Origin of the sequence: Leucobacter sp. MMO-125, from assembly GCF_037148395.1 — a bacterium.
GTDB lineage: Bacteria > Actinomycetota > Actinomycetes > Actinomycetales > Microbacteriaceae > Leucobacter.
Genome location: NZ_JBBCTL010000003.1, coordinates 1 through 57,671 on the forward strand (window position 1 = coordinate 1; position 57,671 = coordinate 57,671).

The 57,671-nt window shown below is 67.9% G+C and carries 41 protein-coding genes (1 of these 41 running past the window's edge); 15 read left to right on the forward strand and 26 right to left on the reverse strand.

The window, feature by feature from the left end; all coding sequences use genetic code 11:
• On the reverse strand, nucleotides 1–1,404 hold a 1,404-nt coding region (locus WFI54_RS07690; protein ID WP_442918645.1), incomplete at its 3' end, for an LGFP repeat-containing protein.
• Nucleotides 1,405–1,547: 143 nt separating this feature from the next.
• Between WFI54_RS07690 and WFI54_RS07695 the strand changes: the two genes are divergently transcribed.
• The 3 genes from WFI54_RS07695 to WFI54_RS07705 are packed head-to-tail and all read left to right on the forward strand — an operon-like array spanning nucleotide 1,548 to nucleotide 4,549.
• Nucleotides 1,548–2,246: a glycosyltransferase family 2 protein gene (locus tag WFI54_RS07695; RefSeq protein WP_336652210.1), complete on the forward strand. Its 699-nt coding sequence runs from the start codon at nucleotides 1,548–1,550 to the stop codon at nucleotides 2,244–2,246.
• Between the two features lie 9 nt (nucleotides 2,247–2,255).
• The gene (locus WFI54_RS07700) at nucleotides 2,256–2,600 is read left to right on the forward strand and encodes a DUF2304 domain-containing protein (RefSeq protein ID WP_336652211.1); all 345 of its coding nucleotides are present in this window, start codon (nucleotides 2,256–2,258) and stop codon (nucleotides 2,598–2,600) included.
• On the forward strand, nucleotides 2,597–4,549 hold the full coding sequence (locus WFI54_RS07705; RefSeq protein WP_336652212.1) for a DUF6541 family protein: 1,953 nt from the start codon (nucleotides 2,597–2,599) through the stop codon (nucleotides 4,547–4,549). Before WFI54_RS07700 ends, WFI54_RS07705 begins: the two co-directional genes overlap by 4 nt.
• Nucleotides 4,550–4,614: 65 nt before the next feature.
• On the opposite strand, the gene WFI54_RS07710 is transcribed toward WFI54_RS07705, so the two are convergent.
• Together WFI54_RS07710 and WFI54_RS07715 are read right to left on the reverse strand one after the other, a co-directional pair.
• Nucleotides 4,615–5,367 (reverse strand): ABC transporter ATP-binding protein, encoded by a 753-nt coding sequence (locus tag WFI54_RS07710; protein WP_336652213.1) that lies wholly within the window; start codon nucleotides 5,365–5,367, stop codon nucleotides 4,615–4,617.
• Nucleotides 5,368–5,377: 10 nt separating this feature from the next.
• Complete coding sequence (locus tag WFI54_RS07715) at nucleotides 5,378–6,259, reverse strand: ABC transporter permease (protein WP_336652214.1); 882 nt, start codon at nucleotides 6,257–6,259, stop codon at nucleotides 5,378–5,380.
• Nucleotides 6,260–6,410: 151 nt separating this feature from the next.
• On the opposite strand from WFI54_RS07715, the gene WFI54_RS07720 reads away from it, so the two are divergent.
• From WFI54_RS07720 to WFI54_RS07740, 5 genes are all read left to right on the forward strand, one after another.
• Nucleotides 6,411–7,148, forward strand: a complete 738-nt coding sequence (locus WFI54_RS07720; protein ID WP_336652215.1) for a DapH/DapD/GlmU-related protein — start codon at nucleotides 6,411–6,413, stop codon at nucleotides 7,146–7,148.
• A gap of 2 nt (nucleotides 7,149–7,150) precedes the next feature.
• Nucleotides 7,151–9,166 (forward strand): DUF6541 family protein, encoded by a 2,016-nt coding sequence (locus WFI54_RS07725; protein ID WP_336652216.1) that lies wholly within the window; start codon nucleotides 7,151–7,153, stop codon nucleotides 9,164–9,166.
• A gap of 55 nt (nucleotides 9,167–9,221) precedes the next feature.
• Nucleotides 9,222–10,862 carry a glycosyltransferase gene (locus tag WFI54_RS07730; protein WP_336652217.1) on the forward strand — a complete coding sequence of 547 codons (1,641 nt, stop codon included), beginning with the start codon at nucleotides 9,222–9,224 and terminating at the stop codon, nucleotides 10,860–10,862.
• Nucleotides 10,850–11,740: a glycosyltransferase family 2 protein gene (locus tag WFI54_RS07735; RefSeq protein WP_336652218.1), complete on the forward strand. Its 891-nt coding sequence runs from the start codon at nucleotides 10,850–10,852 to the stop codon at nucleotides 11,738–11,740. The genes WFI54_RS07730 and WFI54_RS07735 overlap by 13 nt, the downstream gene beginning before the upstream one ends.
• 96 nt (nucleotides 11,741–11,836) lie before the next feature.
• Entirely contained in the window at nucleotides 11,837–14,083 is a 2,247-nt protein-coding gene (locus tag WFI54_RS07740; RefSeq protein WP_336652219.1) for an acyltransferase family protein, read from the forward strand.
• Nucleotides 14,084–14,104: 21 nt separating this feature from the next.
• Here WFI54_RS07740 and WFI54_RS07745 read toward each other — a convergent pair whose 3' ends face one another.
• The 3 genes from WFI54_RS07745 to WFI54_RS07755 are packed head-to-tail and all read right to left on the reverse strand — an operon-like array spanning nucleotide 14,105 to nucleotide 17,552.
• Nucleotides 14,105–14,965, reverse strand: a complete 861-nt coding sequence (locus WFI54_RS07745) for a glycosyltransferase (RefSeq protein ID WP_336652220.1) — start codon at nucleotides 14,963–14,965, stop codon at nucleotides 14,105–14,107.
• Nucleotides 14,962–15,948 carry a glycosyltransferase gene (locus tag WFI54_RS07750; protein ID WP_336652221.1) on the reverse strand — a complete coding sequence of 329 codons (987 nt, stop codon included), beginning with the start codon at nucleotides 15,946–15,948 and terminating at the stop codon, nucleotides 14,962–14,964. The genes WFI54_RS07745 and WFI54_RS07750 overlap by 4 nt, the downstream gene beginning before the upstream one ends.
• Nucleotides 15,949–15,989: 41 nt before the next feature.
• On the reverse strand, nucleotides 15,990–17,552 hold the full coding sequence (locus tag WFI54_RS07755) for an LTA synthase family protein (RefSeq protein ID WP_336652222.1): 1,563 nt from the start codon (nucleotides 17,550–17,552) through the stop codon (nucleotides 15,990–15,992).
• 218 nt (nucleotides 17,553–17,770) lie between these two features.
• Here WFI54_RS07755 and WFI54_RS07760 point away from each other — a divergent pair, with 218 nt between their 5' ends.
• Nucleotides 17,771–18,787, forward strand: coding sequence for a nitronate monooxygenase (locus WFI54_RS07760; RefSeq protein WP_336652223.1), 1,017 nt, complete (start codon nucleotides 17,771–17,773; stop codon nucleotides 18,785–18,787).
• A gap of 40 nt (nucleotides 18,788–18,827) precedes the next feature.
• Here WFI54_RS07760 and WFI54_RS07765 read toward each other — a convergent pair whose 3' ends face one another.
• Together WFI54_RS07765 and galE are read right to left on the reverse strand one after the other, a co-directional pair.
• A complete protein-coding gene (locus WFI54_RS07765; protein ID WP_336652224.1) occupies nucleotides 18,828–20,255 on the reverse strand; it encodes an LCP family protein in 1,428 nt (475 codons plus the stop codon).
• A complete protein-coding gene (galE, locus tag WFI54_RS07770; protein WP_336652225.1) occupies nucleotides 20,252–21,265 on the reverse strand; it encodes a UDP-glucose 4-epimerase GalE in 1,014 nt (337 codons plus the stop codon). Before galE ends, WFI54_RS07765 begins: the two co-directional genes overlap by 4 nt.
• Nucleotides 21,266–21,458: 193 nt before the next feature.
• Here galE and WFI54_RS07775 point away from each other — a divergent pair, with 193 nt between their 5' ends.
• The gene (locus WFI54_RS07775) at nucleotides 21,459–22,580 is read left to right on the forward strand and encodes a glycosyltransferase (protein WP_336652226.1); all 1,122 of its coding nucleotides are present in this window, start codon (nucleotides 21,459–21,461) and stop codon (nucleotides 22,578–22,580) included.
• A gap of 62 nt (nucleotides 22,581–22,642) precedes the next feature.
• Here WFI54_RS07775 and WFI54_RS07780 read toward each other — a convergent pair whose 3' ends face one another.
• From WFI54_RS07780 to WFI54_RS07790, 3 genes are all read right to left on the reverse strand, one after another.
• Nucleotides 22,643–23,887 (reverse strand): MFS transporter, encoded by a 1,245-nt coding sequence (locus tag WFI54_RS07780; RefSeq protein WP_336652227.1) that lies wholly within the window; start codon nucleotides 23,885–23,887, stop codon nucleotides 22,643–22,645.
• A gap of 10 nt (nucleotides 23,888–23,897) precedes the next feature.
• Entirely contained in the window at nucleotides 23,898–24,413 is a 516-nt protein-coding gene (gene purE, locus WFI54_RS07785) for a 5-(carboxyamino)imidazole ribonucleotide mutase (RefSeq protein WP_336652228.1), read from the reverse strand.
• 70 nt (nucleotides 24,414–24,483) lie between these two features.
• Nucleotides 24,484–25,632, reverse strand: a complete 1,149-nt coding sequence (locus WFI54_RS07790) for a 5-(carboxyamino)imidazole ribonucleotide synthase (protein WP_336652229.1) — start codon at nucleotides 25,630–25,632, stop codon at nucleotides 24,484–24,486.
• Nucleotides 25,633–25,951: 319 nt separating this feature from the next.
• Between WFI54_RS07790 and WFI54_RS07795 the strand changes: the two genes are divergently transcribed.
• Complete coding sequence (locus tag WFI54_RS07795) at nucleotides 25,952–27,703, forward strand: DHA2 family efflux MFS transporter permease subunit (RefSeq protein WP_336652230.1); 1,752 nt, start codon at nucleotides 25,952–25,954, stop codon at nucleotides 27,701–27,703.
• A gap of 10 nt (nucleotides 27,704–27,713) precedes the next feature.
• On the forward strand, nucleotides 27,714–28,256 hold the full coding sequence (locus WFI54_RS07800) for a MarR family winged helix-turn-helix transcriptional regulator (RefSeq protein ID WP_336652231.1): 543 nt from the start codon (nucleotides 27,714–27,716) through the stop codon (nucleotides 28,254–28,256).
• A 136-nt stretch (nucleotides 28,257–28,392) separates the two neighbouring features.
• Here WFI54_RS07800 and WFI54_RS07805 read toward each other — a convergent pair whose 3' ends face one another.
• The 5 genes from WFI54_RS07805 to WFI54_RS07825 form a co-directional block, all read right to left on the reverse strand.
• The gene (locus WFI54_RS07805; RefSeq protein WP_336652232.1) at nucleotides 28,393–31,287 is read right to left on the reverse strand and encodes a metallophosphoesterase; all 2,895 of its coding nucleotides are present in this window, start codon (nucleotides 31,285–31,287) and stop codon (nucleotides 28,393–28,395) included.
• A gap of 61 nt (nucleotides 31,288–31,348) precedes the next feature.
• Nucleotides 31,349–32,194 carry a phosphonate ABC transporter, permease protein PhnE gene (phnE, locus tag WFI54_RS07810; protein ID WP_336652233.1) on the reverse strand — a complete coding sequence of 282 codons (846 nt, stop codon included), beginning with the start codon at nucleotides 32,192–32,194 and terminating at the stop codon, nucleotides 31,349–31,351.
• A 12-nt stretch (nucleotides 32,195–32,206) separates the two neighbouring features.
• Complete coding sequence (locus WFI54_RS07815; RefSeq protein WP_336652234.1) at nucleotides 32,207–32,998, reverse strand: phosphonate ABC transporter ATP-binding protein; 792 nt, start codon at nucleotides 32,996–32,998, stop codon at nucleotides 32,207–32,209.
• Nucleotides 32,998–33,909, reverse strand: coding sequence for a phosphate/phosphite/phosphonate ABC transporter substrate-binding protein (locus tag WFI54_RS07820; protein ID WP_336652235.1), 912 nt, complete (start codon nucleotides 33,907–33,909; stop codon nucleotides 32,998–33,000). Before WFI54_RS07820 ends, WFI54_RS07815 begins: the two co-directional genes overlap by 1 nt.
• Before the next feature lie 68 nt (nucleotides 33,910–33,977).
• A complete protein-coding gene (locus tag WFI54_RS07825; protein WP_336652236.1) occupies nucleotides 33,978–35,099 on the reverse strand; it encodes a TIGR03364 family FAD-dependent oxidoreductase in 1,122 nt (373 codons plus the stop codon).
• Nucleotides 35,100–35,264: 165 nt separating this feature from the next.
• Here WFI54_RS07825 and WFI54_RS07830 point away from each other — a divergent pair, with 165 nt between their 5' ends.
• Nucleotides 35,265–36,044, forward strand: a complete 780-nt coding sequence (locus WFI54_RS07830) for a GntR family transcriptional regulator (protein WP_336652237.1) — start codon at nucleotides 35,265–35,267, stop codon at nucleotides 36,042–36,044.
• A 77-nt stretch (nucleotides 36,045–36,121) separates the two neighbouring features.
• Nucleotides 36,122–36,838 (forward strand): phosphonatase-like hydrolase, encoded by a 717-nt coding sequence (locus WFI54_RS07835; protein WP_336652238.1) that lies wholly within the window; start codon nucleotides 36,122–36,124, stop codon nucleotides 36,836–36,838.
• Nucleotides 36,839–37,025: 187 nt separating this feature from the next.
• Here the strand turns inward: WFI54_RS07835 and WFI54_RS07840 are convergent, their stop codons facing one another.
• Together WFI54_RS07840 and WFI54_RS07845 are read right to left on the reverse strand one after the other, a co-directional pair.
• Nucleotides 37,026–37,721, reverse strand: coding sequence for an endonuclease/exonuclease/phosphatase family protein (locus tag WFI54_RS07840; RefSeq protein WP_336652239.1), 696 nt, complete (start codon nucleotides 37,719–37,721; stop codon nucleotides 37,026–37,028).
• Nucleotides 37,722–37,820: 99 nt separating this feature from the next.
• Nucleotides 37,821–38,735: a LysR family transcriptional regulator gene (locus tag WFI54_RS07845; RefSeq protein WP_336652240.1), complete on the reverse strand. Its 915-nt coding sequence runs from the start codon at nucleotides 38,733–38,735 to the stop codon at nucleotides 37,821–37,823.
• A 259-nt stretch (nucleotides 38,736–38,994) separates the two neighbouring features.
• On the opposite strand from WFI54_RS07845, the gene WFI54_RS07850 reads away from it, so the two are divergent.
• A complete protein-coding gene (locus WFI54_RS07850; RefSeq protein ID WP_336652241.1) occupies nucleotides 38,995–42,576 on the forward strand; it encodes a bifunctional proline dehydrogenase/L-glutamate gamma-semialdehyde dehydrogenase in 3,582 nt (1,193 codons plus the stop codon).
• A 29-nt stretch (nucleotides 42,577–42,605) separates the two neighbouring features.
• On the opposite strand, the gene WFI54_RS07855 is transcribed toward WFI54_RS07850, so the two are convergent.
• The 8 genes from WFI54_RS07855 to WFI54_RS07890 all read right to left on the reverse strand — a co-directional run.
• Nucleotides 42,606–44,156 (reverse strand): DUF5684 domain-containing protein, encoded by a 1,551-nt coding sequence (locus WFI54_RS07855; RefSeq protein ID WP_336652242.1) that lies wholly within the window; start codon nucleotides 44,154–44,156, stop codon nucleotides 42,606–42,608.
• A gap of 113 nt (nucleotides 44,157–44,269) precedes the next feature.
• Complete coding sequence (locus tag WFI54_RS07860) at nucleotides 44,270–44,917, reverse strand: hypothetical protein (protein WP_336652243.1); 648 nt, start codon at nucleotides 44,915–44,917, stop codon at nucleotides 44,270–44,272.
• A complete protein-coding gene (locus tag WFI54_RS07865) occupies nucleotides 44,914–45,768 on the reverse strand; it encodes a PP2C family protein-serine/threonine phosphatase (RefSeq protein ID WP_336652244.1) in 855 nt (284 codons plus the stop codon). The genes WFI54_RS07860 and WFI54_RS07865 overlap by 4 nt, the downstream gene beginning before the upstream one ends.
• A complete protein-coding gene (locus WFI54_RS07870; protein ID WP_336652245.1) occupies nucleotides 45,765–48,212 on the reverse strand; it encodes a transglutaminase domain-containing protein in 2,448 nt (815 codons plus the stop codon). The genes WFI54_RS07865 and WFI54_RS07870 overlap by 4 nt, the downstream gene beginning before the upstream one ends.
• Nucleotides 48,209–49,594 (reverse strand): DUF58 domain-containing protein, encoded by a 1,386-nt coding sequence (locus WFI54_RS07875; protein ID WP_336652246.1) that lies wholly within the window; start codon nucleotides 49,592–49,594, stop codon nucleotides 48,209–48,211. Before WFI54_RS07875 ends, WFI54_RS07870 begins: the two co-directional genes overlap by 4 nt.
• The gene (locus tag WFI54_RS07880; RefSeq protein WP_336652247.1) at nucleotides 49,591–50,592 is read right to left on the reverse strand and encodes an AAA family ATPase; all 1,002 of its coding nucleotides are present in this window, start codon (nucleotides 50,590–50,592) and stop codon (nucleotides 49,591–49,593) included. The genes WFI54_RS07875 and WFI54_RS07880 overlap by 4 nt, the downstream gene beginning before the upstream one ends.
• A gap of 70 nt (nucleotides 50,593–50,662) precedes the next feature.
• Complete coding sequence (locus tag WFI54_RS07885) at nucleotides 50,663–56,575, reverse strand: Ig-like domain-containing protein (protein WP_336652248.1); 5,913 nt, start codon at nucleotides 56,573–56,575, stop codon at nucleotides 50,663–50,665.
• Nucleotides 56,575–57,671 carry the 3' portion of a serine/threonine-protein kinase gene (locus tag WFI54_RS07890; protein ID WP_336652249.1) on the reverse strand. The gene runs 31 nt beyond the window's last position, so only the last 1,097 of its 1,128 coding nucleotides appear in the window; its start codon lies off the right edge, out of view; it ends in the stop codon at nucleotides 56,575–56,577. Before WFI54_RS07890 ends, WFI54_RS07885 begins: the two co-directional genes overlap by 1 nt.

Consider the following 57,671-nt stretch of genomic DNA (forward strand, 5'->3'; position numbering starts at 1 on the left):
CAAATACCCATCAGGGCCACCCTCGCTCAGATACAAACCACGAATCGCACCATTGATCACCGAAGCACCAGTCCGATTCGACCAATACGCCGTACCACGCTCAAACTCCTGCTTCACACCGCCGGTGACAGGCCGTTCGCCGCCGGTCGGGAATCCGAGGTACCCCGCTGGGCCACCCTCGGAGGTGTAGAGCGGCAGAATCGCACCACCCACAGGCTGCGAGCCGTAGGGCGAGCTCCAGTAGACATAGCCGCGCTCGAATCGTTGCGAAGCACCGCCACTCACGGCATTTTCACGACCGATTGGGTAGCCCAGCACCCCGAAGGGACCGCCAACGACGCGGTAGTAGTCGCGGATCGCGCCGTTTACCCCGCCGACACCGGTGTACGGGTTCCAGTAGAGGGTGCCCCCGCTGAACTCCTGCACCACGCCGATGCCGACGGGCTGGGCTACTTGCAAGGGGCGGCCGTAGAGCCCGCTTAGCCCACCATTGCTGGTGTGGAAGGCAGTGAAGTACTCGCTGACCTGCACGCCCTGCGCACTGCCGAACCAACTCGTGTAGAAGTTGTAGAAATTGCGGTTGCCGTAGCTCGAACAGCTATCGCCCGTACCCCAGCCTGCATTGAGCGCGGCCTGGTTGGGGCGGTACGGAGTGTAGATATACAGCGCGGCGGTGGCCCAGTTCGCGATCCACACATCCGAGGTGCCGCAGCCCGCGTTCGGATGCCACTGAATGCGGTTGTTCTGGAACGGTCGATAGTTGTAGCTGTTCGGAAAGGCCTTGTACACCTTCAGCTGCCAAGCGCCGCGATACATCTGAGCGGGAAAACCCCCGGCGCCGTTATTGCAATTGGGCGAATTGTTGGGGCCGGAGTCCGGGCAGTCGTACCCCATCGCAAAATCGTACTGACGCACGGTCGGCCAGGTGTCGGTGACCAGGCTCTGCTCTTTTTCGAGCATGACGAGCAGCACCTTCGGGCTGATGCCGCACGCCGCACCAACACGCGCGATATAGCTCGCAGCGCTCTCGTTCACGGCGCCCGCCATAGCGCTGCAGTATGCGTTGGCGGGTCGCGCGGCCGTCGTCCAGAATGAGCCACCGAGGCACGCTCCAGAAATCATGGTGCTTCCCCATGGCGTGTAGGCCCCGCGGCCGGGATCCCCAATCGTGCAGCGCGGCACGCGCTGGTTCAGGAAGGACTGGATCTGAGCCGCGTTCCAAGCCGTGCCGTCGTAGAACAGCGCATCGTCGATGATGTTGCCCGCGTCGAAGCCCGCCGACGGGTTAGCGTAGGCGGGCGCGTCCGAAATGCTCGGCGCGAGCAGCGCCATCACCGCGGCCCCGGCCGCGCACAGCGCAATCGCTGTCGCTCGCGCACCGCGCCACTTGATCCTGGCTCGCACCGGCACTCCTTCATCGAACGAGACGTCAAAGCCTCAAGTAGTTGCTGAATGTTTCGCTTTACTCTAATCGCGCGGGAGGTCTCCCGCCAACGACCCCATGTCATGCAGGCTGCCTCCTGTCTGTGTCTGCCAGAATGGACACCATGAATCCTGCCCTCTCAGGCGATCTGCGCGGCCTCAACGACGATGCGTGGGTCGTCATCCCCCTCTACAACGAGGCGCAGGTCATCGGCGATGTCGTGAGCGGTCTTCTCCCGCTCTTCTCGAACGTAGTCTGCATCGATGACGGCTCCCGCGACGGCTCCGGTCGAATCGCCGAGGCGGCGGGCGCGCGGCTCGTCACCCACCCCATCAATCTCGGCCAGGGAGCCGCACTGCAGACCGGGTTCGAGTACGCCCTCGAACGCGGCGCGCGCTTCGTCGTAACCTTCGATGCAGACGGCCAGCATCGGGTTGAAGACGCTGTGGTGATGCTCGAACGCGCCCGCTCGGAAGATCTCGCCATCGTGTTCGGGTCGCGGTTCCTTGACGACCGCACCAAGCCCGGCATTCTCAAGAAAATCGTGCTGAAGACTGCCGTGTGGGTCACCAACCTCACTACGCGCACGCGACTTACCGATGCGCACAACGGCTTGCGCGTGATCCGCGAGGATGCGCTGTCGCGCATCAAGCTGCGTCAGGATCGCATGGCGCACGGCACCGAGATCGTGGTGCAGCTCGGACGCACCGGCCTTCCCTACGCCGAGCAGGCGGTCGAGGTCATCTACAGTGACTATTCGAAGGCCAAGGGTCAGTCACTGCTCAACTCGGTCAACATCCTCATCGACCTGATCATCCGTTAGGAGAAGACGATGTCGATCTTCCAGTTCCTCCTCATCGCCGTGATCGTGATCGCCGCTGCGCTCGCGGTGAAGTTCCTCCCGGGTGAGCGTTCCCTCGCACTCAAACGGATCTTCGCGATCCTGTTCGTCATCGTCGCCGCGCTCGCAATCCTATTCCCGAGCGCGCTCACGGTCGTGGCGAACTTCTTCGGGGTCGGCCGCGGCACCGATCTCCTGCTCTATGTCTTCATCATCATGATGCTGCTCTTCGCCGTGGCGACGGTGCGCGCAAAGGCTCGAAGCGACGCGAGGGTTACCGAACTCGCGCGCGCTGTCGCGCTCATCGAGGCGCGCGCGCGCGAGGAGCGGCGTTGACAGCCTGGCTCTCAGCAGCACCGGCGCTGCTCACTACGATCGCCCTCACCACTCTTCCTGGCCTGCCGACGGCGTACGCCCTGCGGCTGCGCGGACTCGGCTTCCTGGCGGGCAGCATCGCCGCCTCCTTCGCCACAATCGCGGTCGCCTCGCTGAGCGCCCCGCTCCTCGGCGTGCGCTGGGGCCTGCTCCCCGTACTCATCTGCGCAGCAGTGCTCGCGGCCATCGCTTTCGGGCTGCGCCGCTGGTTGCCCGCAAGGCCACCGCTTCGGCAACATCCCAAGGCTCGCCTGCTCGCGGCGGTGCCGCTGCTCCTTGCCGGTAGCATCATCGCGGTCGAGGTGGCTCGCGCGATTCAAGCGCCCGAGAACGTCTCGCAGACCTATGACGCGGTCTTCCACCTCAATGCGGCCGAGTTCATTCTCGACACCGGTGATGCTTCTCCGCTGCACATGACTCTGGCGGTTCCCTACCAGGCCATCGCCCCTTACCCAACGCTATGGCACGCCGTCGTCGCATTGGTCTCGGGCATCACAGGGGCGTCGATCCCCGTCGCCACAAACGCGATGGCGCTGGTAGTTGCCGCGTGGGTGTGGCCGATCGCGGTGCTCTTCTTCACCGCCCCCTTCGTCGCGACTCGGAGATCCGGGATGCTTGCCGCCGGGGTGTTCGCCGCAACCTCCTCGGCTTTCCCCTACCTGCTGCTCTCATGGGGGGTGCTCTACCCGAACCTGCTGGCAAACGCGCTCCTCCCGATCGCTGTCGGCTTCACCCACCTTGCGCTGCGCCCGTCGCTCCAAGCCTCGGCCGCCCCCCGCGCGTCCCTGTGGATCACTGCAGCCGGAGCGCTCGGTGCCACGGTCTTCGCCCACCCCAATGGCGTCTACGGCTTCGCTGTAGTGGCTCTTCCCCTGATCATTGCCTATGCCGGACGGGTCGATCGCCGCGGTCTCACCAGACGCGGCCGGATCGGGCGATGGATCGGCGTGCTCGCGGCCCTCGCTGTGATCGTGACGCTGTGGGCGGTCGTGCAGAACGGCGACAGCGACAAGCACTACGCCGGCGGAGTGCTCAAGGGCGCGCTGAGCGCGCTCTCCAACGCACCGCAGCTGCCCGCCAAGGCATGGTTCGTCTCGCTCTTCGTGCTTTCCGGCGCCGCGCTGCTGCTGATCTGGAAGCAACACCGGTGGCTCGTCGTCTCATACAGCCTCATCGTCGCGCTGTACGCCATCGCTGTCGGTTTCAACGGCCCCCTGCGCGATGCCTTCACTGTGGCCTGGTACAACGATGCTGCCAGGCTCGCGGCGCTCCTTCCTCTTACAGCCGTGCCCCTCGCGGCAGTATCGGCCATGCTGCTCTTCGATGCGATCCGCCTCGGCCTGGCGCGCCTCCCCGAGCGGCTCCCGGCCCGTACGCCCGCGACGTGGATTCCCGTGATCGCGCTGCTCGCAGTCGCCGCAATCCTGCTCACCGGCGCGCGCGGCTCGAACATCGGCAGCCAGATCGGCTGGATGAGCGGGCTGTACTCCGCCACGCCCGCCGACAAGGACCAGCCAGACCTGCTGTCGGCCGACGAAATGGCGCTGCTGCAGCGGCTCGACACCGAAACGCCTGAGGACGCGCGGATCGCGGGCGATCCGTGGAGCGGTACGGCATACGCTTATTCAATCGCCGGGCGCACCGTGCTCTTTCCGCACATGACCTCGCAGTACGACGAGGACGCGGCCACGATCGCCGCCGGGCTGCGCGATATGGGCGACACCGCCTGCTCCTATCTTGATCGCCTCGGCGTGGACTACGTGCTCGACTTCGGCGACCCCAACTTCCAGGTCTACCCGGCTGAGAAGTCGGCGCACTTCTCCGGGCTGCGCCACGTCGGCGGCAATCCGATCCTGCAGGAGGTCGACCGAGAAGGAGACGCTGCGCTCTACCGTGTGGCGTGCAGCTAACAAGCAGCCGGTAGTCGGCAGAAAGGCGACCTCGCCAGGGGTACGATCAGCCAAAGGCAAGCCGTCTAATCAGCGACTCGGTACTCCTCCGAGCCGAGGTACGCGATCGCGTCTTCAATCGGCCCATCGAAGCGCTTCTTACCGCGCTTGATCACAATGCCCCGGCCGCAGAGCTCACGCACCATCTCCATATCGTGGCTCACCACGACCATGGTCTTATTCTGCTCGATCATTTCCTGGAACTTCAGCCGACATTTCTCACGGAACGGTGCGTCACCGACCGAGAGGATCTCATCGACAAGAAGAATATCGAGCTCGACGTGGATCGCCACCGAGAACGCAAGGCGCATAAACATGCCCGAGGAGTAGAACTTCACTTCTTGGTCAAGGAACTCGCGGATCTCGGCAAAGTCGACGATCTCCTCGAAGATCGCGTCGATCTCAGCCTCTTTCATGCCAAGGATGGCGGCGTTGAGGTAGACGTTCTCACGACCGGTGAGATCGGGATGGAATCCAGCTCCCACCTCGATGAGACCTGCGACACGACCGCGGGTGAGCACTGCACCCTCGTCGGGCGGCATGACGCCCGACATGATCTTCAGCATCGTCGACTTGCCGGAGCCGTTGTATCCGAGCAGAGCGATCGACTCACCTTCGGCGACGTCGAAGCTCAAATCGTTGAGCGCAGTGAAGTCGGTGCGGAGCTGCTTGCCCTTCGTCCACCCGATGAACGCCTCTTTCATCGAGTGGGTGTGCTTGAGCGAGAAATGTTTCGTGACGCGATCAACGACAATCGCGGGAAGGTGCTGCTGTGCCATGCCGGTCTCCTTACAGGTCCTGCGCGAAGCGCGGCTCGATCTTGCGGAATGTCCACTGTCCGACGATCACGCCGAGGAGAGTGAGCGCTCCCGCAATGCCCACGGTGATCCAGAAGTTCTCGGGGAGCGCGTGAGCGTTCGCAGTCACCGGATCCCAGAATGCGAGGTGGAAGAGTTCGACTGCTGCAGTGAGCGGGTTGACCTGATAGATCCACATCGCCCAATTCGGTAGCTGCGAGGCGACCATCTCCCAGGAATAGAGCACCGGAGAAGCCCAGACCGCAACCATGAGAATGAGCTCAACGAAGTTCTGCGCATCGCGGAAGGCGACGTTGAGCGAGCCGAAGAACAGCCCGAGGCCGGTTGCGGCGAGGGCGATGATCAGCATGCCGAGGATCGCGGCGCCCAGGTACATCGGCAGTGGCAGCCAGCCGAAGATGAGTGCTACGGCGAGTAGCACAGCCGCCTGCGGCAGGAAGTGCACGAAGGAGACGATCACCGCCGCAACGGGGAAGAGTTCTCGCGGCATGTAGATCTTGCGTACGAGGTGGGCGTTGTCGACGAGGGAGCGCGTTGCGTTTGAGAATCCCTCGCTGAAGAAGTTGATGACGATGATGCCGGAAAACAGGTACATCGCGAAGTTCGGGATACCGCGGGCCATCTGCAGGAAGACGCCCATGACCAAGTAGAAGATCGTGAACTGTGCAGCCGGCCGCACATAGGACCACACCCACCCCAGCACCGAGTTGCGGTAGCGCGTCGACGTCTCCTTGCGCACGAGGAGACGCAGCAGGTAGCGCCAGCGGAATACCTCAAGCAGCCCTCGCCCCTGGCCGGGGACGTCGTATCCAGCCGGAATCGCTCCGGCACCGCCGACAGTCGTAGGTGCCACGTCTTCTCCTTACAGCCTGTCCCGCACACGCGCATCTCCGGGAGATTCACCCGGAGCAACCGCACGATTCTAACAAAGCACTTCCGGCGCGGGGCTGACGGCCCCTGCGGCTCACCGCCGCTCCCTATGAGGGGCCCATAGAATAGTGCCCATGTCAGCCCCCCAGATCAGCCCGCTTGCGTACATCGGAGAGGGCGTCACCCTCGGTCAGAACGTGTCAGTTGGGCCCGGTGCCGTGGTTCTCGGTCCCGCAGTGATCGAGGACGATGTGTGGATCGGCCCCGGCGCGCAGATCGGCGCTCCGCCTGAGATGTCGAATCTGCGGCAGAACGCGGCATGGGCAGGCGATTTTGAACATGCCGGGGTGCGGATCGGGGAGGGCGCGGTGATCCGCGAGAATGCGGTGGTGCACCAGGGCAGCTACCGCGAGACGACGATCGGCGCCGGCTGCTGGATTCTGGCGCGGGCCTACGTTGCGCACGACGTGCTGATCGGAGAGGGCACGACAGTGTCGGCAGGGGTGAGTATCGGAGGGCACTGCGTCATCGGACCGCGCGTGAACATCGGCATGAACGCCTGCATTCACCAGCGCCGCATCATCGGCGCCGGTGCGATGGTCGGCATGGGCACCCCCATCGCCCGAGATGTCCCTCCTTACGCCAAGGCCTTCGGCTCTCCCGCGAGACTCCGAGCGCTCAATACCGTCGGCATGGAGCGCTACGGCATCGATGCGGCCGAGGTCGCTCTGCTCAGCGAGCGCTACGCCAGCGGCGACGTGCTCGTTGCAGAACCGCTCGCCCTCAGCACCAACTCGCCGCTCGCCGCCGACCTCGCCTGGTGGGCCGCGCAGGAGGGCCGCGTGCCGCTGACCGTGGACCAGGCCGGCTGAGTTTGTTTGAGTGGATCGGCGCGCTCCCCGCAGCGGCGGTGAGCGTTTTCGTGCTGTTCGCGCCCGGCGCCGCTGTCGCGCACTTCTCGGGCATGCGCGGTCTGTGGGCGTGGAGCACAGCTCCTGTGATCTCGATCACGCTGCTGACGGGGGTGGCAATGCTGTTGCCCGTCATCGGGCTACCTTGGTACCCGGGGACAGCCCTGCTCGGCTGTGCGGCGCTCGGTGCCGCGGCGGTATGCCTCATACGATTCGCGCTGAGAACCCGCTTCTCAGCGCGTGCAGCGCCCGCAACGGAAGACGCCGCCATCCGGCGAGGGTCGGCCCGCTGGGTGCCGATCTCGCTCGCTATCTCGGGAGCGCTCCTCACGGTTCTCACCGTCGTCGGGCTGCAATCGCCGAGTCACATCTCTCAAACCGTTGACAATCTCTTCCACCTCAACGCGGTCAGGTACGCTCTCGACGCCCAGAACGCCTCCGCTTTCTGGATCTCAAGCTTCACCACCGCCTTTCCACAGCCCGTCTTCTATCCCGATGCGTGGCACGTCATGGTCTCCTTCGTGGTGGGAGTCAGCGGTGCCGATATTCCTACCGCGAGTAACATGTTCAACTGGGCGGTCTCAGCACTGGTGTGGCCGGCCGGCGCACTCACCCTGGCCTCACAGTTCGTACCGCGCCGCCCGGCCGTGCTCGTCACCGCAGCCGTACTCACCGCCGCATTCCCGGCCTTTCCGCTCAACACGCTGAGCTACGGAGTGCTCTACCCCTATTTCCTGGGCATCGCGATGCTGCCCCTGGCGCTCGCGCTCCTGCTGCAGCTCATCGGTCTCACCCGGGAAGCGCGCCTAGGTCGCTGGGATTCTTTGGCGCTGCTGGCCATCTTCAGCATCGGCGGCGTAGCACTCGCCCACCCCTCGGCGTTTCTGGGTCTCCTCGCCATCGCCATGCCACTGAGCCTCATCGCCCTCGTCGCGGCGTGGGGGCACCAGCGCTGGCCGCTCCGGCTCGTGTCTGTCGCGCTCACTGGCGCAGTGCTGGCGGCGGGGGTGTTCTCCTTCACCAGGACCGTCACAGGCTTCCAGTGGCCGGCGCAGACGGGTACGCGAGCGGCATTCCTACAGGCACTCACCGGGGCCTTCCTCGACGCGGGCTTCCCAGTGGTGATCGGGCTTCTAGCCGTCGGCGGCGCACTGACATCGCTGATCTCGCGCAGTGTTCCCGGCATTGCAGCAACAGCGATCTGGGCCACGACCTCAGGCCTCTACGTGCTCGCCGCCGGGGTGGACGTGCCGGCGGCGCGCCAGATTCTCGCCGGCTGGTATGCGGATACCCCGCGACTGGGTGCCCTTGCAGTCATCGGCATCATCCCCATCGCGGTCTACGGCTGCGCCGCGATCGTCGACTTCATTGAACGCCGCAACGTGCTGCCGCGCGCCGCTCTGGTCACCATCGGCGCCGCACTGCTCGGTTCGGTGCTCGTCACCTCCGGCTACGGTTCTTTCTTGAGGGTCATGCAACTCTCCTACGACCCTAGATCGTCTGAATACATCGACACCATCGCCCCTGAAGACCGTGCGCTACTCGGCAATCTCACCCCGGAGGGCACACGACTCGCGCTCGACAACCTGATCTCCGCCGACGAACGCGCCCTTCTCAATCGCTTGGACACGCACGTCGCCCCTGAAGACCTCGTCATCGGCAGCCCTTGGACCGGCGCCTCGCTCGCCTACGCACTTGAAGACCGTCGCACCCCTATGGCTTACGTCACATCCCCGGTCTCCGCCGAAACCCAGCTCATTCTGCAACGCTTCGCCTCCGAACCGGACACCCCGGAAATGTGCCGGGCGCTTGACACGACGGGGGTGCGGTTCATCATCGACTTCGGGCAGCGCGAGGTGCACGGCGGTCGCCACGAGTTCGCGGGCATTGAAGGACTCGACGCCAGCCCCGGAGTCGCCCTCGTCGATCGCGAGGGTGACGCGAAACTGTACAGGATCACCTCTTGCGGCCTGGGATAGCCCACGCGGCATACCGCCACAGGGTTTACAGCTACGGTGGTGTGTGATGGATTTCATGAACACGCCACTCGTCTCCCTCGCTCCGGCGAGCTCGGGACACCTCGAAGCGATCAGCGCACTCCAGCGGGAACAGCTATTCGCCGCGGCGAACTACCACGCGCTTCGCACCCCGGGGGCGACGCTCGAACTCCGTGTGGGCATCGGGAGCATCACCCAGATGCCAGCACTCACGGACGCCGGCACGGTCGACGGCAGTGCCCTCGAAGGCGAACCCGCCTTCACAGTCGAGGTGCGCAGCCTCGCAGTCGGCTCCATGCAGGCTTCCCCGCCTGAGCGCCCGGTGATCCGCTGGATCCGCCTCGGCCACGCCGATGCCACCCCTGCAACCACCGAGCCGCCCGCCCCGGCCTCCCTCCCCCGCCGCGTCTACCGCGAGCTGGAACGCCGCGCCCCCATCGTGCTCGACGCCGCGCGCGAGACGATCATGCGCCGACGCGAACGCGCCATCTCCGGCCCACTGCCCCGCTACCCGGAAGGGGCCGCCGCCGCTCACGGCCGCGCAGCCCTTGACTCTTGGCGGCACACCCCCGCTGCCGCGCCGAGTGATGCGCCGCCAGCCGTGCTCTTCGGGCTCCACTGGTTGCAGACCGGCGGTGCCGAGCGTTGGGCGGTTGAGACCATTCAGCTCGCGAAGAACGCTGGGCTGCTCCCCGTCGTGGTCACCGACCAGAACTCGGTGCACCCCTGGCTCACGCGCCCCGAGCTCGAGGGTTGCATCATCATCGCGCAGAGCTTCCGCGGGCATCTGCACGAGCTCGACATCGCCCTCACCCACGCAATCCTCGAGAACTTCAATCTGGCGGGCGTGATGCTGCACCACTGCCAATGGCTCTACCTCAGCCTGCCATGGATCGCCGAGCACCGCCCCGAGCTGCCCGTGATCGACTCGCTGCACATCGTCGAATATCTGGGCGGTGGATACCCGGGTCTCGCAGCTCAGTACGACGCTTTCATCGACACCCACCACGCCATCTCACCCGAGCTAGTGCGCTGGCTGACCGAGGTGCAGGGTATTGCAGCACGCAAGGTCGCACTCGCCCCGCTCACCGCACTCACCGTCGACAGCAGCACCGATTTCACGGGCCGCGACCCGCGAAACCCGTTCACAATCTCCTTCGTGGGCCGCCTGTCACGGCAGAAGCGCCCCGACGTCTTCCTAATGCTCGTGCACCGTCTGCAGCGATCAGGCATCCCCTTCCGCGCCATCATGCACGGCGACGGCGAGATGCGCGATGTGGTGCACGGTCTCATCGACCAGTTCGGTCTGCGCGGCATCATCGAACAGCGCTACGAAGAGACGCCCGTCTCCGAGACACTCGCAGAAACCAACTTGCTCGTGGTCACCTCGATCAACGAGGGCATCACCCTCACCACCTTCGAAGCGGTCGCCGCCGGGGTGCCGGTGCTGTCGGCCGATGTCGGCTCCCAGCGCACCATCGTGCAGGGCGACATGCTCGCGCCCCGCCCGGCGCGACCGTTCATCAAGGCAGCAGCCTCGGTGATCTCGAAGCTCGCCGCAGACGAGCAGCTGCGTGAGCAGCGGTGGAACGAGCAGCGCGAACGGGTCGCCGAGTTCGGCGAGCTGCAGAGCGCACACGAATGGATGAAGGAGACCTTCTCACAATGGCACGCGTAGCCGCAGTCGTCGTCACGTTCAATCGAATCGACAAGCTGAAGACCGTGATCGCCTCAATCGAGGCGCAGACGCACGCTCCCTCGTCGCTCGTGATCGTCGACAACGCTTCGACCGACGGCACCGGCGAGTACCTCGACGAGCTCGAATCGAGCCTGGACCTCGAGATCGTCTCACTGTCGAGCAACACCGGAGGAGCCGGTGGCTTCTCGGCGGGTATGCGGCGCGGGTACGAACTCGGCGCCGATTTCGTGTGGATCATGGATGACGACGGCTACCCCGAGCCCGACGCCCTCGAAAAGCTGATCACCGGCTTCGACGCGGCAGCCGCCGAACTCGGCGAGGAGATGCCCTTCGCCTGCTCCGTGGTGAAATACATCGACGGCACCATCTGCGAGATGAACAACCCCGTGCCCACCTGGGACTGGGGACGCCTGCTCGCCATCGGCCAGAACTCGGTGATGGTGACGAGCTGCTCCTTCGTGTCGGTGCTCGTGCCGCGCTGGGCGCTCGAACGCTACGGCCTGCCCTACAAGGAATACTTCATCTGGTTCGATGACGCCGAGTACACGCTGCGGCTCTCGAAGGCATGCCCTGGCGTGCAGGTGCTCGACAGCGTCACCGTGCACGACATGGGCGTGAACCAGGGCGTCAATTTCGGCATGATCGACGACAAGAACGCTTGGAAGTTTGCCTACGGCATCCGCAACCAGGCCTCATATCGTCGCCACCACCAGTCGCTGCCACACTTCCTGATGTTCGCAGCGCAGGTTATCGTCGGCATGCGCCGTGGGCGGGTGAAGCGCAAACTGCAGAGGCAGATGGTCTCGAAGCTCTGGGAAGGATTCCGATTCAACCCCCAGATCGACAGGGTCGTGTAGCGCTCCGGGATCTGCACCCCCGGGCGGCGACCCGCCGCGGCGACAGCATGGACCCAGTTCACCCCGCAGCTCCCCACCGGGTGCGATACTGGCATGATGCCTGCTCCATCAGTGTCGCCTTCGGCAACGAACGCAAGACCCGCTGCACAGGCTCAGCATCCCCAAAACGGCTCGGCGAAGACCACATCGGCTCCGCGCTACCGGAAGGACATCGACGGCCTCCGCGCTGTCGCGGTACTGCTCGTGGTCGTTTACCACGTATGGCTCGACCGCGTCTCAGGCGGCGTCGATGCCTTCCTGATGATCTCGGCGTTCTTCCTCACGGGCTCCTTCGTACGCCGCCTCGAAGCCGGCAGGCCGCTTGCCATCGTGAGCCAGTGGATCCGCACCTTCAAGCGGCTGATGCCGGCCGCAGCCGTAGTCATCGCCGCAACCGTCATCGCCGCAACCGTCATCATGCCGGCCTCAGGTCACCCCGACCTCTGGCGGCACGCCTGGGCCTCACTCTTCTACTACGAGAACTGGGCACTGGCCGCCGAATCGGTCGACTACTACGCCGACAACTCGCTCGCCAGCCCACTGCAGCATTTCTGGTCGCTCTCGGTGCAGGGGCAGGTATTCTTCCTCTGGCCGCTGCTGTTCGCCGTCATCGCCTTCCTGCGCTGGGCCCTCGGCCGCCGCAGCGTGCGCGCCGTCGCACTCGTGTGCTTCGCAGTGGTGTTCGCTGCCTCGCTCGCATACTCCATGATCACCACCCAGGAGCACCAGGAGAGCGCCTACTTCAACACCGGGGCCCGCATCTGGGAGTTCGCGGCCGGTTCGATCCTCGCGATCGCGCTGCCCTGGATCCGCCTGCCCCGCGCGCTCGGCGCCGTCATCGGCTGGCTCGGACTCGCCGCGCTCCTCGCGTGCGGCATGGTGCTCGACGTGCAGGGCGGCTTCCCCGGATACCTGGCGCTCTGGCCGGTGCTCGCCGTCGCGGCGATCATCCTCGCCGGCTCCCCCGACGAGAACGGCTTCGGCCCCGCACTGCTGCTCGAAACGAAACCCGTGCTGATGCTGGGGCGCGACGCCTACGCGCTCTACCTAGTGCACTGGCCGATCCTCGTGCTGACGCTCATCGCCCGCCGCGGCGAACCCCTCGGCTTTTTCGAAGGCCTCGCCCTGATCATCATCTCGATCGTGCTCGCGCGTCTGCTCACCTGGCTCGTCGACGCCCGTGTGCGCCGACTGGCGTGGGCCAACAGCAACAACTTCCGCGGCGCCGCCGTGATCCTCCTGTCGATCGCAGTTGTCGCGATCCCTCTGGTGACCCTCCAGCAGTCGGCGCTGCAGGCCACGCAGGCGGTCCACTCGGCCAGCGCCGCCGAGCGCGCCGCCGCCAACCCCGGTGCCGCAGTCCTCGCCCCGGGGTGGGCCGGCAAGCTCGACCCCGACGCGCCCCGTATCCCGCTCCCCACCGAACTCGACCAGCAGTGGGGCACCATGCCCGAGTTCTGCAGCGCCGAAGAGTTCGACTTCGCTTCGTCGGCCGTGCTCGAACGGTGCACCGAGAACGCCATGCAGTCACCCGAGCAGACCATGCTCGGTGTCGGCGATTCCCACGCCGAACAGTGGCTCGAACCGCTCGCAGCGATCGCAGAAGACCGCAATTGGCGTCTCGTCACCGTCCTGAACGGCGGCTGCCCCTTCACGCTCCGGGCAGCCGAAGACTACGCCGATCCCGAGTTCGGTGCGAGCTGTCTGGCCTGGAACCTCGAACTCATCGACCTCGCACTGGCGCTGCACCCAGACATCTTCCTCACCGTCGGAACAGCGGCCGCCCCTGCCGACAACGACTCCGACATCGATGCGGGTGAGCGCGAGCACGCGCACGATCAGGCCGCAGCGCTCGACGTGTTCCGTTCTGTGGGCATCACGAGCATTCTGATCCGCGATAATCCGCGTTTCACCTTCGACAGCTATGTCTGCGTCGAACAATCGCGTAGCGTCAAGGAGTGCGAGGTGCTCCGGTCGCAGGCGCTCGCATCCGTAAACCCGCTCGATGCCGTCGCAGGCCCTGGCATCGCGACAGTCGACACCACCGACCTGCTCTGCCCCGGTGACATCTGCCGCGCCGTGATCGGCAACGTCAACGTCTACCTCGACGACAACCACCTCACCATCGCCTACACGGGCACCATGCGCCCCATGCTCGAGAAGCGCTTGCTGGCCGCTATCGCGCGGGCGCAGGAGGCAGCCGCCGCAGCGGTCGCGGCTGAAGAAGCTCAGCCGGCTGACGAGAGCGAAACCGTTGATCTTCCAGAGCTGGTATCCACCGAACCAGACAATAGTGGCGTCTGATCAGGTGCGCGCGGCGCGGAATCAGCCTGCGGTGCGATCCCCAGGTAGCCCCCGGCCGATGAGGCCGCGGAAGAGCACGCGCTTCACACTCGCGGGCATGAGACGGTAGGCCCCCTTCATCACCACGTTGCGCAAGTATTGCCCACGCGTCACAAACCCCATGCGCAGCATCTCGCGCTGCAGACGCCACTCGGTGCGCGCCTCGGCCCAACCACCACGGCGAGCGAAGGCACCAGAACCGACCCGGTAGGCGAGCAGGGGCTCGGCAATATTCTCGACACGGGCGCCGCTGTCGATGAGGCGGATCCCCAACCAGTAATCCTCCATCCTGCCGAAGGGCTGGTACCGGCCGACCCTGTCGAGCGCCGCAACGCGATACATCATCGTGGGGTGGTTGAAGGGATTGTGGGTGCGGGCGTGATCGCGGATGCGCTGCGCGCCCACCGGCGGCACACGCTGGGAAACAGGCTGCTGGGGATCATGCTCGAATTCGACCATGCCCGTGCCGACCAGGTCGAAGCCCTGCTGCAGCAGCTCCCACTGACGCTCGAATCGTTCCGGCAGCGAGACATCGTCGGCATCCATGCGCGCCACGACGGGCTGCGTGCACACCTCAAGGCCAGCATTGAGCGCCGCTGTGAGGCCGCGGTTCTCGGGCAGCCGCACCATGCGCACCGGCACGGGGCTGCCGGCCGCGATCCGCTCGATCTCCCGTGCGAGTGCGTCGGGCACCGGGCCATCCTGCACGATGACGGCCTCGGCTGGGCGCAAGCGCTGGCCATCGACGGAGCTTGCAAAAGCGAGGCGCAGAAAACCCGGATCATCGCCAGCGTAAACGGGGAGCAGCAGGGAAAACGGAGCCTGCGATGCAGAAGCACTCATGCGGCCGCCGCGCGATCGAGCTTCGAGAGCCGCTCGACCTCGATCATGACGTCAACGGGAACACCGGTGTTGCGCAGCACCTCGCGGGTGGATCGCGGAGCGCGCAGCCAACCATCGCGCCACCCCCGGCGCAAGCAGTCACGCAACTGGGCGCGGTCGGAGGAGGCGCGGAAGGTGCGGAACCAGCGCCGCGCCGTCGCCGCCGAGTACAGCAGCTTCTCCCAGCCGTAAAGCGCCCGCGACAGACGGAAGACCCACAGCTTGTTGCGCACCTCGAAATAGAAACGCTGCCCAGGATCGGCATCGCTCGAACCACGTTTGGCGGTCTTGTGCATGACCACCGACCCCGGCACGTAGAGGCCACGGGCGCCGCGCAGCAGGCGAGCCGAGTACTCGAAGTCGTCGTTCCAGAGGAAGTAGTCGGCGATGGGCAGACCCTGTTCGCGCACCCGCGGCGCACGCAAGAAGGCCGAAACGAATGAGATCGAGCGGATCTCCATACCGCCGGCCTCCGCGGCGCGCGCCCGCTCATCTTCCGATGCGCGGATCTTCGCCTTCGGAGTGTTCATCGGGTGATCCTCGCCGTCGGTCCAGACCACACGGGAGCCCATCACGGCAAGATCATCCTGACCGGTCGCACAGTAGCGCTCGTGCGCGGCGAGCGCACCGGAAAGCGCGTCGGGCCCTGGCACGGTGTCGTCGTCCATCACCCAGACCCAATCGACATCTTCTTCGGCGATCGCCGCAGCAATGCCCGTTGCGAAGCCACCGGCACCGCCGGTGTTCTTGGTGAGGGGAATGAGCCTTGCACGCTCGCCCCACTGCTCGAGCAGTTCGGCGGCCACCTCCGCAGACCCGTCATCGGAAGCGTTATCGACGATCACGAGCCTGTCGACGGGTCGACTCTGCGCCGCCAGCGCTTCGAGGGACTCCCTCAGCAGCTCGCGGCGGTTGTAGGCGACCAGCACGGCCGTGACGTGCATGCGCACTCTCCTTCAGGGGGTCGAACCTGCACAGTCTACCGTCACCGATCCCACAGCTCACGATAGAACCCGGCGGCGCGGGCCTGCACCACGGCGCGATACTCCTCCGCGGTGAGGTCAAGGATGGTGCCGGGAGGCACCTGCGTCTCATCCGCGAGCGCCGAAACGCCGACCCCCGCGCGATGGTGCTCGAGCCCGATGCCCGCCAGTTCGATCAGGGTAGGGAACATGCTGAGTTGGTCGATATCGTCGCGGGCAAGCTCAACCCCATCGGGACTCCAGATCCTGTTGAAGATCGTGCGATCAGTGCGACCGTTCAGCTCATTCCAGAAGCTCGCCTCGGGCGCGAGCAGCTTCAGGTGATCGCCCATGAGCACGACGCTGGTGTCTTCGAGCACGCCCGCTTGGTCAAGCGCATCGACAAAGCCCGCGACCTGCTGCATCGAGCAGAAAGTGATCGAGGCGAGCGGCGCCTCCGTATCTTGCTCGCAGGAGTCGTAGAGGTGCGTCGGCTCGTGTGTGTCCAGGCTGAGTAACGTGAGATTGAACGGCTGCGCCTGCGCGTGCAGCCGCATCACCTCATCTTTCGCCAGCGCGAAAAGGCGCTGGTCTGAAAGGCCCCAGTCCTCGCGGATCTCCGTTTCGCCTGCGGCCTGCCACTCGGTCAGATCGTGCACTTCGTCATAGCCGTGGCTGCGGAAGAATGCGCCCTTCCCGGCGAAGTCCGCGTTCGCGCCGCCCATGAACACGTTATGGTAGCCCTCGCCTGCGAGCACGTCACCCAGGCAGCTCGCGTTGGGCAGATAGCTCGCCACCTCGTTGCCCTCTGAGCCCAGCAGGTTGAGATCGGCGTTCTCGCCCAGGGCGCCTCCCGAACGGAGCGGAATCCCGCACTGCGTGCTGACGATCCCAGCCATGGTCCAGCCGCCGCCCTCGTACTGCCGCAGACTCGGAATCGACTCCCACCCCGAGGTGGCCTGCTGCAGCGGGGCGAGCATGTTCTTCTCGAAGATACTGTCGTCGCCGAGTGTCTCCTCGACCGATTCCAGATAGACCACGATGAGGTTGCGATGCTCGTTCTCGCCGACGCCGCCCACGCTCATACCCTGACCGCCACCGCCGTTCGCGCTGACACCGTGCCGGGGCACAACGTAGTAATCGGCGACAGTAGCCGCGCCCGCAGCTTCACGAGCATAGGACTGCACGTACGCACCAATGCCGACAGTCGAACCAAACGCGACCACGCCGCTCACCATCACCGCGACGGCCACCACAGCGGAGAGCGTGCGCAGCACTCGGCTGGGCCGAGCCTGCAGGCCACCGCTGCGGCGGAGTGCGCACCGCGACCGCACCGTGAGCAGCACGAGCAGCAGCACCACCCCTGCTGGGATGAGCAGGATCGACACCACGGCATCAACGATCAAGCCGTCGCCTCCTGCACCCTCTCCCCCTGGCAGGTTCATGAGCATCTGATCGACGGAGATCGCCCCGAAGGTGCGCTGCACCCACAGCGCGGCGCCAAGGAGCACGGCTCCGATCAGGATGAGCAGCCAGAAGCCCGTGACAGCGGCACCCCGCAGGAAACGCGAGCGTCGGCTTGCCACTCGAACCCCACCGTTTCGAGTTTCGGCCGCCGACCGCCCGGGTTCACGCTCTTCTCTCGTCACAGTGGCACGAGTTTACGTCTTCTTTACGAGAGTTCACTTGGAGTTCATGCCCCGGATGCGGCGGGCGGCAGAATCTTGCGCCTGTCGCACGCGGAGCGCATGGAATGATAGTGGTGCGAGGCTGCCTCCGTGCCGCCGAGCGGTTTGGAGCGTCGATGCGACTACTGGATTCCGTGTTGCCGATCGTGGCCGCGCCCATGGCAGGCGGGCCGACGACGGTCGCGCTGGCTGCGGCGGTCGGGGCCGCGGGCGCCTATCCCTTCCTCGCCGGTGGCTACAAGTCACCCGAGGCTCTCGCAACAGAGATCGAGCAGCTGCGCCCCCAGGTGCACGGCTTCGGCGTGAACCTGTTCGTGCCGTCGCGCGCGGTCCCTGATCGGGCATCCTTCGCCGCCTATATCGATGAGATTCGCGGGGAGGCCGAGGCGCACGGCGTGCAGTTGCAGCCCGAGCCTGTGATCGACGACGACCACTGGAACCAGAAGCTGCGCTTGCTGCTCGAACGCCCCGTGCCGACGGTGTCGCTGACGTTCGGGCTGCCCGACGCCGGCGACATCGCCGCGCTGCGGCGGGCGGGCACGCGAGTGCTCGCGAGCGTCACCTCAGTTTCCGAGGCCCGGCTCGCACGCGCCGCCGGCGTCGATGGGCTGATTGTGCAGGGGCCCGACGCCGGCGGCCATAGCGCCGTCTTCGATCCCGCACGGATCCCGGAACCGATCGACACCGCGGCGCTCGTGCACCACGTGATCCGCGAGAGCGACCTCCCCGCGATCGCCGCCGGAGGCGTCGACGGTCCGGCGGCCGTGAGCCGCTTGCTCGCCGCGGGCGCCGAGGCCGTGGCGGTGGGCACCCTGCTGCTGCGCACGGACGAGGCGGGCACGTCGCAAACCTACCGTGCAGCCCTTGCCGATCCCGCCTTCGACGAGACCGTCATCACACGGGCCTTCACCGGCCGCCCCGCCCGCGCACTGCGCAATGCCTTCATCGACCGTCACGGGAGCACCGCACCGAACGCCTACCCAGCGGTGCACCATCTCACCCGCGAACTGAGAGCCGCGGCCGCACGCTCCGGCGACACCGGCAGGCTGCACCTGTGGGCGGGAACCGGCTACCGCAACGCGAGCGAGGGCCCTGCCGCGGATGTTGTGCAGCGGCTCACCGCTGGCGTCTGAAGTCACTCGGGCAGGTCGCAAGGCCCGCACCCACGTGGGACTACTCCGTGGCCTCCTGCGGAGATGCGGCAGCAACGCCCTCGGCGACAAGCTGGTGGATGATGCTGTAATCGGGCAAATCGGGATCGACAGCCGGCGGCACCAACTCCACATTGACCGGAGCGTGCTCGCGCGCCTTCGAAGCCAGGTCGACGAAGCGGCCCAGCATCGACTCCGGGATATCGGTTTCGACAAGCTGCGTGCCAGCCGCAGCGACCTCCTGGAAGCGCAACAGCACATTCGCCGGGTTCATCTGCGCGAGAATCGCGGCCTGCAGCTCACGCTGACGCGCCATGCGGTCATAGTCGCCGTTCGAAGATCCGTAGCGCGAACGCGCATACCACTGCGCCTGATAGCCGTCGAGGCGCTGCTCGCCCGGCTCGATCCACCCGTCGACGTCAACAAGCTCACCCGTGTACTCATCAATGTGGCCGCCGATCGGCAATGGCTCCTGCACGTTCATCGTCACGCCACCGAGGGCGTCGATCATATGCGAGAACCCATCCATGTTGACGAGCACGTAGAACTGCACCTGCAGGCCGGTGATCCCCGTCACCGCATCCTTCGTCGCCTCGATACCGGGCGAAGACCCCTTCGATACCGCGTCTGCATACATGCCCTCGTACGAAGGCGATCCCGAGTCTTCAAGTTCGGTGACGAGCGAGTTCAGATTGCCCGTGGTGAAGCAGTAGTAGCCGCCGCCTTCGACAACGACGTAATCGTTCACCTCATCGCAATAGCCGTAGGGGTACACCGCAGCGAGCGGCGACTCCTCAGGGAATGGCGCAAGCTTGAGCTCGCGCGGCAGGCCGATGATGACGGACTGCCCCGTCTCGGCATCGACGCTGACAAGCGAAATGCTGTCGGGGCGCAGGCCCTCGCGATCCGCCCCCGCATCAGCGCCGAGCAGCAGAATGTTGTAGCGCCCATCGATCGGCTCAACAGCCGGCGCACCCTGAAACAGATCACCGAGCAGGCTGCGGCCCGCCCCCACCGCCGTGCCAGCCCATGCAGCGCCAGCAACCGGAAGAATCGTGAGCAGCACCGACAGGGCCGCCACCGGGACGCGCCAGTTGCCGGGCACGCGCACCAGGCGGGTGAGCCGCAGCGTATCGAACCCGAGCACCAACCACAGCACCGCATACGCGAACAGCAGAATCTGCACACCGAGCAATACGAAACCGTTGGTGAAGAACGACAGCGTCGCCACCCTGGCGAACAGCAGCCCCGCGAGCGAAGCGAGACCACCCGCGACCAGCAGCAGCGTTGCCGTCAGCCCCAGCCGGCCCAACCGACGGCTCCCTGCAAGCAGCTGCGCACTGCCAGGCAGCAGAAAGCCCAGCACGACCAACCAGCGGGCCCGCTTGCTCATCAGCGGACCCTCCGCCATATCGGGATGGCGGAGCGGCTGTTCGAGGTCGAGACTCATGCCCCGTAGCCGCCCGGGTTGGCGGACTGCCACGCCCAGGTGTCGCGGCAGGCCTCGGCAAGGCTGCGAGTGGTGCGCCAACCGAGCCTGTCGTTTGCACGACGGGGATCGGCCACAACCTCGGCGACGTCACCCGGCCGCGGCGGAGCCACCTCGTAGGGCACCGGCTGCCCCGACGCCTCCTCGAAGGCGCGCACCACCTCAAGCACACTTGAGCCGATGCCGGAACCCAGGTTGTAGATCTCTACGCCCGCTTCGAGGTGTTCGAGGGCGGCTACATGCCCCTCTGCGAGATCCATGACGTGAATGTAATCGCGCACCCCCGTGCCATCAGGCGTGGGGTAGCTGTCGCCGAAGACACTGAGGCGCTCGCGCGTGCCCACGGCAACCTGCGCGATGAACGGCATGAGATTGTTGGGAATTCCAGCAGGATCTTCTCCGATGCGCCCCGACGGATGCGCGCCGACAGGGTTGAAGTAGCGCAGCAGCACGGCACCCAAGTCGGGCCAGGAGGCGTGGGTATCGCGGATGATCTGCTCGTTCATGAATTTCGACCACCCGTAGGGGTTGGTGAGGCCAACGCCCGCGCGGTGCGACTCGTCGATGGGGGCCACATCGGGGTCGCCGTACACCGTCGCCGAGGAGCTGAACACGAGCTTGTCGACGCCTCGCTCGCGCATGAGATCGAGCAGCACAAGCGTCGAATCGAGGTTCACCCGGTAGTAGCGGGTGGGCTGAGCCACCGACTCGCCGACTGCTTTCAGACCCGCGAAGTGGATCACCGCATCGAAATCGACGCCCTGCAGCGCAGCAACAGCAGCGGCACGGTCGGCGAGATCGGCCTCGATGACGGGGATCTCCCGGCCCGTCAGCTGCTCCACTCGGCGCACGGCCTCAGGGCTGCTGTTCGAGAAATCATCGAGCACGACAACCTCGTGGCCCCGCTCCAGCAACACAACGGCCGTGTGTGAACCGATGTATCCGGCTCCGCCGGTCAACAATACGCGCATGGATACCAGCGTACTGGGGCGAAACCCGAGAGAGCCGCCAGAATCTCGCGAAGATCACATTTCCATTACGGCTACGCGTGACGCCCAACTCCGCGGGACCCTCCGGGGGCTTTCCCCGGCGCACCTCAAATACAATGAGACCCAGGCACGCGCTTGAAGTTCCGCGCGCTGTTCGAGACGGAGGGGAGACTGCATGGCCACGCTCACCCTCATCGCCGAGCCGTTCCCCGACTGGGAAGCACCGGCCCACGCCGCAGCCGCCCGCGACCTCACCAATGCCGTCGCCGCCACCGCCCCGCGCAGCTGCAGCGCCCGCTATCTCATGGCGCGCGGCTCCGCACAACCAGCCTTCGCATCGCCGGTCATCCGAGTAGATCAGCTGCCGATGCGCGCCGCGATGCTCCCCTACGTCTGGCAGAGCGGCACCACGGCCCGCCCGCTCGACGGCGAGTTCGTGCACGCCCTCACCCCGATGCTGCCACTCCGCTCGCGCGGCGAAGACGACGGCTCGCAAACCTCGGTCACCATCCCGCACAGCCTCGCTTGGGAGGCGCCGGCGTTGCTCGGCAACGCCCAGGCCCGCCTCTTCCGCGCCTTCACGAGGCGCGCGGTGAAGCTTGCAGATGTGATCCTCACTCCCACCCACGCCACGGCCCGGGTGCTGCAGCGGCAGTACGGCGAGCACCTGCCCGTCCAGGTCCTGCCCCTCGCACCGCCGGCCGAGTACCTCGCGGGCAGTGATGCCGCGACGCGACGGGAGGCGCTGGCGTTGCCCGAGCGCTACGCGCTCACCACGGCGATGCCGGGCGAATTCGGCCGCCTCGAGTGGTTGTTCGACGCGCTGCGCACCGACCCGTCGCTCCCGGCACTGGTCGTGCTCGACGGGCTCGACCCGCGCGCACCTACGAAAGAGCACCGCGACGAGAACGGCGCGCACGAGATCGCGATTCCCGCAGAGTTGCACGATCGCGTCACCGTCGTGCGCCCCCGCGAGCTCGCCGATATCGGCGCTGTGCTTTCGGGAGCCGCGCTGCTGGTGCTGCCCCAGAGCTACTCCGGCACCGGCTACACCGTGCTCGGTGCGCTGAGCGCCGGCGTACCCGTGCTGCACGCCGACCAAGACGCCACCGCGGAGCTGGTGCTCGATGCCGGCGTCGCGGCAGAAAGCGCCGGGCCGTTCGCCGCCGAGTACAGCCGGCTCTTCCGCGACGCCGAAGCGCTCGCCCAGCTGTCAGTGCTCGCCTGCGATCGGGGGCGCAGCTACAGCTGGCGCGGCGCCGCCTGGCAGCTGTGGGAAACCCACGCCAATCTCTAAGATCTATTGAGATGTGCGGATCCGCGAGCCCGGAGCCTCGCAGCGGTGCCCGCGGCACCCCCTCAGATCGCGTCGACTACCGCCACGCCTCCCCGCGAGCGCGCATAGCGCCACGCCAGAAGCGCAGCGAGCAGCGTCGTCGAGACGACGAAGGCGACGGTCGCCCACCAGCCGCCCGCACCGAAGGTCACACCGCCCACCCAGCCGAGCACACTTGAGCCCGTGTAGTAGCCGAGGTTGTAGAGCGCGGGTGCGAGGCTGCGCCCCGCCCCAGCCCGCCTGTCGATGAGACCGCTCGCAACGGTGTGGGCGGCGAAGAAGGCCCCCGTGAACAGCACCAGGCCGACGACCACCGCCACAAGCGAGGGGGCCAGCGTCAGCGCGAGCCCGGCCACCATCGTGGCAGCGCAGCCGAGCAGCGTCAGCGTCGGCGGAATGCCGCCTGTTGCTCGCCACACCCAGCGCGACGCCGCAGCGCCCGCGAGGTAGGCGAGGAAGATCCATGACGACTGCGCAAGCGACAGCCCGAACGGCTCGTGCTGCAGACGGAACGCGAGATAGTTGTACGCCGCGACGAAGCCGCCCATCATCAGGAACGCCTGGGCCACGAGCACCATGACGCCCGGCGTGCGGAGGTTGGCGAGGGTGGCGGGCAGGATCGCCATGCCGTCGCGCGGAGGCACGGCGGTCGGTGGGATGCGCACGAGAAACACCGCCGTCGCCGCGGCGGCGAGCACCGCGACGGCGCCCATCCCCCAGCGCCAATCACCGGGTTCGGCCGCTGTTGCGGCGATGATGCGGCCCGCGAGGCCGCCGAGCGTGGTGCCCGCAATGTAGGTGCCGACAGCGGTGCCGAGCGCCCGCGGGTGCACCATCTCGGCGATTGCGGTGACCGCGATGGCCACAAGCCCCGCGAGCAGCAGCCCTTCGACGAACCGCGCCGTGACGAACCATCCGAAGTGCGGAATGAACGGGGTGCCGAGGCCGACCACCATGGCCGACGCCATGGAGATACGCATGGCACGCACCCTGCCTATGCGGTCGGAGAGCCGTGCCCAGGGCAGCACCCCGATGGCGACGCCGATGGTCGCAGCACCGACCGCCCAGGAGGACTGCCCGGCAGACACTCCGAAGTCGCGCGCGAGATCCGGGAGTATGCCCTGCGGAGAATACATCTGCGCGAAGGTTGCGAGCCCCGCGCAGAACAGGGCGATCAGCGATCTCCGGTAGCGCGGCGTGCCCGCCTGCGCGCGAGGTTCGTCGCCGACGCCTTCCGGGCCGGAGCCCTCGCCGTCGCGGCCCGCCACAATAGCTCTGCTACTCGGAGGCGATGCGGGCCTGCAGCGCTGCGTTCTTCGTTTCAACGATGTCGGTGAGCTGCTGAGCGTACTCGGCAAGGCGCTGCGCGATCACCGGGTCGCTCGCGCCGAGAATGCGCGCAGCCAGCAGACCGGCGTTCTTCGCGCCGCCAATGCTCACTGTCGCCACCGGAATGCCACCGGGCATCTGCACGATCGACAGCAGCGAGTCGAGCCCGTCGAGCTTCGCAAGGGGCACCGGCACACCCACCACAGGCAGCGTGGTCATGGAGGCCACCATTCCCGGCAGGTGCGCGGCTCCGCCGGCACCGGCGATGATCACCCGAAGCCCGCGCGCGGCGGCCTCACGGGAGTAGCTCACCATTTTGTCTGGGGTGCGGTGGGCGCTCACCACCTCGACCTCGTGGGGAATGCCGAACTCCCGCAGCACCTGCACGGCGTCGGCCATGACGGAGAAGTCGCTATCGCTGCCCATGATCACGCCGACGAGGGGCGCTGCGGAGGTGTCGCTCATACGGTCCATCGTATCGTCGCGCGGCGGCCTTGCTCCGCGATCAGATCGGCGGATCCGCCGCGGTGCGAGCTCAGGCGAACGCTGCCGCGGCGGCGCGCGCCTCGGCGAGCACGACATCGAGCGAGTCGCCCGTGACGGTGACGTGCCCCACTTTGCGGCCGGGGCGGGGCTGCTTGTCATAGCTGTGGATCTTCGCGCGCGGGTGGGCGGCAAGCGCGGCGGCGTAGCGCACCGGCATCGGACCCTCCTCGGGGCCGCCGAGCACATTGACCATCACCGCGACAGGCGCCGTCATCGAGGTGTCTCCGAGGGGCAGGTCGGCCACCGCCCGCAGGTGCTGCTCGAACTGGCTCGTCACCGAGCCCTCGATCGAGAAGTGGCCGGAGTTGTGCGGGCGCATGGCGAGCTCGTTGACGAGCACCCGGCCATCGCGGGTTTCGAACATCTCAACGGCGAGCACACCAGTGACGCCGACGCCCTCAGCCACAGCGCTGCCGATGCGTGCGGCCTCTTCGAGCGTCTCGGCGCGCTGCACCGGAGCCGGGGCGACCACCTCAGCGCAGACGCCGTCGCGCTGGATAGTCTCGACCACAGGCCAGGTGCGAGTCTCGCCCCCGGGGCGGCGAGCCACGAGCTGTGACAGCTCACTGGTGAAATCGACGAGCTCTTCGACGAGCAGCCGCCCCCCGTGGCCGTCTTCGGCGAGCGCCGTGAACCAGTCGCGCACCTCTGCCGCGTCGGAGACGACGCGCACGCCCTTGCCGTCGTAACCGCCGCGGGCGGTCTTCACAACGGCATGACCGCCGTGCGCGTCGATGAACGATTGGAGCTCTTCGGCGTCGGCAACCGCCGCCCAGGCGGGCACTGGCACGCCCAGTTCGCCGAGCTTTTCGCGCATCAAGATCTTGTCTTGCGCGAATTGCAGGGCGTCGGGACGGGGGTGCACGGCGACGCCGCGGCGCTCCAGCTCGCGCAGAATCTCGCCGGGCACATGTTCGTGGTCGAAGGTGACCACGTCGACGGTCTCGGCAAAGGCGTAGACCGTCTCGGGGTCGCGGTAGTCGCCGACAACGTCAGCGGCGCGCGCGGCGCTCGAGCCCTCGGCTTCAGCGAGCACGCTGATACGCAGCCCGAGGTGGATGGCCGGCGGCACCATCATGCGGGCGAGCTGCCCGCCCCCGATGACGCCGATCCTGATGCTGCCGCTCTCGAGAGTCATGCCTTCTATTCTGCCGCATCGCGCCACTCGCCCCGCGCCCGCGCTCGCCAGCCGCTCCGCAGCGGCACCGATCGACGTTCACGCACCCCAATCCGCGGATGTTCGGTGCCTGCACGTCGATCGGTACGTTTGGGGGGGCAGGGGATTTGGTTGATAAACATCAACCATTGCCCTATAGTTGATCTTCGTCAACAAAGCGGAGCGCGATCCCGATCCGCCCCGGGCACACGCACCCCGGAGCCCCCGATCCGCACCCGCCAGCCGCGGCCCATCACCGAAGCCAGCCGCACCGCTCACCAGCATCCCGCGAAGGAACCATATGACGCACCCCTCCACCCAGGCCTCCGCAACGGGGCTGCTCACCGGCCGAGCCAAGAACCTCGCACTCGCGGGGCTCTTCCTCGCCAACTTCGTCTCCATGCTCGCCATGAACGTCGTGGGCACCTCGATGCCGATCATCATCGCCGACATCGGCGGCACGCAGGCCGCGTTCACCTGGGTGGTCACCGCCACCATGCTCGCCGCAGCGATCTCCACCCCGATCTGGGGCAAACTCGCCGACCTCACCAGCAAGAAGGTGCTGCTGCAGCTCGCAATCGTCATATTTATCCTGGGCTCGGCGTTCGCCGGCATGGCGCAGGACCCCACCTGGCTCATCGCCTGCCGCATCGTGCAGGGCCTCGGCGTCGGCGGCCTCGGTGCACTCGCGCAGATTGTGCTCGCCGAGATCATCAGCCCGCTCGAACGCGGCAAGTACATGGGCATCCTGGGCGCCATCATGGCCGTGGCCACCGTCGGCGGCCCCCTGCTCGGCGGCCTACTCACCGACACCGTCGGCTGGCGCTGGAACTTCTACGTCGCCGCCCCCATCGCGATCGTCGCGATCGTCATGCTGCAGCGCACCCTGCACCTGCCCGTGCGCAAGCAGAAGGTCAAGATCGACTACTGGGGCACCGCGCTCATCTCGCTCGGCTTCTCGAGCCTGCTCATCTGGGTGACGCTCGCCGGCTCCAACTTCGAGTGGTGGTCGTGGCAGACCGTCGCTATGGTCGGCGGTGGCATCGCCGCCCTCGTGATCGCCGTGTTCGTCGAGCTGCGCGTCGAAGAACCGTTGATCCCGATGACCCTGTTCAAAAACCGCACCTTCACCCTCGCCTCCATCGCGTCGATCGCGGTCGGCCTCGCCATGATGGGCACCGCCGTGTTCCTCGGCCAGTACATGCAGCTCGCCCGCGGGCGCTCGGTGATCGAGTCGAGCCTGCTGACCCTGCCCATGATGGCGGGCGTGCTGCTCTCGTCCACGATCGTGGGCCAGATCATCACCCGCACCGGCAAGTGGAAGCGCTACATGGTGGCCGGCGCCGTCGCTCTGCTCGCCGGCCTGCTCATGATGGGCCAGCTGCGCTACGACACGAACTACTGGTACGTGGGCATCTCGATGGCGATCCTCGGCGCGGGCGTCGGCATGACCATGCAAAACCTCGTGCTCATCGTGCAGAACACTGTCGGGCCGACCGAGATGGGTGCGGCAAGCGCCTCGGTGACCTTCTTCCGCACCATCGGCGGCACCGCCGGTATCTCAGTGATGGGCGCGATCCTCGCCCACGAGATCGCCGACTACTTCACGGAGGGCTTCACGAAGCTGGCCGCGCTCATGCAGACGGACCCCGACCCCGCCGTGATCGCCGATCTGCAGCGGTTCCAGGAGAGCGACGCGATCCCGAAGATCGCCGAGCTGACCGCGCCCGTGCGAGAAATCGTCGAGTCATCGTACGGTCACGCCATCGGCAACATCTTCCTCGCCGCCTCCCCCGTCGCGATCGTCGCGCTCATCGCGATTGCGCTGCTGCCCAACATTCCACTGAGCACCCAGAGCAATGCCGAGCGCATCGCCGAACTGAGCCGACGAGAGGCCGCAGCCGCAAGCGACGCCGCGGGTACCGCCGCGCACGAACTCCTCGGCGACGCCGTGCAGGCGGCCACCGGGCCGATCGGTGTGGTGTCGGGCGATGACCGCTCGCAGCCCGCCACGGACGCCGAACGCGGCACCAGCCGCACTGAGGCCCGTTAGGCTCAAGACCATGGAGGATCACAACGGCCGCGCCCCGCTGGACGCCCCGGCGGGGACGGCCGACGCCCCCCGCGACGACCGCATCGCGCAGATCATCTCAGAATTCTCAGAGGTCTTCGCTTTCGCTCGCAGCCACTGGGCCAGCTACGCACAAGAAGTCGACCCCGAACTCAAGGGCGTCGGCATGATCGTGCTGCAGCTGATCTTCAAGAAGGGCCCGGTCACCGCGACCGCGCTCAGCCAGATGCTCGACATGGACAAGGCTGTGGTGAGCCGCCAACTCGCGAAACTGCGCGAACTTGCACTCGTCGACGCCGAACCCGCTGCAGAAGACCGCCGCGTGGTGTTGCTCACCACCACGCCGCGTGCCGCCGAAGTGCTCGAACGCGTCCGCACCCGTTGGGCGCACGCCTACCACGAGCGTTTCGCCGGCTGGAGTGCCGACGACCTCGACGGTCTGCGCGAGGGGCTGCACCGCTTCAACGCCTCCGCGCATGACATTCGCGTCGATGGACCCGCCGGCCGCTGCACCCGCGGCCACACCGTCGAGTAGCGGATCGCCGCAGCAGCAGCATCTGCACGCAGCAGGCGCCGCAAACACCACAGTCACGACGACGGCCCAGCCTCGCAGGCCCACCCCGTGCGGGGTGAGACCTGGCGAGGCCGGGCCGTCGTCGTTGTTCAGAGCATCAGGCGCGTCGCCTGCGCGCCCGCCACACGATGATCGCGCCGCCACCCACCGCGAGCAGCAAAGCCCCAGCCGCAAGCGGTGCCGCACTCTGCGCACCCGTGCGGGCGAGCGAAGCGGAGTTCGAGCCCGCGCGATCCGCCGCCCCCTGACCGCCGTATCCACCCGATCCGCCAGCCCCGCCGCTGCCACCGCCGTCAGTGCCACCGCCACCGCTGCCTTCGGCGGCGGTGATCACCACAGGAGTCGACAGCTCCGAACCGTCGGCGCGCACCACCACCAGGCTGTGCTGGCCAGCGGGCGTCTCAGCCGGGATCCGCACCGTCTGCGACAGCCCTCCCTGAGCGTCGGCCACAGGCGACGCGAGCACCACAGGCTTCGACCGCAACTCGATCCGCAGCGCCTCCTGAGGCAGGAACCCGCTGCCAGCCACCGTGATCTCGCCGCCCTGTGCGACAGTGCTCACGCCGAGCGACACCTCCGGCGGCGCCGGGGGCGCATCATCAGCGGGCAGCGCGATGTCGACGTGCTTGATCTCGGTCGGCTGCGCCTGGGTGTCGAAGCCATAGACCGTCGCGCGCAGACGATCTTCGTAGAGCGAGATGCGCAGGCCCGCGGGATCCGCGCCGCCGACACCCACCTCGCCCCAGTCCCCGCTCGGACCGTACTGGGTGGTGACCGCAGCGGTATTGATCACCGTCGGAGCGTGGCTCGTGGTCGGCACGAAGCGCTGCTCCACGCTCCAGTCGTGCAGCTTCGGGCTCCAGTGCGTGTGCGAACTCATCACTGTGACGTTCGGGTAGGCGGCCAGCAAGCGCTCCATGCGCTCCTGGTCGTCACCGAACTCACGCTTGTAGAGATTGGCGTAGGAACCCGAGACCGAATTCTCGAAGATGTGGTGCACGCTCAGCAGCACCGGCATGCCCGCGTCACGGTAGTGATCGAGGCGGTCGCGCAGCCAGTTGAACTGCTCGTCCCAGATCTCCACGAACGGTCCACTGCCGCCGTGGTACTCGTGGCGCTCGCTGCCGATCCAGAGCACCGGAAGCTTGCCGTCAACCACAACCTCACCCCAGAGGCCGCGGTTCGCGGACGCGGATCCCGGCACGCCGAGATCGCGCATGCCCGTGCGGTCGAGGAAGCGCTGGATGTAGGTAGCCGAGCCGTCGCCGCCGTAGAACTCGTGGTTGCCGATCGTGGAGATGCGAGTCGGGTAGTCGGCCCCGCCGCCGGCGTTGAAGGCCGCGAAGTAGCTGTCGTACTGCGCGGTCGTGCCGTTGCCGGTGAGGTCGCCGTTCGAGATCACAGTGTCGGCCCGGCCGCCCGGAAGGTTGCGGAAGCCGGGCAGCACCTGGTTCTGCAGCTTCGCGTTCGCGCCCTGCACGTCACTGAAGACGTCGACAATGGCCTCGGGCTCGGCACCATCGGCGAGCGGCGCGAGCGGGGTCACGAGCCGCACGTCGTCGATCATCCATGAGCCGCCGCCTGCCGGCGCGGTGTAGTCGAACACGACGGTCGCGCGGGTCGCCGCCGCCGGCACCGACAGGGGCAGGCGCGGCTGCGCTGACTCCTCCTCAGCGGTGATGGCGCGCAGCTCCACGGTCTCGCCGGTGTCGAACTTCACGGCGACCGTACCCGTGTGGGCTCCGCCGCCGCGCACCCGGAAGTGGCTGTCGAAGCGCAGTTCGAGCTTTGCCCCGCCAGTGACCGCGACCGGGGCCGAGGTGAGCACACCGTCGAAGGCCGCGTTCTTCGCCTCGGCGACGGCGATCACCCCCGAAGCGCGGGTAAAGGTGTGTCGGCGGTCGAGGCCGTAGGCGTCGACGACCTGCTGGCGGGTGAGAAACGCCCAATCGCCCTCGACACCCCAGGCATCGCTGGTGCCGTCGAAGCCGTCCCACCACAGCTGCGGCTCGGTGGTGGCGGCAGCAGCCGGAAGCTCTGCGAGCACCGTCACCGGGATCGACACCGGAGTCACCCCGCTGCCTGTGATGGCGAGCGGCAGCACGGCCTGCGGCTGCCCAGCCGGGATCGCCACGTCGAACGCAACCGTGCCGTCAGCCGCCGCGGCGGGGATGCCCGTGATAGGCACCGCTGCAGCCCCCTCACCGAGCACTGCGCTCAGCTGCTGGCCGGCACGCAGCCCGCGCAGCGACACCGTGGTGCTCGATCCCGGGGTCGCCACAGGCTTCGCGAGCGAGGTTACGACGGGCGTGCGATCGGCGGGCGCGGCCTCGGCGATGGCAACGTTGTCGATCATCCAGAACCAGTTGTTGCTGCTCTTCAGGTACTGCCACCCGAAGCGCACGTTTTGCGCGCCAGCAGGCAGATCGATGGTGAAGGTGTGCGTCTGGTTCAACCGGTTCGCGGCGAAGGCGTCGACGAGTGCGGGGGCACCGCCGTCGATGCTGGCGAGCAGCTTCGCCTCCTGAGGCGCCTGGCCCTGCTTGTAGTGGCTGTCGAAGCTCACGCTCACTGCTTCGGCGCCGGGATCGACCGCGTAGGCGGGCGCCCACAGCGTCGAATCGAAGGTGCCGGTGGTGGGGCGATTGCTATCCGACTGCACCACGGCGACGAGGCCCTGCGCCTTGGAGAAGCTATTGCGGTCGCCGTTGTTGCCGAACGCCGAGACAACCTCGGCGGTGGTGTGGAAGGTCCACCCCTCCCAGCCGGCGCGCATCCCCGCAGTGTTCGTGCTCTCCACGGTCCAGCCGTCTGGTGCTTGGCCGGGGCCGCCGGCGGTGTCGAAGCCCTGCGTATACGGGGCGGCAACGGCCGCAGCCGGCGCGGCCACCGCGGGGGCGACGATGAGGCCACCGGCGAGCGCGAGCAGCGCGCCTCCGGCAATGGCACGTCCGGGCCGTCGCACGGCGCGACGGAGTGAACTGGGCAACATGGGGCGTTTCTCCTTATGTGAGCGTCAGATGCTGCGAAGAGCGGGAGGGACGGATCGGCGGCTACTGCAGCCGCTTGCGGATCCAGCCCGAGGCGAGATCGACCGCCACGATCACCACGAGGATGATGATGAGGTAGGTGAGCATCTCGTCGAATTGGAAGGTCTTGATGGCTTTGTTGATGAGCAGACCGATGCCACCGGCACCCACGAGGCCGAGCACGAGCGAGGAGCGCACGTTCACGTCGAAGCGATAGAGCAGCAGCCCGGTCAGCTGCGGCAGAACCGTCGGGATCGTCGCGTTCGCAACCACCTGCCAGCGGCTCGCGCCGGCCGTGCGCAGCGCCTGCTCCGGGCCGGGGTCGATATCCTCCATGGCCTCTGACCAGAGCTTGCCCATCACGCCGGTGTTGTGGCAGATGAGCGCGAGCACGCCCGCGAAGGGGCCGAGGCCCACAGCCGTCACGAAGATGAGGGCGAAGACGATGTCGGGCACCGCGCGGAAGAACGACAGGATGCCGCGCGCAACCTGGTAGACGAAGGTGTTGGGTGCGGTGGTGCGGGCGCCGAGCACGGCGAGCAGCAGTGCGAATGGCACCGAGATCGTGGTGCCGAGCAGGCCGATCCAGAGCGTGGTCAGCGCACCTTCGAGACCCTTCTGCAGCACCTCGGGGCTGAGATCCGGCGGGATCGCCTCGGCGAGGAAGTTCACCATGCCTTGCGCGCCCGTGAGGAGCTTGGCGGGGTGGAAATCGGTTGCCGAGAAGGCGAGCAGGTGCAGCACCACGAGTACCACGATGATCGCGGTCCAGGTTCCGGCCCGGTAGGGGGCTTTCGGATCCCGCGGCACGGGGATGTGATCGTCGGAGCGAGGCTCGCGGAGGGCGGCGGGGGTGAGCGTATCAGTCACGGGGAAGGTTCCTCAAAGGTACAGCGAGGCCAGCTCGATGTCGTCGATGTCGGCGGTGGGCGCGTCGAAGACGAGGCCGCCGTCGCGCAGGCCGATCACCCGGTGGGCGTAGCTGCGCGCCAGGTGGGGCTGATGCAGCACGGCTGCGACACCGAGGTTCTCCTCGACGGCGAGCTCGTGCAGCAGGCTCATCACGTCGTCGGCGGCCTTCGGGTCGAGGGCCGAGACGGGCTCGTCCGCGAGAATCATGCGCGGCCGCTGGCACAGGGCGCGGGCGATGGCCACCCGCTGCTGTTGGCCGCCGGAGAGGCTGCCGGCGCGGTCATGGGCGCGATCCGCCAGCCCCACACGATCGAGGCAAGCCATGGCCTCCTCCTTCAATGCGCGCGGGAACAGCGGAGGCAGCGAGCGCCAAGCGGACAGCCGCGAGAAGCCGCCGGCGCACACGTTCTGCAGCACCGTACGGCGCTGCACCAGGTGGATCTTCTGGAATACGGTCGCCGCGGTGCGGCGAGCCTCGGCGCGGCGCTGAGCGCTCGCCTCGGTCAGACGGACTCCGGCGATGGTGATGTCGCCGGAGTCCGCCTCGATGAGGCCGTTCACCGCGCGCAGAGTGGTCGACTTGCCCGAGCCATTGGCTCCGAGGAATGCGACGACCTCTCCCGCGTGCACGCGCATGCTCATATCCCTGAGCACGACGCGGTCGCCGAAGCTCTTGGAGATGGCTCGCACGTCGAGCAGCACTTCAGCGGTGCTGTTCGTCTGCGTCTGGGCGGGGGTTCCGAGCACGGTGACGGCACTCATCAGACGTCGGCCTCGGTGAGACCCATGGTGTCGGCGAGCTCGAACAGCGGCTGGTAGGTCTTGTTGTCGACCTCGATCAGCGGGCCTGCGGGGTCAACCCCGAGGAAGGCGCTGACCTTCGCAACGTCGGCGGCGTCGAGGCTCAGCAGAGCCTCCTTCACAGCTATCTGGAACTCTTCAGGCAGGTTCTTGCGCACGGTGATCGGATCGTTCGGGATCGGATCCGACTCCCAGACCTGGCGGAACTTCGAGGTGTCGAAGGTGCCCTCGGCAACCGCGGTCGCGAGCGTCTGCGAGTTGATCTGGGCAGCCTCGACGGTGCCGTTGGTGAGTGCGAGCAGCGCCTCGGGGTGACCGCCTGCGTAGTCCCACTGCACCTCTTCGTCGATGCCCGCATCGACGAGCGCCGACATCGGCAGCGCGTCACCCGAGGTCGAGCCGGGGCTGCCGAGGGCGAGGGTCTTGCCCTTCAGATCCTCGAGGGACTGCACGGGCGAATCCTTGGGCACCCAGATGCCGCCCGTGTAGGTGGTGGGCTTGCCCTCGGCGTCGCCGAAGGAGACCATCGCGGTGGCCCCGGCGCGCTCGTTCGCGAACACGAAGCCGAGCGGGCCGAACTGGGCGATCTCGAGCTGATCGTTCTCCATGGCGAGCACCTCGGCTGCGTAGTCCTCGGTGATACTCACCTCGACGGGGCAGTCGAGCTTCTCCGACAGCGCCTCGGCAAGCACCTGATAGGCGGGCTCAAGGGCCTCGGGATCCTCGTAGGGCAGGATGCCGAAGCGGATCTTGCCGTCGGGGCAGGTGGCGGAAGCCTCGCCCGATGCCGCATCGGCAGTGGACGAGCATGCGGTGAGGCCGAGGCCCAGCAGCGCGACCGCCGAGGCGGCGAGGATGGTGGTCTTCTTCACGATTCTCCTTGGGGTATGTGGTGCGGTGTGAAGGTCCGACCGCCTGTCGGGTTCGACAGGCGGGTGGTCTAGAGGGAGGCGATGGTGCGGGAGCCGAGGGCGAGGCCCACGGTCATGCCCACGCCCGTGGTCACGGTGACCACGGAGACGCCGGAAGCCGGGGTGGCGCGCAGGATGTCCTGCTCACCGCTCGTGGCGTAGAGCCCCTGCCAGCGTTCGAGCACGTCGAGCTGGGGAACGCCGAGCAGCGCAGCAGCCTCGTCGAGCAGGATTTGCGACCAGCGCTCGTCGAGGAAGGGTGGCGCGGTGTCGTGGCTCGCGTGCGAGTCGCCCACGAGCAGCGTGCCGTCGGCCTGCTGGGTGAACATGACATTGGCGTCGATCTCGATCAGCTCGGGTCGGGAGATGCGGATCTCGGCGCGCAGCGCCTCTGCGGCGGGGCCGGCGAAAGCGCCGTAGCGCAGCATCGAGGTGCCGGTGAACACGGCGGGGCCGAGCCCCATCTCGCGCGGGGCGCGCACGCGCATCATCTGCAGCGCGCACTCTCGTACGCGGGCCTGCTCGGCGAGCTCGGGGAAGAGACGCCCCACGAGGTGACCGGCTGCGACCACGACGTGGTCGGCTTCGATCCGCCCCCGGCTCGTCTCCACAGCGCCCTCGCGCACCTCGCGCACCGCCGTCGAGAATCGCACTTCACCGCGCTCGTGGGCGTCGACCCAGGCGGCGATGCGCGCCACCGTTGAGCGGGGGTTTGCGGTGAGATCGGCGGGGAGCAGCGCGCCGGCGCGCAGGTGGCTGGGATTGGGGATCCGCAGCAGTGCGCCGGCCTCGGTGCCGGTCACGAGCGTGGCGCCCTCGGGGGCGCGCTCGGCGAAGAACTCGTGGATCACTGATTCTTCAGCGGCGGATCGTGCCACGACGAGGGTGCCGGAGCGGCGCGCCTCGACGCCAGCGCGCTCGGCGAGCGACAGCCAGATCGGATTCGCTTCGAGCGCGAGTGCGCCGAGCTCGCCCGCCTGGGCCGAGGTGCAGACGTGGCCGAAGTTGCGCACGCTTGCGAGCACGGCAGCGGCGTCTTGTTCGATCACGGTCACGCGGCAGCCTGCGTCGAGCGCGGCGACGGCGTGGCCGAGGCCGACAATGCCGGCGCCGACGATCACGACGTGGGGTGCGGAGTGCGAGGAGGTCATGACTTCGATGGTGAAGCCTCAAAAGTAATCATGACAACTTTTCGCGGCGGTGTTCTTCAAGCGTTCACGGTGCGCCACCGGGTGATCGAAGATCGTCACAATTCGTTCACCTGACAGTCATCGGCACGCATTTCGAGTAGTACAGACAACTTGTAGGCTGACCGCATGACCGACAGCTCCCCGCTTCACGCACGGCTGTACGCCGAGATGGTGCACCGCATCCGCACCGGCGTCTGGCAGCCAGGCGACCGCGTGCCCAGCGAGAAATCGCTCGTCGCCGAGTTCGGCACCTCGCGAGGCCCCGTGCGCCAAGCACTGGCGGCACTGCGTGCCGAGGGCATGATCAGCGGTCGGCGCGGTGCCCCGCCGCGAGTGCAGCGAACCGCACCGGCGCAGTCGTTCGACACCTTCATGTCGTTCACCGAGTGGGCGCGAGAACTGGGGCTCGTGCCCGGCCAGCGCGTCATCGAGGCGAGTCGGCGGCCGGCCACCGAGGACATCTCGCGCGAGCTGCAAATCGAACCCGACACCCCCGTCGTCGAGATCATCAGGCTGCGACTGCTCGACGGCAAGCCCGCAATGCTCGAACGCTCGCTCTTCCCCTACGAAATCGGCAGGCACCTGCTCTCAGCCGACCTCGACGGCGGCAGCATCTACCAGACGCTGTGCAACGCTGGCGTGGTGCCCGTGCGCGCCCGCCACGTCATCGACGCCGTCGCCGCCCACCCCCTCGAAGTCGAACAACTGCATGTGCAGCCGGGAGCGCCGCTGCTGCGCGTGCGCCGCCTCGCCTACGACGTGCTCGGCACCGTCATCGAGACCGCCGACGACCGCTACCTGCCAGCCATGGCCACCTTCGTGGTCGAGAACAGCGCCGAACACCGCACGCCGCTGACGCGCCAGGCCGGCACCACCAACGTCGATCTCTTCGATCGCGCCCTCTGACCCCCGGCCGCACCCCTCCCCGGAGGAGGCGCGCCACCGGTGAACCCCGAGAAAACCCAACCTCCAGGAGTACCAGCATGATCACCCTCGCCGTCTTCGACATGGCAGGCACCACCATCGACGACGGCGGCGCCGTCTACGACGCTCTGCGCATCGCCGTCGAGGAGACGGGGGTGCGGGTCTGCCCCGCCGAGCTGCAGACGTGGATGGGCACCGAGAAGCGGGCCGCCATCACCGCGCTCATCGAACTCGGCGGCGGCGATCCGCTGCAGCCTGCCGACAAGGTCGATGCGGCCTTCGACAGCTTCCGCGCCACCCTCGACAAGCTCTACACCGAGCAGCCGCCCACGCCGATCGCCGGAGTGCCCGAAGCGATCGCAGCCCTCTGCGCCTCCGGCGTGCAGGTCGCCCTCACCACCGGATTCTCGCGCGACGTGGCCGAGGGCATCCTCGAACAGCTCGGCTGGAGCATCGGTGAAGCCGCCGCACCCGACGCGCCCACCCCCGCAACCGTGGTCGATGCGCTCGTCTGCGGTGACGAGGTGGTGGCCGGGCGGCCCGCGCCGTACATGATCCACCGTGCCATGGAACTCACCGGCACCCTTGCAGTCAGCGAGCTGATCGTCGCCGGTGACACTGCCGTCGACGTGCAGGCCGGCGCGAACGCTGGCGCGGCGATCACCATCGGGGTGCTCTCGGGCAAGCTCGACAGGCAGGCCTTCGAGGGGCAACCGTACACGGCGCTGCTCGACTCGGTCGCCGAGATCCCGGCCTACCTCGCCACTCGAGGCTAGGCCCCCAAGCCCCCAAGCCCCTGAACCTGCCCCCCCTTGAGCCCCCAGCACCCCCGCCGAGAGGCGGATTTCACAGCTCTCCGCGCGGGAGGTCCTGCGTTATCCGCCTTTCGATGGGGGTGAGCTGCGGGAGGGGATAAGAACAGAGGCAGGCAGGCAGAAGCAAGCCGCCCGCGCCCGCGAAGCCCTAGGCGGGCACGGGCGCGGTGACATCCTCCCGCAGCGACGCCGACACCATGATGGGCAGGTGGTCGGAGAGGCCGCGGTCGAGGGTGCGCACGCTGGAGATGTCGATGCCCGACGAGGTTGCGAAGTCGAAGTGCCCTCGGAACATCTTGTATCGGGTGTAGGTGCGCTTGTCGCTCAGGCTCAGCTCGTAGCCGTGGTCGCGCATTTCGGTGTCGAGGCGTCCCTTGAACACGGGGTAGTTGTAGTCGCCCACCATGAGCGCTGGCAGCCCGGGCCCGAGGGCGCGCAATTCACCGAGGGCGGCGTGGATCTGGTGCCGTCGCAGCGAGTTGAGTGCGGTGAGCGGGGCCGCGTGGAATGACGCGACCACGAAGTCGCGGCTCGTTTCCGAGTCGTGCAGCCGCGCACCCAGCAGGCGTTCGTGGGCGGGCGCGAGCAGGCGGTCGTGCAGTGATTTTTTGAGCTGGAAGGTGTGCGCCGATCGCGCGACGAAGCGATCCTCGCGCACGTACATCGCGAGCCCGAGGCGGTTGCGCTCGGTGGCGTGCACGAGCGACATGTGGCCGAGGTGCGCCGGGAGGGCGACAGCTTCGGCTTCTTGCAGACAGAGCACATCGATCTCGTGATCATCCACCAGCGCACCGATTTCGGTGACGGCCCGGTTCTTGCGCAGGTTGTAGCTGACGACCTTCATGCAGCTCCCTTCCTCGGGTGGGCGTCGGATTCCGACAGCACCACCTTACGCTCGCGAAGCTGAGCACTCTGAGATTCTCAGCGCTTGCTGAAGTGGGGGTCACTCAAATGACAGCTGGGCGGCTTCGGCGGCGAGCGCTTCGCGTACGGCGGTGAGCGCCGGGTGTCTGTCTTGGGAGGCACGTGCTGCGGTGAAGACGGTGCGGTGGGGGCGGTCGGGGAGTTCGATGAGCCGCAGCCGTGGTTGCGCGCCGAGGTGCACGAGGCCTGGGAGCAGGGCGACGGCGTTGCCTGATTCGATGAAGGCGATGTGGGCTTGCAGATCGGCGGTTTCGTAGCGCACATCGGGTTGGAAGCCGGCGGTGCGGCAGGCTTGCTCGGCCCAGTGCCTGGTGGCGGCGCCGTGCGGTTCCATCACCCAGGGCAGTTGAGCGAGGTCTTCGATGCCGCGGGCGCGATCGAAGCGTGGGTCTCCGGTGCCGTGGGGTGGCACAGCGAGGCGGATCGGGTCGCTGGTGAGGGCTTGTCTGTCGAGCCCTGGGAGGTGCTGGGCGGCGTGGCCGGGGTACTGTTCGGCGACGACGAGGTCGAAGCTGCGGATCCAGGTTTCTTGGAGTGCTGCGCCCGGTTCGTACTGCATGATTTCGACCCGCAGTGCTGGGTATTGCTCGCGCAGGCGTCGGAGTGCGCCGGGCAGGATGGAGAGCATCGCGGTCTGGAAGGCGGCGACTTTGATGGTGCCGGTGACTTCTTCGCGCACGCGGTGGAGCGCTGCTTCGGCGCGTTCGAGGCCTGCGAGCAGTTCTGCGGTTTCGGCGACGAGCACTTCGCCGGCTGGGGTGAGTTCGAGGGTGCGGCCGCTGCGGCGCAGCAGTGGCGCGCCGGCTTCTCGTTCGAGCACGGCGAGTTGCTGCGACACGGCTGAGGGGCTGTAGTTGAGGGCTTCGGCGACGGCGGCGATGGTGCCACGGGCGTGCAGTTCCCAGAGGAGGCGCAGGCGTTTCATTTCGAGCATGGCGGTCTTTCGGGGCTGTGGGATCGGGGGTGCGGATCTCCGCGTTCGCGCGGGGTGCCGGGTTCGGCGGCGAGGCCGGGCATTGCCGGGTACCCCTGAGTATTACCGGAGAGGCGATCGACGTTGATTCAGTTCAGCTTCATGTTACTCGGCAAAAAGTACCGCTGTACTTCACGCTCGCCGCGCTCCACACTAGATACGCCCAGCCAAACAAGGACGTCACGTCACCGACGCCCCGCGCCCCAGAGAAAGGTCAGCAGTGAGCAGTCGCACCGCGGACACCGTTGCCCGCCCCCAGGATCTCGCCGAAGCGGCCGTCGCACTCGTGCGGCGCTGGCTGCGCGAGGCTGCCGAGTTTCCGGTTGACGCCTCCGCGGCGAGGCTCGCCGGGGTGCTGCGCGACCCGAACGGGCTCGACTTCACTGTCGGCTTCGTCGACGGGGTGGTGCGACCAGAAGATCTCGGCGCTGCCGCGAAGAAGCTGCACGAGCTCACCCCGCTCGCACCGAGCTTTCTGCCGACGCCGCTGCGCGCCGCGATCGGGCTGGGCGGCGCTCTGGCGAAGCCGCTGCCAGGTGTTGTGGTGCCGATCGCCCGCCGGGTGCTGCGCCAGATGGTGAGCCACCTCATCATCGACGCGAGCGACGCGAAGCTCGGCTCCGCCATCTCGAAGATCAAGCGCGACGGGGTGCGGCTCAACATCAACCTGCTCGGTGAGGCCATTCTCGGTGAGCACGAAGCCGAGCGGCGCCTCACCGGCACACACCGCTTGCTCGGCCGCGCCGACGTCGACTATGTGTCGATCAAGGTGTCTTCGACGGTCGCGCCTCACAATCACTGGGCCTTCGATGAGGCTGTTGCGCACATCGAGCACCAGCTGGTGCCGCTGTTCGAGCGGGCGAACGTTGCAAGCCCGAAGAAGTTCATCAACCTCGACATGGAGGAGTACAAGGATCTCGACCTCACCGTCGCAGTGTTCAAGCGCATCCTCGAACGCCCTGAGTTTGCGGGGCTCGAGGCCGGCATCGTGTTGCAGGCGTATCTGCCAGACGCGCTCGGTGCGATGGTGGATCTGCAAGGGTGGGCGGCGCGGCGCGTGGCCGCAGGGGGCGCGCCCATCAAGGTGCGTGTCGTGAAGGGTGCGAATCTGCCGATGGAGCACGTCGACGCCGCGCTCCACGGCTGGCCCACCGCCACCTGGGGTAGCAAGCAGGAGTGTGACTCCAGCTATAAGGCCGTGCTCGACTACGCTCTTACGCCGGAGCGGGTGCGCCATGTGCGGATCGGCGTCGCCGGCCACAACCTCTTCGACGTGGCGCTCGCCTGGCTGCTCGCGAAGGAGCGCGGGGCCGCCGACGGTGTCGAGTTCGAGATGCTGCTCGGTATGGCGACCGGCCAGGCCGAGGCGGTGAGGCGCGAAGTGGGGTCGCTGCTGCTCTACACCCCGGTGGTGCACCCCGAGGAGTTCGACGTGGCGATCGCCTACCTGATCCGTCGCTTGGAAGAGGGGGCGAGCCAGCAGAACTTCATGTCTGCCGTGTTCGAGCTGCACGACGACGAGGCCCTGTTCGAGCGGGAGCAGCAGCGCTTTCTTGCCTCGCTCGACGCGCTCGCAGCGATCACCGGCGATGGCTCACCGGAGTCTGTCACGGTGCCCCGCCCCAATCGACAGCAGGATCGCCGGCACTTCGATGAGGCCGGCGTTGAGGCCCGCGTGACGGCTCGTGTCGCGGCGGGGCGGCGCGGCGAGTTCGAGAACACCCCCGACACCGACCCTGATCTGCCGGGAAACCGGGAGTGGGGCCGCGCCGTTGCTGGCCGCATGGTGGGGTCGCAGCGGGGAAAGGCGCGTATCGAGTCTTCGCGCATCGACGACGCGGCAGCCCTCGACGCGGTGATCGAGCGTGGCATTGCCGCGGCCGACACCTGGCAGGCTGTCGGCGCCGATGAGCGTGCCCGCATCCTGATACGCGCCGGCGAGTGTCTGGAGGCGCGCCGGGCAGAGCTGCTCGAAGTGATGGGGTCCGAGTGCGGCAAAACCCTCGATCAGGGCGACCCGGAGGTGAGCGAGGCCATCGACTTCGCGAACTACTATGCGATGCTCGGCCAGCTGCTCGAACAGGTCGACGGCGCCGTCTACCGCCCGAAGCGGCTCATCGCCGTGATCCCACCGTGGAACTTCCCGGTGGCGATCCCCGCCGGCGGTGTGCTCTCCGCGCTCGCCGCAGGCTCTTCGGTCATCATCAAGCCGGCCTCAAACTCGGCCCGCTCCGGCGCTGTCATGGTGGAGGCGCTGTGGGAGGCGGGGGTGCCGCACGAGGTGCTGCAGATGGTGCAGTTTGCGGATCGCGAGCTCGCTTCGAAGTTTGTCGCCGATCCGCGCCTCGACAGACTGATTCTCACCGGAGCCTACGAAACCGCCGTCGCGTTCCGTGAGCTGCGCCCCGATCTGCCGATCCTCGCGGAGACGAGCGGCAAGAACGCGATCATCGTCACCCCCGACGCCGATCTCGACCTCGCTGCGCGCGATGTCGCCCAGTCGGCGTTCGGTCACGCCGGGCAGAAGTGCTCGGCAGCCTCGCTCGTGATTCTGGTCGGCTCAGTCGCCACATCGCAGCGCTTCCGCGGCCAGCTGCTCGATGCCGTGCGCTCGCTGCGGGTGGGCACGCCGGAACACGTCGACACCCAGATGGGACCGGTGATCACCGCGCCGGAGGGCAAGCTGCTGCGCGGGCTCACCGTACTCGGGCCAGGCGAGACCTGGCTCGTCGAGCCGAAGCCCGTCAAGAGCGACAGCCCGCTCGCGCGCGACCGCGACGGGGTGACGAAGCTGTGGAGCCCCGGCGTGCGCGACGGAGTGCAGCGGGGTTCGGAATTTCATCTCACCGAGTACTTCGGCCCGATCCTCGGCATCATGACCGCGAATACCCTCGACGAGGCGATCGACATGGTGAACGAGATCGACTACGGCCTGACGAGCGGCCTGCACTCGCTCGACCGCGCCGAGGTCGAGCACTGGCTCGACCGCATCGAGGCCGGCAATCTGTATGTCAACCGCGGCATCACGGGCGCCATCGTGCGGCGGCAGTCGTTCGGCGGTTGGAAGAAGTCTGCGATCGGGGCGGGCACGAAGGCCGGCGGCCCGAACTACCTGCACGGCCTCGGCGACTGGGCCGACGCCCCCGTGCACGGGGAACTGCGCGCGCCGCGGCAGGCGGCTGCTGCACTGCTGCGCGCCTTCGAGCAGGCCGTCGCGGGGCGGGCACACGCCGCCGCGGAGACCGCCTGGCTGCGCGCCGCACTCGCTGCGGATGCCACGGCATGGGATGACGAGTTCGGAATCGCGCGCGACGCCTCACAGCTGGGCGTTGAGCGCAATGTGCTGCGCTATCTGCCGGTGAACGTCACGGTGCGCCTCGCAGCCGATGCGCCCCTGTACCACTCAGTGCGCACCATCGCGGCGGGCATCGCAGCGGGGGCTGCGCCTGTGGTGAGCACGCCCGTTGCGCTGCCGCAGCCCGTGATCGCGGCACTCGCGGGCGCGGGAGTCGAGCTGTGCTTCGAAGACGCCGACGCGTGGCGTGACCGTGTGCGCAACCTCGCTGCGGGAGACGGCCCGCACACGGGCGCTCGCATCCGCGTGGTCGCCGGGGACTCCCTCGAGCAGGAGGTTGCCGAGGTGTTCCGCGCCGCGGCAGGCAGCCCCGACATCGCGGTCTACGGCGGCGAGGTCGTTTCTGCTGGCCGAGTCGAGATGCTGCCGCACCTGCGCGAGCAGGCGGTCTCGATCACCGCGCATCGCTTCGGCACCCCGAGCCGCCTCGTCGCAGGCCTCTGCTGAAGCCTCGTCCGAGTGCGGCGCTGCGTCCCTCAGGAGACGCGGCGCAGCGTCACTTCGAGGGTGCCGAGCACGAGTCGCTCGGTCACTGGGTGCTCGCGTCCAGCTTCGAGCGGCACCTGCTCGCCCAGTTCGTCGACGAGGGCGACGCCGTTGGTGGAGTCGAGGTCTTCGATCGTCCACGATCCATCGACGCGGCGCAGGCGGGCGTGCGACTTCGAGAGGGTGCGCGTCGGATCGACGATCTGCAGCACGGAGCTGCCGTTCTTCGGCTCGGGCTTGCGCCCCACCACGACATCGTCGCCGCGCAGTTCGAGCACATCGCCGTCGGGGAGTTCGAGCCCCCAGCGCGAGGGGCGGGGCACTACCACGGTGCGGTCGAGCTCGTCTTCGACGTCGAGCGCGGGCCCGGCCTCTGCTGCGGCTGCGGCCACGACCTCGGGGGCGGCTGGTGCCGGAGTTTCGACTTGCGATCGCGCGGTCTCAGTGTCGCTGTGGGGCGTTGACGCCGAGTTCGAATCGAAGATCGAGGGGCGGTGGGTGGTAAACGATTCCTGCTGCGGCGGCTGGGGTGCCGGAGCCACCACGGGCGTGGAAACCGCAGGCAGGCCGGCAACGAGCGGAGCGGGCGTCACCGGAGGCACGGGCACCGGAGGCGGCGTTGGTGCTGCGGGCACTGCGGGTGCGGCCGCAGGCGGTGTCACGGTCGGGCTCTGGCGCGCGGGCGGCGCGGGAGGCGGATTCGACTCGTCGATGCCGGGCCACGCGAAGGGGCGCACCGGTTCTTCGACGCCGAGGGTGGGTGCGGGGCGCTGCTGATAGCCCTCCTGAGCGAGGCGCTGGTAGTCGCCCTCTGTGGTGCGGCTGAATCCCCACTCGCTGCCGGGCAGGGGCTGCTCGGCGGGCTGCGAGGGTTGTTGCGGTTCGGCGAACAGTCGCGCGAGGGCGTCAGGCTGCTCGGCTGGGACGGCGCTTGCGGCGGGGGCCTGGGCGACCTCGGGGGTCTGCCACGGCTGCACCGGAGCCTGGGGCATGGGGTGCTGCGGTGCAGAGTATTGCTGCGGGGCAGGCTGTTGCGGAGCGTAGCCGGGCGGCGACGGCACCGCACTCGGTGCACCCGGGGCGGCGGCACCTGCTGCGGGCATCACGCCATAGATGCTGCTGCGCTCTTCGATCGAGCGGGCGAGCAACATCGCCCACACCGGCGGCAGCAGCGCGCCGAGCACTGTGAACCCGCCACCTTTGCCGTGTTCGGTGTTGAGGCGGTGGATGGCGATCACGGACACCACCCAGACCACGATGCCGAGGCCGGGCACAACACCGAGCAGCACGAGCCAGCCGGGCAGGCCGCCCCGCTGCACGAGCTGCCACTGGTTCCAGACCGGGATCCAGCCGTGGCTCGACGGCAGCCCGATGCAGGGAAACAGGCGTGACAACGACCACAGGTACCAGACATAGAAGCCGATGGCGACGAGCGACCAGACACCGAGCGCGAGCAGCGCCGCTGACCCCAGCATGGGGGCGGGCGCATTCGTCATCCCGATGATCGGGAGGACGTCGGGGCTCAGGGGGGTCGAGGGCATGTGCTCCTGCTTTCCAGACGCGAGAGTTGCGGCGTCAACTCTGCACAACGATATCCGTGGCCGTGCCACGACGCAAAGGTCCGAGCGCGCCCGCACGACGGGCCCGCACGGGCTCAGCTCAACGCCAGGCGGGCGACCACCCACAGGCCGAGCAGCGACAGCGCGACTGTAGCTGCGTAGGCCGAGATCGTGATGATGGCGGATCGGCGCGCGCGCTTCGCAAGTGACGGCAGCAGCGCGCGCTCAGGCAGCGGATCGGCACCAGCTTCGGGAGGTGCGCCGATGCGCCGCTGCACCTCGTCGAGGCCGGCCCGCTCGCCGGCCTGCCCGATGCTGCGCGGGCCATAGACCTGCGGCAGCGCCCCGCCTCTCCACGGTCGCGCCTCCTGATCCTCGATCGCTGGGGCGACTGCGGCTGCGGGCATGGTCACGGGCATTGTCTCGGGCGCAGCCGCAGGCACCGAAGGCTCGCGGCCCCCCGGCACCGCGACCGTGGCATCATCCGTTTCGAATGCGGGCGGGCGCGCCACCACGACGGTGGCGTCGTCGGGAACGGCCCTGTGCTCCGCGGCTCCACCCGGTCTGCTCACCCCGCCGCTGCGCGGCGCCGACAGCGTATCGTCATCGACACTGTCATCGGCCGCAGCACCGACATCGCCGACACGGCAGACACGGCCGACACGGCCGACACGGCCGACACGGCCGACAGCCACAGTGTCATCTGCGCCAGGGTCGCCTGTGTGCTCCATCTGCTCGGTCATCCCGCCACCGGCTTCGTCACTTCAAGGGTGTTCTCGTCAACCTCTTCATCGACCGCATCCTCGGGTTGGGGCAGCGGATCCGCAACTGGCTCGGCTGTGCTGCCATCAGCAATCGTGTCGACAACCACCACTGTCACATTGTCACGACCACCGGCCGCGCAGGCTCGACGCACCAGATCCTCGGCCACCGCTTCGGGCCGCCCTCCCGTCGTGAGCACCGAGCGCAACTCCTCGTCGGCGAGCTCCGAAGTGAGCCCATCCGAGCAGATCAGCAGACGCAGCCCGCTGCGCAGCGGCAGCAGCCAGGCATCATGGCGAGCGTCGTCAGAGCCCAGGGCCCGCGTAATCACATTGCGGGGGGTATTCGCCGCGTCGGCGTGCCCCGCAGCGAGCATCTCGGCATACAACGAGTGATCGGCGGTGATCTGCGCGAGGCTGCTGCCCCGATGCTGGTACACCCGCGAATCCCCCACATTGATCACATACCAGTGCGGTGCCCCGTCGTGCTCCACGAGCACGGCACCCGTGAGCGTGCACCCCGCCCCGCGCTCGGCCTCCTGCGAAATCACATCGACCGCGAAGCGCGCAGCCTCGATCGCAGCATCCACATCGGCGATCCCCAGCTGCCTGGCCGCGCCAAGCTGCGCCAGCTCGGCGAATGCTGCAATCGCCGCGGCGCTCGCGAGATCACCGGCCGAGTGGCCGCCCATGCCATCGGCCACCACGAACACCGGCGCCTGCGCCAGCGCCAGATCCTCATTGACCGCGCGGCGCAGCCCGGTGTCTGTGCGCGTCGCAGCCTCGATCACCGGCTGCGACCCACCGGCCCGCGCGTTCGGTGCCTCGCTCATCCCTGCTCGCTTTCCCGAGTCGCCGCACCGCGTCGCCCCGCTCCAATGCCATACGAGCGCAGCGAATACGCTGCGCGCAGCCTGGCGAACGCGCTCAACCCGCGCGCTCGTTCTTCGCCGTCGGCCTCAGCCGCCGCCCACAGCTGCTCCGCCGTGCCCGGGTCGATGCCCGTCGGCGAGAACACCGCACGATCGACCTCTGCCGCGGCCCACCTCGCCGGCGCCGTTCCCAGCACCGCCGCAACCTCGCTGCGCGCCGCATTCGCAGGCACCGACACCCCCGCATCACGCGCGCGATCAAGCATCTCCGCCCACGCACCAAGCGCACGCAACTCAGGCACCTGCTCGGCCCTGCGGCGGCGCGCCCGCAAGCGCTTCGCGAGGGGCAGGAACAGCAGCGGCGCCGCAATCAGCAGCAGCGCCACCAGCGCAAGCGCCACAGCGCGCACCACCGGCCACAGCGGCGAAGGCGCAGCAGCGGGCTCGGCAGCATCGTCGTTCTCGCCCTGATCCCCGAGGCCCACGGGCGGATCCGCCTCCTGAGCATCCCGCTCCTCAGGGGTCGTCGGAAACTCGGGCAACTGCTCGCCCTGCTCCAAGCGCTCCGGCGGATGCTCGAGCTGCGGGGTGACGTCGAAGGGCACCCACTCGCCGCGGTCGCCGCGCACCTCAACCCAGGCCGCGAGGTGCTCACCCGTGCACTCGGCCGTGCAAGCCGGCACGCCATCGACGCCTCGATCCGCCTCACCCAAGCGCACACCCACCACAACCCTGGCATCGAAGCCGAGCGCGCGCGCAATCAGCGCCGCAGCCGTCGCAAACTGCTCATCATCGCCCACACCCGCCACCAGCTGCGCCGACGAAGCCGACTCCCCCGCAGCGGACTGCTGCGTGTTGAGCTGCTCGAACAGCCGCTCAATGCGCGACAGCGAGTGCCCACCCGCACTCGACTCGAACACCGTGCCGTACTGCTCGCCCAGGCGCTCCAACCACAAACGCTCACCCGCTGCGTCACTCATCGAATGGCTCAGATAGCCGCGCTGCCGCAGCCGCTCGATGAGTTCGGCAAGACCGGCGGCGTCGCCAGGCAGCTGCTGACGATCGATCCACTCCCCCAGCTGCGGCGCCTTCTCGACATCGAAGCGAGGATCACCAGGCTCGCCGATACGATCAACGCCGGGGTCTGCTGACGTCTGCATCTCAGCTGTGTAGCCGTCGCCCGCGACAAGCCCGGCCGAAGACGCACCGGCACCCGGCACTGCGATCGCGCCACCGGTCTCACGATTCACGTAGAACGCATCGACGAGCGCGTCGGCGCGCGGGCCCGCGAACACCGGCGGACCGCCCAGCGGAGCTGTCGGCGCCCAAATATCCGAATACCCCTCGGCGATGCGCACCGAAACCCTGGCAGGATCGGCCACACCAGTGCCGCTCGGGAACCTGGTGAAACGGCCCGCGGCAGCCTCGCCGACGTGAAAGTCAACACCGTCATAGGCATCGAGCACAGCGACACGCAGCCGCTCAGGCAGCGCCCCCGACGACGACACCGAGAACAGCGGCGTATCGAGAGCGGCGTCGCGCTTCGAACTGCGGTACTCGGCCAGCGGGCTCGGGCGCTCACGCACCACCAGTTCGGGGTCGATGCGATCACGCGGCACCGCACGCGCACCGGCGTCGAGCACCGGCGCAAACACCCCTCCGGCGCACAGGGCAAGCACCACGATGCCGGCCCCGACAAGAGGGCGCAGCGCCCCACCCCTGCCCCGCACCGCACCATCAGCGGCACGGCCAAGCCTGAGCGCCGCACGACGCTCCTCACCAGAAACCAGCGCCACCCAGAGCGCCGCCACCAGCGCCGCAGCCAGCCACAAGCCGATCTCGCGGGGGGCGACAATGGTGAATCCCGCAACATGCAGTGGTGCGCTCAGCTGCGACGCCCCAAACACCGTGCCGAAGGCAACGGGCGCGAGCAACGGGGCAGCGGCAAACACCGCAGCCCGGGCACCGCGACGCGCAAGCACCCCCACCAGCAGGGCCGTCACCAGAAACACCACATAGGCGGGCACCAGCACCGTGCGGTAACTCCCGACAGGCAAACTCAGCGTCAACAACTGCTTCCAACCCAGCGCAACCGCCGCGAGACCGTCGAGCAACCCCCGCAGCAGCCCGCCGCCGTGCGCACCAGGCATCGCCTCTGGCACCGCAACCGGCACCACCGTGAGCACGAACACGCCGAGCGTCACCGCCGCGAGCACAACGACACCCCAGCGCAACCGCTCCCGCAGCCACGCGATCCCCGTGCCGAGGATCAGCGCACCAGCAGCAACCACCCACAGCCAGGGCGTCCCGTAGATCGGCCACGCCGCCCACACTCCCAGCGCCACAGCCAGCGCAGCGGCCAGCGCACCCCAGGCGGCCCGAACCGACCCGCGATCCGCCGTCATCGTGCAGCCCTCACCATCAACTGGGGCGCATCACCGAGAGCACCCACCGTGAACACCGTGAGCGCATCGATGCGCTGCGCGCGCGGCTCGGCATGCAGCTCGCAGCGCACCGCCAACACCTGCACATCAGGGCGGAACGCTACAGCGGCCCGGCGGATCCGCGCCAGGTCAGCACCGGATCCCGTAACGATCGCCACAATCGACAGTGGGCGGCGCGACTGCGCAAGCCCCCTGGCGAGCGTCTCGAACGACACCCCATCAGGCGCCGCTTCGAGCTCAGCCCAAGCATCGAGCAACTGCTGCGGATCGCGCGACGGCAGCTCCTCGAGCCCGTCAATACTGGGTCGCAGACGGCCAGGCGCCCACGCCGAAGCGACGAAACGCTCCCGCCCCTCACGCACCGCCTGCACCGAGATCGACGCCGCAACACTCACCGCCAGCTCGAACTCGTCATCGTTCTGGTATTCCTCGCGGATCGCATCGAAGAGCACGGCAACCCGCGCCGTCTGCGACTCCTCGTACTGACGCACCATGAGCGTGCCCGTCTTCGCTGTCGACTTCCAGTGCACATGCCGCATGGCGTCACCGCGGGCATACTCGCGCACCGCGTAGAACGAAAGATCAGAGTCGGTGAGCCGCCGGCTCGACGCGCCCTCAAGATCGCGCACCAGCCCCGCCGAGTTCGGCGGCAGCACCGCAATTGCCGGATGCACATGCACCAGATGCCGCTCAGGCCAGGTCACCTCGCGCCGCAGCAGCCCAACGGGGTCGCGGCGGGCCACGGTGAGCGGCCCCACCGGCACCACACCGCGCCGCACCGCCGCAACCCGCACCGGCAACTCGACAGAGGCGCCAGGCCCGATAAACGGCACCGTCAATTCTCGCAGCGCCGGCCCCACAGGAAGCTCGGCCACCGCGGGCAGCGCGGGCCGAGATCCGCCGTTCTCGACGATCACCCGCAGCTGCACTTCACCGCCCACGGTCACACTGCGACGGTCAAGCTCAAGCCGCACCCGATAGGCGCGACTGCCCACCAAGAACGGGGCGGCGACCAGCAGCAGCAAGCCGCCCACCACAGCGGCGAACCACGCCTCAACCCAGGAGAATGCAGCACCCAGCACCGCACCGGCCACCGTCAACGCCAGCACGAACCACCCCAGCGGGGTGACGGCCTGCGTCACGGCCCGCCACACGCGGCCGGCACGGCGACGCGCACGCCGCAACCACCGGCGCGCGACAACGCGCCGCCGCTGCACCGGATCGAGCGCCCGCGTCGAGGTGCGCGTCTCGCCGAGACGCGACGCCGTGCGGGTACCCCGCGTGTGCCGCGTTCCGCGCGTCGCGGTGCGGAACCGGCGGCCCCTGGTGCTCTCGTCGCTCACGCCGTGCCGTTCTCCTGTGGCACGGGAGTGTCGATGAGGATTCGACCGATCACGGCCTCAGCGGTCACACCTTCGAACTCGGCCTCGGGCTCGAGCACGAGACGGTGCGCGAGCACCGGGATGGCGAGCTCACGCACATCGTCCGGGGTGACGTAGGGGCGGCCGGCAACGAGCGCCCACGCCGAAGCCATCCGCACCAGGGCGAGCGCACCGCGCACGCTCGCGCCGAGGCGCACCTCGCCCGCGCGGCGGCTCGCCTCCACAAGCTCGGAGACGTAAGAGGCGATGAGCGGGCTCACCGCAACCCCGCGCGAGAACCCCTGCAACTGGGTGAGCGTGCCCACGTTCATCACCGCGGGCACCTCCGGGGTGACCGCGATCTGCTGCAGAATACGCATCATCGCAGCTTCGTCGGGGTAGCCGATCGAGGTTTTGATCATGAAGCGGTCGAGCTGGGCCTCGGGCAGCCGGTAGGTGCCGGCCTGCTCGACAGGGTTCTGGGTGGCGATCACCAGGAACGGATCGCCCACGCGGTGCGTCTGACCATCGACAGTGACCTGGTGCTCCTCCATCACCTCCAGCAGCGCCGACTGCGTCTTCGGGCTCGCCCGGTTGATCTCGTCAGCCAGCACCACATTCGCGAAGATCGGCCCCGCATGAAACTCGAAGACGCCCTGCTTCTGGTCGTAGACGGTGATGCCGGTCACATCGCCGGGCAGCAGATCGGGGGTGAACTGGATGCGCGACGAGGTGCCGTGCATCGTCTTCGCCAGCGCGCGGGCGAGCGCGGTCTTGCCGGTGCCTGGCACGTCTTCCAGCAGCACATGCCCGCCTGCGATCGCGGTGGCGACAACGAGCTCGATCACGCGGCGCTTGCCCTGAATCGCCACCTCGATAGCGTCGGCGACGGTGCGCACGGCCTCGCTGGCCCAGCGAGCCCGCTCATCGGTGATGGGGCCGATCGTGGAGGCGGCCGCGAGATTCGGCTGAGGTGTCATCTTCGGTTCTCGGTTCCTTCGTGTTGCGGACGGTGCGGGGTGCGGTCGCGGGTGGCGGGACGCCTGGTGGTTACGGGCTCTCGGGTGGCGACGGCGATGGCGGATCTGGCTCGGCGCACACCGGCGCTGTCAGCGTCTGCAGGTTCTCGTACAGCCCCGTCCAGGTCACGGTCAAAATGCCCGCAGCGTGATCGAAACTCGGCAGCGCCCAGCTGCGGGCGTGCTCGGAGATGCGGGCGCGCAGCTCGGCTGTGGAGGCCGTGGAGCGGATGCAACCGCCGAGGTCGACGGTGACGGGGCCGGGCGCATTGCCGGTGATGGCGACGGCTTCAGAGCACACGCCGTTCTTGCACTGCGCGACGCTGTAGGTGGAGCCGGCCGTCACCGTCGAGGGGAATGAGTCGCCGACACTCGCACCGTTCAGGCGGAAGTCGAGGGTGTGGCCGGAGCTCGCCGAGACCACAGGGCCCGCGGCGAACGCGTAGCTCGCGAGCGACCCCGACACTGCGGCGTCGGTGCGGATCGTGTAGCCAGACTCGACGACGGGCGGCGCGGGCGTGCCACCGACGTTCACAACAACCGATGCCGTGGTGAGCGCAGCCCCCCACTTGTTCTCAGCGCAGGCCGTCACCTCAAGCGGGCGATAGGCCGTGCCGGTCACCGATGTGGTGCCGCCGGTGCCAGAGGTGTTCGGAGTGCAGCTGCCGCCTGTGCTCACACCCCACTTCGCCTCGGGGGCTCCGCGTGAGTCGACGCTCACGATCACGGTCGCCTCATCGCTGCCCTGAGCTGAGCTCCCAGCCGCGATCGAAACCACCGGCCGGCCAGTCAGCTGCACGGTGTCTGCCCAGTTCGCCCCTTCCGCAGAGTCGCCGCTCGGGGGTTCGTGCGCGCTCACTGGCACCACCGTGATCTCGGCCCCGCCAACCGGCAGACTCGCGATCCTCACGGTGCCGCTCTGACCGCTCAGCGCCGTCGTACCAGCCGGTGTCACGATGCGGAACCCTCTCGTACCGTCCTTGCCGGTGATATCCAGCCGCACAGTGCCGGTGTCGGGCGACTCAGCAGAGATCTGCTTCGCTTCGACCCGCGGCTGCTCGGGCCGTTCGTAGGCCCACGCCTGGGCGGCGTTCGCGGCGGGATCGGATTCGCCCACCGAGTTGAAGGCCACAGCGGTAAAACTGTGCTTCTCGCCGTTGGCGAGACCGCTCACCACGCAGTCGTAGGAGGCACCCGAACCGGAACAGCTGCCCGACTGCGCCGCACCGTCCATCCGCAGACGCACCCCCTCCGTCGCGGGATGCGAAGCTTCGCCGCTGAGGCTCACGCGAAGGGTGACCGAACTCGACGTGTACGACACCGCCGAAATCGCGGCCGGCGCGCGAGGCACCCCCTGCGCGTCCAGCTCGATCACGCCCTCACCGATGCGGTTCTGTGCGTCGCGCACTGTGAACGACGCCGTGCACTTCCCGCCTGGGCCCTTCGCCCCGTTCGGCCAGGCAACCGATACGGAGTTCCCGGCTGCCTGGAAGGTGCCCACGGCGCACGATCCGCCAGACACAGCCTCCAGCTTCAGCCCGCCGCCGCTCTTGCCAGCGAACGGATCATGCTCACCAGGCGCACCGATCAGCGGTACCTGACAGGCCGAGCCCACCGTGCAATTCAGCTGCACCGTGGCACCGCGCGGAGTGTCCTTCGCGGCCTCACCCACGCGCAGCGTGAGCGGTGCCTGACTCTCGCCGGCGCCCGAGACCGTGACCACAAGCGCATCCTGGCTGCCAGGCACCGCATCGGCGCGGGCCGTGACGCTCAGCTGCGAGCCGGCGGGCACCACCTCGAAGCTGCCCCCGCCACCACTCACGCTGAACCGCAGATCGCCGGGCTTGCCCTCACGACCGCCCTGCCAACGCACCATATCGATCAGGTTGATCGTCTCAGAAGCACCCGGTGCGACCGTGCGAGTGATCGTCTCGAGTGCGGCGACCGGCGACGTTGGCACGATCTCGACGGGCACCGCCAGTTGCGTCCAAACCTTCTGTTCGGTGAGCTTCACCGACACCAGGCAGGTGTCGCTCCAGGGAGCTTCCTTGCCCGCAGCGTAGTTGAAGCCCGTCGCATGCTTCGCCGCGCAACTCGCCTGAGCACGCTGCGTGGGGAACGCCCCCACCTTGAACTCGGCCTCGTCACCCGCCGCGAGATCGACGACCTCGGCGAGCGCCGCATCGACAGACTTGCCCTCATCGACCCTGATCGGTGCAAGACCGGGCTTGAGCGTCAGCCGCAGCTCGTCGAGGGGCGGCACCACCAGGAAGCCGAACGTCTCGACCTCCTGCCCCGTGAGGTCAACACCCGAAAGCTTGAAGGGCACCAGATCGCCCTCGGCACGGTACTTACCGACGATGCGATTGCCCTTAGCGGTAAAGCGATCCGCCGCAGCACCCCACACCGTCATCTGCAACGACCGCGCATCACCGGCTGCCCAGTAGACGCGGTCGGTGACCACATCGACGCCGCCGCGCTCCAGCTCCGCGCGGTCGCGTGCCGACAGCACAGTGTCGAGCACCGAGGGGGCCTGCTGCCCCACACGCGCCGACACCTGCACCACGATGAGGCCGTCAGCGGTGCTCGTGCTCTTCGCCGAACGCACGGTGTATCGGTATGACACCGTGCCGAGTTCGTCGCCGCCGCGCACCGACACCAGCCCCTTGTCGAGCTCGGAAGTGTCCAGGCGTGCGAGCAGGTCACGATACTGCGGAGACTCCCGCCCACCAGGCACATTCGGCACCACCTCGAGCAGTTCGAGCTCGCCATTCGCGGGGTCGATGTCGTTGTCGAGGGGGCGCACCACCGCGGGCTCCGCAGCGCCCTTCGCGAGACGCACATAGTCGCTGTAGGTGATCGGAGCCCCGCCAGCAGGGTCCGCCTCGGTGACAATCACCCGCAGACGCCCCTCCCCGGTGCCTCCGAACTCATCACGCACTGCATACTGCATCATGCGCACCCCCGGCTCAGCCTGCTTCGAAGCCTCTAGCTGCACCGCCGAGCTGCGGGGCGAAAGGGTCGCAGAGACCTGCGTGTCATCCGAGGCGCTTACGCCCGTCAGTCGCACGCGATCGCCGTCAGGGTCCACCCCGGAAAGTGGCACCTGCGCGGTAGCCCGCTCTCCAGGCGCAAGCCGAACCGTGAGCGTGCGCGGCTGAGGCGCCCGATTGCCGTCGCGCGGCATCACGGTTACCCGCACCTGCCCCACGTCGCTGGCCTCAGGAGAACTCGCGCTGTACGTGGTGTAACTGAGCGTGTAGGTGCCAGGTTCGCTCGGCGCGAGATAGCGCAGCGTATTGCCGGAAGCGAAGGCGAGCTCGCCCTTCGCGCCGGAACCGCCCACTTCAGGATGCAGCACGAGGCGCTGCCCCGGCGGCGCCACATCGTTGTCGAGCACGGGGATATCGGCGACCGCACCCGCGCGCACCGTCGCAGCATCGGCCACCGCAATTGCCCCCACCGAGCCGGCGTCTGGCACCTGGAACACCGTCAGACGCCCCACAGCGGTATCGGCACCCTCGGACACCGACACATCGGCCGCACCGATCCTGCCAGGGGCGCCGTTGGGCGTGGTGCCCGAAACCCGCACCAGTGCGTGCTCAATCACATCAGCGCGCAACTCACCATCGACCACGTTGGCTGCCCGCACCACGAGAGCGCGCCCGTTCGCGCCAGGCACGGCGTCGAGCACATCGATCGTGGTGTCGGCGAGGGGGCGCACGAAAGCGCGCAACGGCGGCAAGCCAAGCTTCGGCCGCGCCTCCACAGCGGTCACCCGCAGGGTGCCGGAAATCTCGGCCTCTGTGCCTGTGTCGCGCGCGGTCAGCGCAACGACGGTCACGCCGGTCTCCTTCGCAGTGATCTCGATCGTGCCGGCTCCGGCATTGACGGTCGCGGTCGCGGAGCCCGACTGCACGCTCGCGTCGACCAGCGCGTAGGATCCCGAACCGCCCACGATGCGCGTCAACGGGCGCACCGTCAGTGGCGTATTCACCTGCGCCGTCGCCGCAATTGCGGCCATCTCCGACTTCGCATTCCGGCGGATCTGCACGGTCAGCTCCCGCTCCGTGCGCTCGCCGCGCGCATCGGCCACCGTCACCTGCACCGCCACATCGCTGTCGGGCGCGTTGGGGTCGGTGTGACGCAGCGCCAAACGGCCATCGGCCGTAACGAGCGCACGCACCGGGTCGCTGACGTTGGCGGGCGCGGCAGATTCGAGCATCAGCGGATCGCCCTCAGGATCGACCCAACCCTCCAAGATCGGCAGCACCAGGGTGCCCCCGGGGGCGAGCTCTGGGCTCGGCCACGCCCGCTGACACCCCTGTACCGGGCACCACTGCGGGGAAGTGTTGGTGTCGTCGCCAACCACCGTAAGAGTGACTGTCGCCGGCTCCGAGGTGAGCACGCCGTCGGTGATGCGGTAGCTGAACGTCGCCGAACCTTTCGCACCCGGCTTCGGCTGCACCACGATCGACTGCGCATCCGTGAGCATCGCCACCGTGCCGAACGACTCCGGCAGGTCTGCGCCGAGCCCGTCAGGCACGATCGTGAGCACATCCTTACGGTTCGGGTCGAAATCGTTGAGCAGCACCGGCAACGGTGCCGGCTCACCCTCGCGCACCCCGAACTCGTCGGCCACAGCCACCGGGGGCTCCTGCTCGGTAACGTCGTCGACCACGACGACACCACTGCGCTCCTTGGGTGGGTCGACAAGCGACCATTGCTCAAGCGGGATCAGTCGCCCCTCGGGCAGCGTCCACATCATGCCGGTGACCTGCTCGGACAGCAACGCACTCGTGCCGTTCGAGCGCAGCACCGGATCGGGCCGCCCGGGCATATCCACTGTTTCGTCGAGATCGAGCTTCGCAGCGCCCGCGGTCGACGACCACAACTGCGCTGCGTTCTGTCCCACCCACGCTGCATAGCGCACGCCACCCAGCTCGATCGGCTGTGCGGGAACCCCGTCGGCCTGCTCCAGACGCTTCGCGCGATCCGCAGTCACGCCCCACAGCCCTGAGCCGTCGGCCACCAGAGCTTCAGCGCCCTCCGCACCCGAGGCTTGCAGCACCGCCCCGGCATCGGCGTCGAACTCGACCGGCCGCTCGGCCCCCTCCCACCACAAACGACCAGACTCAGCATCGAACAGCACCCAACGACCATCGATGATCGCGAGCTGCACGCCTTCCCCCGGCACCCCCGCTGGGGACTCCTCGCTGCGGGTAAAGCTCTCACGTGCAACGTCGTACCAGCGCAGCTCCCGGGTCTCCGCCGAGAAGAGCAACGCGCGGCCTTCCCCATCGATCGCCACGGCGCTCGCCGAGAACCCCGGCGTCTCCTCTGCCGCGCCATCCTCGTTTGCAGCATCGGCAGCGCCGACACCATCAGTGTCGGCGAGCGGGTCGAGCAGCACCGGATCCGACAGACCCCGCTCAGACCCCTCCTCGAAGCGCGACAGGAAGACCTCGCCGTCTTCTGTGCGAAACAGCACCGAATCCCCGGCCGTCACCGTGTCACGCGTACCCTCAGGCGTGCGCGACGCCGCCGACACCTCATCCGACACCGCCGAACCCGTTGACTCGGTGCCGCCTGCAGGCTGCGCCGATCCGCCATCATCAACAAAATCACGAGGCATCGTCGGATCGATGCTCCATAGGCGCCCGTCACCGTGGCTCAGCACCACGCCGCGCGACCCCGACTGCAGCACACCGCTCGGATCGTCAACCCGGCGCACCGTATCGATCTCACCCGTGAGCGTATTCACGCGCGCATACTGGCCGGAGCCGCGCATCGCCCACACAGCAGGCTCCTCGCGTGGAATCTCCCGCGCATCATAGCCCGCAGCCACCACCGCGATCGTGCCGATCATCGCCAGCGCCGCAACCCCCGACACCCAGGTGACCAGACGCGAGCGGCGGCCAGGGGAACGACCTCCGCGCGCCATCAGCGACCGCCTACAACCGCGAACACGGTCGCCGCAAGCAGCAGCACACCCACCGCCGAGCCCGCACCGATCAGCACCGGCCGCAACACCGCGCCCCGCTCTCCCCGCGAGTGCTCAGCAGCCGCGCGATCGCGTTCGAGCTCGGCACGCCGCTGCGCCCGCCCATCAGGCCGCACGCTCGACACCACAGGGCCCCGCACCCCCACCGCCGGAGCAGCCGGCGGAATCCACTCCTGCCGCACCACATCAAGCGGTGTCACATCGAAACCGTAGTGGCGCTGCAACTGCTGCAACGCCTCTCCGAACTGCTGCATCGTGGCATAGCGTCGCTCCGGCTGCTTCGCCATCGCCGTCGCCATCACCCCGTCAAAGGCTTCATACCCTTGCGCCCCCGGCACCGGGGTGTACACGGCACGCACGATACGATCGCTCATCGCAGAGCGCTTGTCCTTCACACCGCCGCCACTAGAAAACGGCGAACGACCAGCCGCGAAGGTATACAGCGTCGCCGCAAGCGACCACACCTCACTCGCCGGGGTGCCAGTCGTCGACCGCTCGATCACCTCGGGCGCCGCCCACGGAATCGACATCGCTTCGCTCGTGCCCGCACCGTGCATCTGACCGCGCAGTGACACAATGCCGAAATCGGCGAGCACCGGCCGGCCCGTCGTCGCGAGCAGCACATTCGAGGGCTTGATGTCACGGTGCAGAATCCCTGCCCTGTGCGCAGTCTCCAAAGCCCCCGCCAAACGCACACCCGCGTCGAGCACCTCGTCCAGCGGAATGGGACTGCCATTGGAGCGATGCCTGAACGACTCCGGGCAGAACTCCATTGCGATGTATGGGTAGCCATCACTCGAAATACTCGCCGCGAAAATCGACACGATCGAGGGGTGACTGGACAGCCTCGCCATCGCGTCGGCCTCAGCCTCGAATGCCGAACGCTCCTCATGCGACGCGACCAGCGCAGCAAGACTGTCGCCGCCCATCAGCACCTTCACCGCGACCATGCGCCGCGGCATGTTCTGCTCGTACTGGTACACATGCGCAAAGCCGCCCGAACCGAGCGGCTGAACGTAGTTGAAGCCCGAGATGC

Bases quoted from the DNA above. Each gene is read 5' to 3' on its own strand.
- galE (WP_336652225.1), bottom strand. From the start codon at position 21,265: ATGCGCGTATTGTTGACCGGCGGAGCCGGATACATCGGTTCACACACG.
- WFI54_RS07865 (WP_336652244.1), bottom strand. From the start codon at position 45,768: ATGAGCGAGGCACCGAACGCGCGGGCCGGTGGGTCGCAGCCGGTGATC.
- WFI54_RS07760 (WP_336652223.1), top strand. From the start codon at position 17,771: ATGCGACTACTGGATTCCGTGTTGCCGATCGTGGCCGCGCCCATGGCA.
- WFI54_RS07775 (WP_336652226.1), top strand. From the start codon at position 21,459: ATGGCCACGCTCACCCTCATCGCCGAGCCGTTCCCCGACTGGGAAGCA.
- WFI54_RS07870 (WP_336652245.1), bottom strand. From the start codon at position 48,212: ATGACGGCGGATCGCGGGTCGGTTCGGGCCGCCTGGGGTGCGCTGGCC.
- WFI54_RS07745 (WP_336652220.1), bottom strand. From the start codon at position 14,965: ATGAGTGCTTCTGCATCGCAGGCTCCGTTTTCCCTGCTGCTCCCCGTT.
- WFI54_RS07695 (WP_336652210.1), top strand. From the start codon at position 1,548: ATGAATCCTGCCCTCTCAGGCGATCTGCGCGGCCTCAACGACGATGCG.
- WFI54_RS07825 (WP_336652236.1), bottom strand. From the start codon at position 35,099: ATGACCTCCTCGCACTCCGCACCCCACGTCGTGATCGTCGGCGCCGGC.
- WFI54_RS07740 (WP_336652219.1), top strand. From the start codon at position 11,837: ATGCCTGCTCCATCAGTGTCGCCTTCGGCAACGAACGCAAGACCCGCT.
- WFI54_RS07735 (WP_336652218.1), top strand. From the start codon at position 10,850: ATGGCACGCGTAGCCGCAGTCGTCGTCACGTTCAATCGAATCGACAAG.
- WFI54_RS07790 (WP_336652229.1), bottom strand. From the start codon at position 25,632: ATGACTCTCGAGAGCGGCAGCATCAGGATCGGCGTCATCGGGGGCGGG.
- WFI54_RS07835 (WP_336652238.1), top strand. From the start codon at position 36,122: ATGATCACCCTCGCCGTCTTCGACATGGCAGGCACCACCATCGACGAC.
- WFI54_RS07840 (WP_336652239.1), bottom strand. From the start codon at position 37,721: ATGAAGGTCGTCAGCTACAACCTGCGCAAGAACCGGGCCGTCACCGAA.
- WFI54_RS07885 (WP_336652248.1), bottom strand. From the start codon at position 56,575: ATGGCGCGCGGAGGTCGTTCCCCTGGCCGCCGCTCGCGTCTGGTCACC.
- WFI54_RS07815 (WP_336652234.1), bottom strand. From the start codon at position 32,998: ATGAGTGCCGTCACCGTGCTCGGAACCCCCGCCCAGACGCAGACGAAC.
- WFI54_RS07855 (WP_336652242.1), bottom strand. From the start codon at position 44,156: ATGCCCTCGACCCCCCTGAGCCCCGACGTCCTCCCGATCATCGGGATG.
- WFI54_RS07845 (WP_336652240.1), bottom strand. From the start codon at position 38,735: ATGCTCGAAATGAAACGCCTGCGCCTCCTCTGGGAACTGCACGCCCGT.
- WFI54_RS07730 (WP_336652217.1), top strand. From the start codon at position 9,222: ATGAACACGCCACTCGTCTCCCTCGCTCCGGCGAGCTCGGGACACCTC.
- purE (WP_336652228.1), bottom strand. From the start codon at position 24,413: ATGAGCGACACCTCCGCAGCGCCCCTCGTCGGCGTGATCATGGGCAGC.
- WFI54_RS07720 (WP_336652215.1), top strand. From the start codon at position 6,411: ATGTCAGCCCCCCAGATCAGCCCGCTTGCGTACATCGGAGAGGGCGTC.
- WFI54_RS07710 (WP_336652213.1), bottom strand. From the start codon at position 5,367: ATGGCACAGCAGCACCTTCCCGCGATTGTCGTTGATCGCGTCACGAAA.
- WFI54_RS07750 (WP_336652221.1), bottom strand. From the start codon at position 15,948: ATGCACGTCACGGCCGTGCTGGTCGCCTACAACCGCCGCGAGCTGCTG.
- WFI54_RS07880 (WP_336652247.1), bottom strand. From the start codon at position 50,592: ATGACACCTCAGCCGAATCTCGCGGCCGCCTCCACGATCGGCCCCATC.
- WFI54_RS07795 (WP_336652230.1), top strand. From the start codon at position 25,952: ATGACGCACCCCTCCACCCAGGCCTCCGCAACGGGGCTGCTCACCGGC.
- WFI54_RS07830 (WP_336652237.1), top strand. From the start codon at position 35,265: ATGACCGACAGCTCCCCGCTTCACGCACGGCTGTACGCCGAGATGGTG.
- WFI54_RS07860 (WP_336652243.1), bottom strand. From the start codon at position 44,917: ATGACCGAGCAGATGGAGCACACAGGCGACCCTGGCGCAGATGACACT.
- WFI54_RS07800 (WP_336652231.1), top strand. From the start codon at position 27,714: ATGGAGGATCACAACGGCCGCGCCCCGCTGGACGCCCCGGCGGGGACG.
- WFI54_RS07805 (WP_336652232.1), bottom strand. From the start codon at position 31,287: ATGTTGCCCAGTTCACTCCGTCGCGCCGTGCGACGGCCCGGACGTGCC.
- WFI54_RS07700 (WP_336652211.1), top strand. From the start codon at position 2,256: ATGTCGATCTTCCAGTTCCTCCTCATCGCCGTGATCGTGATCGCCGCT.
- WFI54_RS07765 (WP_336652224.1), bottom strand. From the start codon at position 20,255: ATGAGTCTCGACCTCGAACAGCCGCTCCGCCATCCCGATATGGCGGAG.